The sequence below is a fragment of the Pseudoalteromonas sp. SR44-5 genome, assembly GCF_014163675.1.
GTDB classification, from domain to species: Bacteria; Pseudomonadota; Gammaproteobacteria; order Enterobacterales; family Alteromonadaceae; genus Pseudoalteromonas; species Pseudoalteromonas rhizosphaerae.
Genome location: NZ_JACJDT010000026.1, coordinates 1 through 57,671, shown reverse-complemented (window position 1 = coordinate 57,671; position 57,671 = coordinate 1). Strand labels below are relative to the sequence as shown.

Here is a 57,671-nt window from a genome sequence, read left to right as displayed (position 1 = left end):
GTGAACGTAATCCTGATGGCCATTTAAAGTCAAAACGTGGCTTATCAAATCAGCAAGAAACAACAGCGTAAAGTTTAGCTTGTAGTTATTGCCGTAGCTGGTAGAATACGCCCGCTAATCGTTTTGGCTGAATTAGTGATCGGCTAAGACACCTTTTAAATTTTATTTTTGGAGTTACTATGTCACTAAGCAATCAAGAAAAGATCGATATCATCGCAAAATTCGCACGTGCAGAAGGCGACACTGGTTCACCTGAAGTACAAGTTGCACTTCTTACTTTTGATATCAACAAGCTTCAAGGTCACTTTGCTGATCACAAGCATGACTTCCACTCACGTCGTGGTCTGCTTCGTAAAGTAAGCACTCGCCGTAAACTGCTTGATTACCTTAAAGGTAAAGACATTGCACGTTATACTGCGTTAATCCAAGAACTTGGCCTACGTCGCTAAGAACTAGATTACATAGAAAGGAGCTTTATAGCTCCTTTTTTTGTGCCTGAAATTTCTCACTCTCTCTGTCCACAACAATTAATTCTCTTGAAATATCAAATAAAAGCCACATAGTTAGTGACAGCAAAGCACACTTTTTAGCGCGCCTATTATCACCACTTTTATCTAGGGACTAAGCTCGCAATTTTGCATTACTTTGTTATATACTATGCGCGTAGATAAAAAGGTTTATCTACGCTTATTCACATCATTGCCAATTGTAGTACTTAATTGATTTCCAACTGAATACAATTATGTACTGTAATTGGTACTTTGATGGCAACTTATTAGAACACATTTAAGGAACATTTTAAGTGCAAGCAATTATTAAAGAATTTCAACTAGGTCAACATACAGTTACCCTAGAAACCGGTGCAATCGCTCGTCAAGCAGACGGCGCAGTACTAGCAAGTATTGGCGACACATCAGTATTAGTTACTGTTGTTGGTAAGCGTGAAGCACAACCTGGCCAAGATTTTTTCCCACTAACAGTTAACTACCAAGAGCGTATGTACGCTGCAGGTCGTATCCCTGGTGGTTTCTTAAAGCGTGAAGGTCGTCCAAACGACGGTGAAACACTTATTGCACGTCTTATTGACCGTCCAATTCGTCCACTTTTCCCAAATGGTTTTGTAAACGAAGTACAAGTTATTGCTACTGTTGTTTCTGTTAACCCTGAAATTCAACCTGATATGGTTGCGATGATCGGTACTTCAGCAGCACTTGCTATCTCTGGTATCCCATTCAGTGGTCCAATAGGTGCAGCGCGCGTTGGTTACATTAACGGCGAATACGTACTTAACCCAACGCTAAAAGAGCTTGAAGAAAGCCAACTTGATTTAGTTGTTGCTGGTACTGATAACGCAGTACTTATGGTTGAATCAGAAGCTGACGTACTTGCAGAAGACGTTATGCTAGGTGCGGTTGTATATGGTCATGAGCAATCTCAAGCTATCATCAACGCAATCAACGAATTCAAAGCAGAAGCTGGCAAGCCTACATGGGATTGGGCAGCACCTGAAAAGAACGTTGCTTTAGAAGATAAAGTAGCAGCAATCGCAGCTGATAAAGTAGGCGAAGCTTACCGCATCACTGATAAAGTGGCTCGTAAAGAAGCACTTGGCGTAGCTAAAGACGAAGTTGTTGCTGTATTAACAGCTGAGCTTGCTGAAGGCGAGTCACTAGACAAGCAAGAAGTTGGCAAAGTATTTGGTTCTCTTGAGAAGAAAATCGTACGTGGGCGCATCACTGCTGGCGAAAAACGTATCGATGGTCGTGAACCAGATATGATCCGTGCACTTGACGTAATGACTGGCGTATTGCCACGTACTCACGGCTCTGCAATCTTTACGCGTGGTGAAACTCAAGCACTTGTAACTGCTACACTTGGTACAGAACGTGATTCACAGTTAATCGATGATTTAACTGGCACACACAAAAACCACTTTATGCTTAACTATAACTTCCCTCCGTTCTGCGTAGGTGAAACAGGTTTTGTAGGTTCTCCTAAGCGTCGTGAAATCGGCCACGGTAACCTAGCTAAGCGTGGTATCCAAGCTGTAATGCCTACATTGACTGAGTTCCCTTACTCAATCCGTGTTGTATCTGAGATCACTGAATCAAATGGTTCATCTTCAATGGCATCAGTATGTGGTACTTCACTTGCACTTATGAATGCGGGTGTGCCAATTAAAGCGTCTGTTGCGGGTATCGCGATGGGTCTAGTTAAAGAAGACGAAAAATTCGTAGTTCTTTCTGACATCTTAGGTGATGAAGATCACTTAGGTGACATGGACTTTAAAGTAGCTGGTACTGCTGCAGGTATCACTGCACTACAGATGGATATCAAGATTGAAGGTATCACTCAAGAAATCATGCAAATTGCGCTTAAACAAGCAAAAGCTGCACGTTTACACATCTTAGGTGTGATGGACGAAGCGATTTCTGCACCATCTGAAGAGCTTTCAATGTTTGCTCCGCGTATCTACACTATGAAGATACCACAGAAGAAAATCGCAGAAGTTATCGGTAAAGGCGGCGCAACTATTCGTCAACTTACTGAAGAAACAGGTACTACGATTGAAATCGGTGATGACGGTACAATCAAAATTGCAGCAACAGACGGTGAAAGCGCAGCAAATGCAATTAGCCGCATTGAGCAATTAACAGCTGAACTAGAAGTAGGTACTATCTACGAAGGTAAAGTTGTACGTATCGTTGATTTCGGTGCGTTTGTAAACATTCTTCCTGGTAAAGATGGCCTAGTGCATATCTCTCAGATCAGTACTGAGCGCGTAAATAACGTGACAGATCACCTATCTGAAGGTCAAGAAGTTAAAGTTAAAGTACTAGAAGTAGACCGTCAAGGTCGTGTACGTTTAAGTATCAAAGAAGCAATGGAATCAGCAGCTGCCGCAGCTGATGCACCAACTGACGCTTAATTGTTGATATTTAATCCAGATATTCTCTGGATAATATAAAAAGGGGCTGTATAGCCTCTTTTTTTATGCTTTAATGAAACCTCTTTGGATAACACTTGTCCTATCAGTTTGCTACTTATCTTGGTATAAAGGATTTTAATGATACTTAAACACATAGCCTTGGCATCGTTTGCTATTCTGTCTTTAAGCGCCTGTCAATCTACTTCGCAAGCACAACCGACTGCGATTGTGAATGTGCCTTTCACTGCGCCTTTAGCGTCTGATTTTCGTAGTGAAATAGCGATAGCTCGTTATTCTGAATTATTAAATCGTGCTGATCTAGCGCCAGATCAACAAGCAAAATTATTTTATGACCGTGGCGTATTATTTGATAGTTTAGGTATGTCTACCTTGGCGCGGATTGATTTTAATCGTGCTGTGCAATTGAAGCCCGATTTAGCCGAAGTGTATAACTTTTTAGGTATTCACCATACCTTGATGCAACAATTTGAAAAAGCCTATGAATTTTTTGATTCAGCGTTAGAACTCAATGAGCAACACGAATATGCCTACTTAAATCGTGGTATTGCTCTTTACTATGGCGATAGAGCAAATCTTGCAGCAGCTGATCTTAAAGAGTTTTTATCTCGTTCGCCAAGTGATCCTTACCGGGTGTTATGGCTTTATCTAGCGCAAGCAAGCGCTGATCCTGTGCAAGCTTTAGCAAACTTAAAAAGCAATGCACAAGGGCTGGATGATAGCCAATGGGCGTATAGTTTAATATCACTTTATTTGGGCGATATGAGCGAGCAGAGCTTTTTAACAAGTCTTGCCGATGGTGTTAAAACTGAACAAGAATATGCGCAGCGGCTATGCGAAGCTTACTTTTATTTAGCTAAAATATATCAAGCTAAAGGGCTTGATTATCAAGCCGCAGATTTCTTTCGTTTAGCACTTGCCACCAATGTGCATGAGTTTGTGGAATATAAATATGCCCGTTTAGAGCTTGAGTTAATGGCTGGTGAAAACGACAGTTAAATTATTTATTAGTGTTGTTGTTATGCTGAGTTTGGGATATTTACCAAGCTCAGTTAATCAGCATCGCGATATTGCCTTTTGGCATGTAAAACATACCCCAGATTCTATTCTTATTAGTTATTATCGTTTTATTGACGATTTTAATGCTCAGCTTAATTCATTGACTGATGCTACCTTATACTTATTAGCTATAAATGCTGTTACAGATGCACAATTTGCTTGGGCACTGCGGTTACTAACAAATGATCAAGCACAATCGGCTTTACCTTTTTGGCGTGTTAGCGTGGCTCAGCAAAGTGTTGATAAGCGCCGCAGACTCAGTGCATTGTTACTGCAATCAGAACGTTGGGATGATTTAACATCACTGGCAGAGCAACACCTGTTGCCTGCAAGTCATGCGGCAGAACAATTAAAATTACACCATGGCGCCACACCGGCGAGTATTGACCAAAGCTTTGCCAGTCATGAGGGATTTTTATTATCCTTTTCACAGCTGCAAGCGCAACCGCAGTGTCAGTTTAATGTGTTGATGATGACAGATCATCGCCAAGGTTTAGCAAAACTTAATGCATTTAAAATTCGTTATCAACAACACCCCCAACCGAGCTCAGGCAGTTTTTGTTTTAGTAAGCCGATTTATTTAGGGGACTCCATAAACTGCCAACAACAGCCGCAACATGCCGCTAAATGTGATTGGCAGCCTTTAGCTCACAATAAAGCTTGGCCAACGGGCTTTGATTTTATAGTGATGATGACCGCAACTGGCTCAGGCAATGTGCAAGGTGGCATAATGCACTTAAACTCGGCGAGTTATTACGGTTTATTTTTACATGAGCTGATGCACTTTAACGGCTTTGAAGATGAGTATCCATTACCCGCAGCGAAGCAGGCGTGGTTATGTAATCAAAAAGGCTTGGTGGCGCCGAACCTTTTTATTGCCAATGATCTTACACCACCGGCTGGCTGGCAGCTAAGTGATAGCTGTCAAACACCAATTAAAGCATATAAACCAAGTCATAACTGGTCAATAATGCAATATCAACAAATCCCTTTGTCAGTGCATTATCAACAATTATGGTTGCAACAAATTACTGATCCGAGCTATCAACCACTACGATTTAGCGACTATTTTCAGCAATTTAAAGCACCTATGAACTTTATAAACAAAATGACAAAAAAAAATATTGAGGGATAAAGTTGTAAATAATATGCTGTCAGCACTAAAATAGTACAAAATAACAGCAGGTAGAAGGGCTTACTATAGACAAAATCGTCGCTGATCAGTATAACTATATACCTATAAAGCGTTTATTGAAGCTAAAATTAAAACCATCCGAAATGACCAGTACTAAACTAAAACTAACTAGCAGTGTATTGATACTCTTATGACTTCAAAAGGTTTCTCTCTATGACTTTGCTCTGGATACCCCTGTTATCCTTAATTGGCAGTGTTATTTCTTCCTGCACCGGCAAATTGACTCGTAATCAATCTACGAGCTTAACTATGCTAGCGCCTTTATGCGCCTTAGCAATTGCGATTTATCACACGCCAGCGGTTTTAGCTGGTGAGACAATTCGCTTTACCACACAATGGATACCAGCGCTGGGTATGGAGCTGGCTTTTCGCCTAGATGGCTTAAGCTTATTGTTTATCTTTATGATCTTAGGGATCGGGTTGCTGGTTATTTTTTATACCCGTTATTACCTAAGTAATAATGACTCGATGCCAAAATTATACTGTTACTTAATGCTGTTTATGACTGCAATGCTCGGTATTGTGATGTCGAATAACGTGATTCAACTATGGCTGTTTTGGGAATTAACCAGTATTAGCTCATTTTTGTTAATCAGTTTTTGGTGGCATAAATCAGAGGCCCGTAAAGGGGCACGTATGGCATTAGCAGTCACTGGAGCAGGCGGATTAGCTCTACTAGGCGGCTTACTTCTGCTTGGTGATATTGTTGGTAGCTATGATCTAGACGTTATTTTAGCTAGCAAAACATTGATCCAGTCACATGACTTATACGAAGTTGCATTAGTGTTGGTATTGCTAGGTGCATTTACTAAATCAGCTCAATTCCCATTTCATTTTTGGTTACCGCACGCAATGGCAGCCCCAACGCCAGTGAGTGCCTATTTGCATTCAGCGACTATGGTAAAAGCCGGTATCTTCCTACTTGCACGTTTTTATCCAGCGTTAGCTGGAACAGATATCTGGTTTATTTTGGTTGCCATGACCGGCTTAACAACGTTATTGGTCGGCGCCTACATCGCTTTATTTAAGCATGATTTAAAAGGGCTGCTGGCGTATTCAACCATTAGTCATTTAGGTTTGATCACTTTATTACTTGGGTTAGATACTGAACTTGCCACAGTAGCGGCAATATTTCATATTATTAACCATGCAACGTTTAAAGCGTCATTATTTATGGCCACCGGTATTATTGATCATGAAACTGGTACGCGAGATATGCGTAAGCTCAATGGTATGTGGCGATTTATGCCTTATACAGCGACACTGGCAATGGTTGCGGCGGCGGCAATGGCTGGGGTGCCGCTATTAAATGGTTTCTTGTCAAAAGAAATGTTTTTTGCAGAAACCTTACATCAACAAATACTAGGTTCTATGTCGTGGCTTATTCCTGTATTAGCAACTCTAGCGGCTGCTTTTTCTGTGGCATATTCGGCACGCTTTATTCACGATGTATTCTTTAATGGCGACCCAATCAATTTACCAAAAACACCGCATGAGCCTCCTCGCTATATGCGTGTGCCAATCGAAATACTCGTTGTGTTGTGTTTACTAGTCGGTATGTTTCCAAACTTTGTGGTTGATGGTATTTTGTCAGCGGCGTCGCTAGCAGTTCTTGGGGAAGCGACACCACAGTTTAAACTGTCAATTTGGCATGGCTTTAATTTACCATTGCTTATGAGTGCGATGGCTGTCGTGGGCGGTGTATTTATATATATTCAGCGTAAGCACTTATTTAAGTTTCAAGCATCACTACCTCCATTAAATGCTAAAAAAACCTTTGAGCGGTTTGTCTATGCGATCATTAAGTGGAGTCAAGAAAAAATCAGCAGCACCGAAAATGGTTCTCTGCAACGTTACATTGTTGTGATGTTGGGGGTCGTATTGTTGTGTGCTGGTTGGCCATTGTTTGAAATGAACGCTTTGGCGGGTACTGCGCCACGTACGCCGATCGATTTTCATAATGCCATTGGTGCAGGTTTAATGATCATCGGTGCCATTAGCACTGTGATTTGGCATCGCTCACGGATGGTATCGTTATTGATGATATCAATCGTAGGGTTAATGGTTTCAGTGGCATTTACTCGCTTCTCAGCGCCCGATTTAGCGCTTACACAATTAACCGTAGAGGTAGTGACAGTCATTTTATTAATGCTGGCATTATTCTTCTTACCGCAACGCACACCTAAAGAGTCGAGTTCATTACGTATTTTACGTGATTTAGGGATTGCCTCAGCAGTGGGGGTGGTTATTGCCAGTATTTGTTATGCATTATTAACGCGTCCGCTTGAGTCAATTTCAGATTTCTTTATCGCCAATGCAAAAACTGGCGGAGGCGGTACCAACGTCGTAAACGTTATTTTGGTTGATTTCAGGGGCTTTGATACCCTAGGGGAAATCACGGTACTGGGTATTGCAGCGTTAGGTATTTATAAAGTATTAACTAATTTACCATTGTTTATGCCAGCCAGCGACAGTGAAGGTCGCCCTTGGGCGCGAGAACGTCATCCACTGTTATTAGCCAGTATTTCACAAAGTTTATTGCCATTGGCGTTATTAGTCTCTGCGTATATCTTTTTGCGCGGTCATAACTTACCTGGTGGGGGCTTTATTGCCGGGTTAGTCACTGCAATTGCCTTTATTTTGCAGTATATGGCTCATGGTTCAATTTGGATCTCTGAGCGCTTTGATGTGAACTATCGAAAGATCATTGCCTCGGGTATCGCCATTGCAATGTTAACAGGGCTAGGAAGTTGGGCATTTGGACGACCGTTTTTAACCACTTGGTTTGAATATTTTGATGTGCCATTTATCGGCAAAGTAGAACTGGCCAGTGCCATCGTATTTGATTTAGGTGTTTACATGACCGTAGTCGGCGCGACCTTAATGATACTCGCAAGCCTAGGTAAGTTAACCGCAGATACACCTAAGAAAGAGGTAAATATTTAATGGAACTGTTATACGCATCATGCGTTGGTGTATTGGTGACTTGTGGGGTGTACTTGATCCTAAGAGCACGGACTTTTCCGGTAGTATTAGGGTTAACGATGCTGTCATACGCAGTGAACTTATTTTTATTCTCTGCGGGGCGCTTAACTATTAATAAAGCCGTCGTGCTTGGTACTGGCACTGACTATGCCGATCCGCTGCCGCAAGCTTTAGTTTTGACTGCCATTGTAATTGGTTTTGCAATGACCGCCTTTGTCGTGATTTTGGCAATTCGTGGTCGTGCTGATTTAGGCAATGATCATGTAGATGGTCACTTAGGTAAAATTGAACACAAGGAGCACAAATGATCCAGCATCTAGCTTCTTGGCCAATTTTATTACCTATGCTTGCCGGCATTATTTTACTGTTACCTCCCTGTGGGAAAAGTATTCCTATTCGTCGTGTTACCTCTGTAGTCATGGCATTATTAAACACTTTCGTCAGTGCGCTATTATTATGGCAAGTTTTCCAGTCAGGCATTATTGTGTATGCCATCGGCGGCTGGCAAGCCCCATTTGGGATCGTGCTGGTTGCTGATTTAGTGTCAGTCCTACTGGTGTTACTAACGTCATTTCTAGGTTTGGCTGTTACTGTTTACAGCTGTATGGGAGATGATGAAAAAGGGGGCTTTTTTCATCCTTTAGTACACTTTTTGGTACTGGGTGTTAACGGTGCGTTTTTAACAGGGGATTTATTCAACCTGTTTGTATTTTTTGAAGTGCTGTTAATTGCTTCCTACTCATTACTAATGCATGACGGTGATAAACACAAAACGCGATCAGCCATTCAATACGTGAGTTTAAACCTGATTGGATCGAGTGTTTTTTTGATTGCACTGGGTATTTTATATGGTGTATTAGGCACCTTGAATATTGCCGATATGGCACAAAAAGTGTCGCAGTTACAGGGCGATGACGTCTACCTTGCAAAAATTGGTGGGTTATTACTGCTGGTTGTTTTTGCGCTAAAAGGCGCATTGTTACCACTGCACTTATGGTTACCCAATACTTACGCTAGTGCAATGCCTGTGGTGGCAGCATTATTCGCAATTATGACTAAAGTGGGTGTATACGCAATGCTGCGTGTCTATACCGTTATCTTTGGTGATGAAGCAGGACAACTTGCACACATGGCACAACCATGGTTGTGGGGCTTGGCCGTTGCAACTATTATAGTTGGCTCCATTGGTGTTGTTGCCGCGCAAGATTTACGTAAGCTCACTGCTAATTTAGTGATTGTATCGGTGGGGACGTTAGTCGCCTTAGTCGCATTACAAAACATTAATGCCACAGCGGCGCTGTTGTATTACTTAGTGCATTCAACCTTAGTGTGCGCGGCCTTATTTTTAGTGGCCGACCTAATTGCTCATCAGCGTGGTAAAGTTGCGGATCGTTTTGCGCCAGGACGCGGCGTAGCGCAACCATACTTATTAGGCACGTGCTTTATTATTGCTGCTTTAGCTGTAGTCGGCATGCCACCACTGTCAGGGTTTATTGGTAAAGTGTGGATTTTAAAAACCACCTTAGATAGCGAAAAAGCATTGCTATTTTGGCCTGTTTACTTGCTTGCCAGCTTTGCATTATTGGTCGCATTATCTCGAGCGGGTACTACCTTGTTTTGGGAACGCAAACACCAAGACAGTGAACCGACTGAAGGAGTAAAAGCGCATCCATTGCAGGTCACGGCAATAATTGCTTTATTAGTTTGTTCGCCTTTGTTAGTGATCTTTGGCGGCGCAGTAAGTGAATATATGATTGCTGCTGCTACGCAATTGCATGATATTACCGGTGGTATCAATACGGTACTTGGAGGGGGCTTATAATGCGTTTAGAATCACGTTTTCGTTGGTTACCAACACCTTTTCGCAGTGCATTATTGTTTGTCGTATGGCTGCTACTTAATAACAGCGTATCGGCAGGTCATATAGTGTTGGCTGTGATATTCGCTATTTTAATTCCTTTAGTCAGTTTTCCATTTCGCGAACCACAACCGCTTATTATTAAGCCCGGTTTAGCGCTAAAGCAGTTAATCATCGTGATGTACGACATTATTACCGCCAATATGCAAGTCGCATTGCTTATTCTTGGGCCAGTTAAAAAACTGCGTCCCGCGTTTGTAAAAGTACCAATAGAGCTCAGTCATGCTATGCCTATCACTATTTTGGCAAGCACAGTATCGCTCACACCGGGCACCGTAAGTGCAGAGGTATATCCGATACCTGAATCTCTCGCTGAGGGTGAGCAACCAACGCAGCGTTATTTGCTTATTCATGTATTAGATTTAGATGACGAACAAGCATTGATCGACACCATTAAACAACGTTACGAAGCACCTCTTAAGGAGATATTTCAATGTTAGAAACGGTCTTTTTAATTGTTTTTGCAATGATTGGTTTATCGTTACTGCTTAACTTATGGCGTTTGGTGGTAGGCCCTTCTGTACCTGACCGCATTTTAGCGCTAGATACTATGTATATTAATACCATAGCGTTAATTATTTTATACGGTATGAGTATGGGCACAGGGTTGTATTTTGAAGCTGCACTGTTAATCGCGATGCTTGGCTTTGTAAGTACAGTAGCGGTATGTAAGTACTTGTTACGTGGCGACATCATCGAATAAAGGGTAATAACATGATCAGTGAATGGATAGTTTCTATATTATTATTAATCGGTGGTGCATTTATATTAATAGGCTCGATAGGCCTTATCAAAATGCCGGACTTTTTTATGCGTCTGCATGGTCCTACAAAAGCTACAACCCTTGGCATGGCTGGAATGCTAATCGCCGCGATGATATTTTTTAGCAACACGCAAGATGGCGTTAGTGTCAAAGAATTATTGATCTCAATTTTCTTATTGATCACCGCACCGATCAGCGGTTACATGCTAATAAAATCAGCAATACACCATAAACTAAAAGCCAAAGACGGCACCAAAGGTTTGGATAACATCGAAGACGATTAATTTTTTGAAGATTGAAGATTGAAGATTGAAGATTAATATCAGCCCGTTAAGTTACTTTAACGGGCTTTTTATTAACGGTTTTTATTTGTACACTCAAACCTATCATCAACTGCCATCACTTATAAATGCTAAAACATAAAAAACTTATTATCGCGTGCTTGCTGATATTATTGCCGTTGCTAGATAGTTTATTTATACCAACGGCTTTTGGGCTGCAATGGCATAATGCAAAAAGCATGTATTTACTCAGTGCTTATATGATGCCGATTAAATTAATATTGGTGACTATCGGTGGCTTTTTATTAGCAAGCCACGGTCATCCCCATCATGACGAGCCCCGAGTTTGGTATGCTAAATTATTTGATATCAGCTTTTTTATATTGGCAGGGATCCAATTTATTGTCCTAGCAATCATTAGTGCATTGTATCTAGTGGTTGGCACTCAAGCCGACGACTACCGGCAACAGGGGAATATTAGTGTGTATACCTCGGATGTTGGCGCGTTTGGCAAAGCAACGCATTATTTTTCTTATCAATGCACTGATAAAAATGGCTTTTATACTTTAACACCGATAGCCACCCTCGATTGGTTAGGGTCGTTCACATTTAGTGAAAAAGCGAATACCTTAATCATCAAGCATGACGATCACAGTGGTAAAGGCGAACAAATTAAACCAATAGATATCAGTGGATTTGGCTGTAATGTGTTAAGTTTTAAACGGTAAGCTTTAAGTTGCTCTGAGCTAAATTTAATATCAGCATGATAAATTTATATTATTTGCGTTTGTAGGTTTACTGTACGAGGTTAATAAGCGAATGATTGTATTTTAGATACTAAAGGAAGCTTTTTATATGGCTAAAAAAGAGTTGATCGACCAAGATGGACAAGTCGACTTTGGTATTTTTCCAGATGGAGTAGATGACATCAATTACTTGGATTTTGACCTGCGTAGTACTATGGGTAAATCCAGAAGTACGCTTTTTAAAAAGTTAAGCTTTAATCAATTTCAATTTATTAGTTTGAGTTGCGAGCAGTTAATTATTGGTTTAGCGATCGTTGATTTAAAAATTGCGAGTCACTGTTTTGTATATGTATACGACCCACAAACGACAGAATTCGATGAAGTCAGTTTTATCAGCTTACTGGCTTTAAATACGTGTATTGATAGCACACCAAACACCGGGCAAGCGACTTTTCGAAAAGGGCGTAACAGCGTAACTATTAATACAACCGCTAAGCCGCAAATACGCTCGGTAGAGGTAAATTTAAAGTCCGGGCTGAAAATTAGTGCCTGTATTGATGAATCGATAAATTATAACCCGCTTGCGGTGTGTGTTCGTGCCGGTTTTACAGGCTTTCATTTTACCCAAAAAACTGCCGCATTACCCTGTACTGGAACACTTCAGTGGCGTGGTAACAAATATGTATTTGAAGAGCTTAAAATACTGGCAAGTGTTGATTGGAGCGCGGGTTTCATGCGTCGCGAAACCTTTTGGAACTGGGGGAGTTTAGCCTGCACATTAGCTGATGGCCGCCGCTTAGGTTTAAATTTAAGTGCGGGGGTTATTGAAACAGGTTTTACCGAAAACGCCTTGTGGCTCGATGGCACGCTTTATAAAATTGATATGGTCGATTTTCAATTTGAGCGCTATGGTAATGCTAAAGCAACGAGTAAATGGCGGCTGCGTTCAAACGACGGTATCATCAATTTATACTTCGAACCAATAGGTAAACGCCAAGATAAAACCAACTTAATTATTATCGCGACTAACTTCACTCAACACTTCGGCCGTTACTATGGTGAAATAACTCTTGCAGACGAAGTTATCACACTTAACGGCGAATGGGGATTTACCGAAGACCACTATGCGAAGTGGTAAAGAGTACTTAATACCAATCGACTTAAATATTTAACCACCCTAGCGAGCTAAATAAAGCGCTAACTGCGTTATAATTTTTTCAAGTAGAACAACTGCATGTCAAAATTTATGCCTTGTTATCACTGCATTTATCTGTAGTTATAAATGGTCAGTAACTTTACACGATTGGTATAACCTGACTATCGTTTAAAAATGAACTTAACATCTATCCCAAGATCAGCTCGTTGCCGCGCCACTAAATTCAATCGATTTGTTCAACGACTATAGTGCTTAATGCACTGTGTGATAAACCAAATCGAATCTTGTATTAGGTAAACACCGACAGCACCCAACGTGAGTAAAGTCGCGGCAGCTTGCAACAGCAAATGCTGCGACACATGCTTCGCCAGCAAGCCGTTGTTAAGGTAACTCCCCAGCAGTGAGCCAAGTCCCAAAAAAATCTCACTATAACCAAATTGCTCAGGCGTGAACCCCAGCGCTGCGAATTAAATCCGCCCAGTTGGTAATAAGAAAAAAGGGAAATGTTGTAAAGTGCCACCAACAATTACCACTGACATTTTTTAACTAACTCAAACCAAGAACGAGTAAACTTTTTAGGGGGGATTTTCTTTGGTGGTACGATAGGGACTTCGAGCTTTTTAGCAAAGTAACGGTGTACAAAGGTTTTCATTTGATCGCTTTCTAATTGCTCGTAAGCTATTTGCAATTGTGCTACGTCCTTTCGGCTAACATAATTTCCTTTAAGTTTTTTAAAACGCATTTCCAGCCACAGTAATAAAGCTTGTTTAGCCTCATTGGGAAAGGCATGGGTTAAAGTGGATGTGGGTCCGTATAATCTTTCAAAGTTTATTGTTTGATCTTGGATCAAAAATACCATTAACAGATTTAATCCTGCAGAAATTTGTCCCGCTCGCTTGTCAATAATTTGATAACGGCTTAAGGCACTACGAAAATAATGTTCAGCTTCTGGGATTTTATTCTCATCAAGTGCCAAATAGCCTAAGTTACTTTCTATCATGGCGACAACGTTAGGGAGGTTTAAACGCACCGTGAAATTATAGCTTTCGGCATATAGGTTACGCGCTTCGTCATTGTTATTTTGCCATAGCGACCAGTGCCATACTGTTGGTAAGCGTCAAGCGTTGACGATCATTTTCAGCGTATTTATAACCACATTGAAAACTTAGTTGGGCATCGTCTAAATACTCTGCATAGCGTAGCCAAATACCTAACGCACTCATAATAGACGTTATTCTCTTTTTGAAATAAGGGGCTTGCTGCTGACTAAATATCGCATCTACAGACTGATGAAGGCGGTCAAATTGGCTGGTCGGAACGGCTGCTCGGGCGTTAATAAGATGCCAACGAATAAATAACTCAGGTAAAACTTTATCGATATCGTCAAGATTTTCAAGAATAATAATAGATTGCGCTGGGTTGACCACAAGGTAGTCTTCAGCTTCGTTTAACTTATTTTCAAAAGTGCTTAGTTCAGTAGCAAAAGCTTGCTGAAAACCAAGTAACAGGAACCAATATATAACGAAAAGCCGTAACAACTTGATCTCAATTACTTAATGATGTAATTGATAATTATAGTTGCCGCAGTCATACAAATCAAAGCTAATAAACCAGAATAACTTCTTAGCTATCAAGTATGTTGTATTTAAAGGTGATATTTATCATAAAAGAGAAAATAACACAGATAGAAAAAGCCCTAGATCTATATAGATTTAGGGCTTTCATTTATTTATTGTTAATGTCAATCAGCTTATCGGTTAGAACTTTTCAGCTCTCTATTATTCGTCTATCGATCTCAATAATGCATTAATCCCTACTTTTTCGCGGGTTTGCTGATCTACTTTTTTCACGATAATTGCAGCGTACAAGCTGTGAGTACCGTCTTTTGATGGCAGTGCGCCTGGAACAACCACAGCACCTGCTGGTACGCGGCCGTAGTGGATCTCGCCAGTTTCGCGGTCGTAAATGCGAGTACTTTGGCTGATGTAAACACCCATTGAAATAACAGCGCCTTCTTCAACGATCACGCCTTCTACAATTTCAGAGCGTGCACCAATAAAACAGTTATCTTCAATGATAGTAGGATTGGCTTGTAATGGCTCTAAAACGCCACCTATGCCAACACCTCCTGACAAGTGTACGTTCTTACCAATTTGTGCACACGAGCCTACAGTGGCCCATGTATCAACCATAGTGCCATCATCAACGTAAGCACCAATGTTTACATATGATGGCATCAATACTACATTTTTACCGACAAAGCTGCCTTTACGGGCAACAGCGTTTGGTACAACGCGCATGCCACCTTGCTGAAATTGCTCCGGTGTATAGTCGCTAAATTTAAGTGGTACTTTGTCATAAAACTGGTTTACGCCGTCGTTCATTGGTTGATTGTCACGAATACGAAACGACAGTAACACGGCTTTTTTTAGCCATTGATGGACAACCCACTCACCACTGATTTTTTCAGCAACGCGTGCGGCACCACTATCAAGTAGCTCAAGTACATCGATTATGGCTTGTTTTACATCACTAGGTACTGTGCTCGGGCTGATGCTATCACGGTTATCCCAGGCGTTTTCAATGGTGGTTTTTAAATCTGACATAAGATCCTCTTATTCGGTTTCTGCGTTGAGTTTTTTACGCAATGCTTGATGAATTTTTGCTTGTTCTTCGTCGGTAAGAGCTTGGTATTCGTTATTCGATACCACGAAGAAATCTTCTGCACGTTCACCTACGGTGGTGATCCGCGCGGCGTGTATATGTAATAAATGGGCTTGAAACACTTCGGCAATTTTGGTTAATAAGCCAGGAATATCTACCGCTTGAATTTCGATTAAGCTGCGGTCTTTACGCGGGTGAGGGCGCAGGATAATTTTTGGTTTAATATTAAAATCTTTAAAGCGTTGTGAGCGATTCTTTTTAAAGCGAATTTTCTTTTTCGGATCAGCAAGCGCTTGATCAAGGCCGCGTTTGATTGACTGCGCTTGAGCGCTGGCAATCGGGTCGCCACTGACTTCAAGTACTACAAAGCTAAACAGCACATAGCCGTCGCGAGTGGTGAGCACTTGAGCATGTTGAATTTGCGCTTTTTTAGAGCCGATCACACTTACTAAACGGGCAAATAAACCGCCGGAGTAGGGGCTATAAACAAAAATCTGTGTACCGCCGTGCATGGCTGTATTTGATACCGCAACACTGGGTTGGCTTAAATCAACGCAGTTTAGTAAATGTTCGGTGTGCCATGATAGTTGTTGTTCACTAAAGGCCGTAAAGTAATTTGCTTTAAAACGGCTCCAAATTAAATCAATCTGATTTTCATCATAGCCATTGTTGATTAACCGTTGTTTGGCTTGATGCTTTTTATCGCGAATTTGGTCGCGCTGATCCATAGGATTTTCAAGGCCTAACCGTAACGCCCTTTGAGTATGCAGGTAAAGCTCACGCAACAAGGTGTTTTTCCAATCATTCCACAAGTTGTCGTTAGTGGCGCGAATATCTGCGACGGTTAAGCAGTATAGGTAATCAAGTTGTCGTTCGGTTTTAACTCGAGTAGCAAAGTCTTTGATCACATCTGGGTCATTAATATCTTTGCGCTGTGCAGTTACAGACATAAGTAAATGGTTACTAACTAGCCAAGCAATCAATTTGCCATCGGAAGTTGAAAAACGATGTAATTTGGCAAAAGCAATGGCATCAACAGCACCGAGTTCTGAGTGATCGCCGCCACGGCCTTTGGCAATGTCATGGAAGATGCCTGCTAAATACAGTAGCTCGGGCTTGTCCATGCGGGTGACTATTTCACAACAAATAGGAAACTCACTGACGTTTGCTTTATCAAAATATTGATAAATGTTATTGATCAACTTATGAGTATGTTCATCCACAGTATAAGCGTGAAATAAGTCAAATTGCATCTGTCCAAAAATGTTTCGCCACTGGGGTAAATAAGCGGCAAGCATGCCGTGCTTGTGCATTAAAGTAAATGCACGGCCCATGCCGTTAGGGTGTTTAATTAGCCGTAAAAAGGCTTCACGACAGGCGGCATAATCTTGCAAATCTCCTAACAGACGACGGCGCACTTGGCGGATGGTACGGATAGTACTTGGGTAAATATGGGTAATTTCAGGGTTATCGGCAATGTGTTCGAACAATACAAATAGTTGATCACGGCGAAAGAACACGGACGGATTTTTTACCCTAATTTGATGGCCAACACGTTCGAAATTACGATCGAGTTCAACCACTGCTTGTTCGTTACTTTCCGGTAAAATGCTTTGTTCAAAATATGATAACAACATTTGATTTAGCTCACGGACCCGGCTCATGATCCTAAATAATCGCTTCATCATCCGCTCAACTGAGGCTTTACCATCGCTACCAAAGCCAAGTAAATCAGCAGCCAGTGGTTGATGATCAAATAACAACCGGTTCTCAGAGCGTCCAGCCGCTAAATGCAGCGCAAAACGGATATTCCAGAGATTTTCTAAACACTCCAACAGCTCTTGGTATTCTTCATGAGTGAGATAGCCGTGGCTAATAAGCTCTTGTAAGGTTTCGGCTCTAAAATGTTTTTTAGCAACCCAAATGATGGTTTGCAGATCTCGCAGGCCACCGGGATTTTCTTTGATATTTGGTTCGAGGTTGTATGCTGTACCGTGACATTTTTTATGACGCAGTTGTTGCTCATGTACTTTTGCTAAAAAGAATTCGTCAGAGTGCCATACAGGCGTATCAAGAATATGCTCTTTGAGTTTTTCATATTCAATGTGATTACCGAACAGTAGTCGACTTTCAAGCAAGCTAGTGGCAAAAGTTACGTCGGCACGTTTTTGCTCAATCGCTTGCTCAATGGTACGCACACTGTGGCCAATTTCTAAATTAAGATCCCATAGCATGGTCACAAATTGGCCGATTTTTTCACACACTGCATCACTAGGTTGCTCAGTAACTAGCAGTAAAAAATCGATATCTGAATAGGGGTGCAGCTCACCGCGGCCGTAACCGCCAACGGCGATCAAGGCTAAATCTGGCTCATGGGCTAAATCATAAACATGAAACAGTTTAATCAGTAAGCGGTCGATAAACTCAGCCCGGGCATTAATCAAATTACCGACTGGCTGTTTTGAAAACTCGTTTTGTAACCATTTATAAAAATAATTAGAACAATCGCGATAATCGGTTAATTGCTCAGCATCGCTGAGCAATTTTTTAACTTTATTGGGTAATGCCACGTGGGCTGGCTCCTTAGCACACTAATTTCACCCTAAGTCGGGTGAGTCAGTATTTAATGTTCAATGATCCGGTCAATCGTATCATCTGATCGAAGCGTTAAAATTTCAACACCATTTTCAGTTACTAATAAAGTGTGTTCCCACTGCGCAGACAAGCTACGGTCTTTAGTAACCACAGTCCAGTCATCTTTTAGTAGTTTACACTGGCGTTTACCCGCGTTAACCATTGGCTCAATAGTCAAACACATACCTGCTTTTAGGGCTTCGCCAGTACCAGCGCGGCCATAATGCATTATTTGTGGTTCTTCATGAAACTCTGCACCAATACCATGGCCGCAATATTCACGAACAATTGAGTAGTTAAAGCTCTCTGCATATTTTTGAATCGCTTCGCCGATATCACCTAAACGCACGCCTGGTTTAACCATTTTTATAGCTAAATAAAGGCTTTCTTGCGTTACTTCAGCAAGACGCTTGCCTTGGATGTTTGGCGTGCCAACATGAAACATTTTTGATGTGTCGCCGTGGTAGCCATCTTTGATAACCGTGATATCGATATTGACACTGTCGCCATCTTTTAATGCTTTGTCGTTAGGAATACCATGGCAAATTACATGGTTTACTGAGGTGCAAATTGATTTAGGAAAACCATGGTAATTTAGTGGGGCAGGAATTGCCTTTTGCACATCGACAATATAATTATGACAAATTGTATTTAGTTCATCAGTGGTTACACCGGGAACTACATGTGACTCTATCATTTCCAGGACATCTGCCGCTAAGCGCCCGGCTACACGCATTTTCTCTATTTCTTCAGGGGTCTTGATCACAGCACTCATGGAGGCTCCATTGTCGAGTTTTACACATTTATCGTCGCACAAATTTTGCACGCGACGTTGAATATTTGTTTTTAATATGGTATAAAGCGCGCCGTCTTTTTACAAATAAATTCTTAAATGATTTTTTGTATTTAAGGCAAACACAATTTTATTTTAACACACACACGTATCGTCACATACACTTGGGTGCATTTCAGTTTCATTTAACTGCGGTGTTGGTGCTATGGGGTATGTGGAGGCCTAACCCTAAACTAAACAGAGGAAATACAAAATGGCAAACGTTTCAATGCGCGACATGCTTCAAGCTGGTGTTCACTTCGGTCACCAAGCACGTTACTGGAATCCTAAGATGAAGCCTTTCATCTTCGGCGCACGTAACCGTGTTCATATCATCAACCTTGAGCAAACTGTTCCAATGTTCAACAACGCACTTAAGTTTTTAACTGGTGCTGCGTCAAACAAAGGTAAAGTTCTTTTCGTTGGTACTAAGCGCGCAGCAAGCGAGTCGGTTAAAGAAGCCGCTATCGCTAGTGATCAGTATTACGTAAATCACCGTTGGTTAGGTGGTATGTTGACTAACTGGAAAACAGTTCGTCAATCAATCAAGCGTCTTAAAGACCTTGAGATCCAAAGCCAAGACGGTACTTTCGAGAAGTTAACTAAGAAAGAAACGTTAATGCTTAACCGCGAAATGGAAAAGCTTGAAAAGAGCCTTGGCGGTATCAAAAACATGGGTGGTCTTCCTGACGCACTTTTCGTTATCGATGCAGACCACGAGCACATCGCTATCCGTGAAGCTAACAACCTAGGTATTCCAGTTGTTGCGATCGTTGATACTAACTCTAACCCAGACGGTGTTGATTTCATCGTACCTGGTAATGATGATGCTATCCGTGCAATCAACCTTTACACAGGCGCAGTTGCAGCAGCAATTACTGAAGGCCGTGAGAGCAATATCGTTGCTCAAGCTGAGAAAGACGACTTCGTAGAAGCTGAGTAATTAGCTGTCATCAAGTCTTCATCTAATTTTAGATGAAGACTTGCTATTCTTGTAGAGCGGGTAACCCGCTTATCTAAACCTGAATTCAGATTTGAGGATTTACTAATGGCTGTAACTACTGCCCTAGTTAAAGAATTACGCGAGCGTACCGGCGCTGGCATGATGGATTGTAAAAAAGCGTTAACTGAAACTGATGGCGACATCGAGTTAGCGATTGAAAATATGCGTAAAAGTGGCGCTGCAAAAGCTGCTAAAAAAGCAGGTAACATTGCTGCTGAAGGTACTATCATCATCAAGCAAAACGCAGGTGTTGCAGTACTAGTTGAAGTTAACTGTCAAACTGACTTCGTAGCAAAAGACGTAAGTTTCTTAGCATTTGCTAATAAAGTTGCTGATGCTGCTATTGCAGAAACGATTTCTATCGAAGACTTACAAGCTAAGTTCGAAGAAGATCGTGTTGAACTAGTTACTAAAATTGGTGAAAACATCAATGTACGTCGTCTACAGTACATCGCTGGCGAAACGCTAGTTGAGTACCGTCACGGTGAGCGTATTGGTGTTGTTGTTGCAGGTGTTGCTGATGAAGAAACACTTAAGCACATCGCAATGCACGTTGCTGCTTCAAACCCAGAGTACCTAACACCTGAAGATGTACCTGCTGACGTTGTTGAAAAAGAAAAGCAAGTACAAATCGAAATCGCGATGAACGAAGGCAAGCCTGCTGAAATCGCTGAGAAGATGGTTGTTGGTCGCATGAAAAAATTCACTGGTGAGGTTTCTCTTACTGGTCAAGCTTTCATCATGGAACCTAAAAAATCTGTTGGCGAAATTCTTAAAGAGAAAAACGCAACAGTTACTGGCTTCGTACGTGTAGAAGTTGGTGAAGGTATCGAGAAGAAAACTGAAGATTTTGCTGCTGAAGTTGCTGCACAGATTGCTGCTGCTAAAGGTCAATAAAATCGATTTCCTTTGACGAAAAAGTGAGTTAGATGAAATTATTCTGTTATTTGCTTTTGCGTCATCGCTGAAAATTCTTTAAAATAACCGCGCTCTTTATGTGAAAATCATAAGCGCGGTTATTTTTTATCCTTTTTTTATAAAGTTGGCCCAAATACTATGACAATCAATCGTAAACCTATTTTTAGACGCGTTCTTCTCAAATTAAGCGGTGAAGCACTGATGGGAGACGAAGGCTTCGGCATCGACCCAAAAGTATTAGACCGTATGGCGCAAGAAATCAAAGAGCTTGTAGAACTCGACGTAGAAGTGGGTTTAGTTATCGGTGGCGGTAACTTTTTACGTGGCGGCTCACTTGCTGAAGCAGGTATGAATCGCGTAGTTGGCGATCATATGGGGATGCTAGCAACTGTCATGAATGGCCTTGCAATGCGTGATGCGTTGCACCGTGCATTTGTAAATTGTCGTTTAATGTCAGCTATCCCACTTAACGGTGTGTGTGATGCATACAACTGGGCTGAGGCAATTAGCTTATTAAAAACGGGCCGTGTAGTTATTTTTGCAGCCGGTACTGGTAACCCATTCTTTACAACGGATTCGGCCGCGTGTTTACGTGGTATTGAAATTGAAGCCGATACCGTGATTAAAGCCACCAAGGTTGACGGTGTTTACAGTGATGATCCGGTAAAAAATCCAGAGGCGACACTTTACCGTCACTTGAGCTACAATGAAATCATTGAAAAAGAATTAAAAGTAATGGATCTTGCGGCATTCACTCTTGCGCGTGATCACAAGATGCCGTTGAGCGTATTTAATATGAATAAATCAGGCGCTTTAAAGCGTGTAATTATGGGCGAAGAAGAAGGCACTCTTATCTCTTCACAAGCCTCAGATGAAGTTATTAACTAGATTAGGATTGAACCGTGATAAACGATATTCAAAAAGATGCTGCAGAACGTATGCAGAAAAGTGTAACGGCACTTAGCAGTCAACTATCTAAAATCCGTACTGGCCGTGCTCATCCGGCAATATTAGATGGCATTATGGTGCCATACTACGGCGCACCAACGCCATTGAACCAAGTTGCCAATGTAACGATTGAAGATTCACGTACACTTGCGTTAAGTGTATTTGATAAATCGCTTGCACAAGCGGTAGAGAAAGCAATCATGGCATCTGACTTAGGTTTAAACCCAATGTCAGCGGGTTCTGTGATCCGTGTACCACTTCCTCCGCTAACTGAGGAGCGTCGTAAAAATTTAATTAAAATCGTTCGTGGTGAAGTTGAAAGTGGCCGTGTTGCAATCCGTAATATTCGTCGTGATGCTAACGGTGACGTTAAAAACTTATTGAAAGATAAAGATATTTCTGAAGATGAAGCGCGTCAATCTGATGATGCAATTCAAAAGCTTACGGACAAATTCATTAAAGAGATGGACACTCAATTAGCGGCGAAAGAAGCCGAGTTGATGGAAATCTAAGCTAGTAAATTTATTAGTTTTGAAACGCCGTCTGGGGTATACTAGGCGGCGTTTTTTTATGGAATACTCGATATTTATGGTTCTTAACGCTGATAAAATTTCCCAGCAATGTTTACCCAAGCATGTCGCTATAATCATGGATGGCAATGGTCGTTGGGCACAAGCCAAGAATAGGCCACGTGTGTACGGTCATAAAAAAGGCGTGGATGCGGTTCGTCAGTCTGTGCAGTTTTGTACTAAATTAGGAATAGAGTCATTGACTCTATTCGCTTTTAGTAGTGAAAACTGGCATCGCCCCGAAGATGAAGTCAGTACCTTGATGGAGCTGTTTTTGTTTGTGCTGAGTAAGGAAGTTAAAAAGCTACACAAAAATAATGTTAAGTTAACCATTATTGGTGACTTATCTCGTTTTTCAGATACTTTGCGCAGCAAGGTTGATGCAGCACATGAATTAACGGCTAATAATACAGGTTTGCAACTGAATGTAGCGGCAAATTATGGTGGTCGATGGGATATAACAAATGCTGCAAAGCAATTAGGTAAGCTGATTGCTGCAGGGACGTTAAACCCTGATGATATTACAGAGCACGATTTAGCCGCCCATATGAGTATGCAAGATCAGGCTGAACCTGACTTGTTGATCCGTACTGGTGGCGATTTACGCATAAGCAACTTTTTATTATGGCAAGCTGCTTATGCTGAACTTTACTTTACCGATACGCTTTGGCCTGACTTCAATGAAGCAGCTTTTGCTGATGCTATCGCTTGTTACGTTGCCAGAGAGCGACGGTTTGGTTGTACTGGCGAACAAATAAAACAATTACTCGCTGAAACCTAATTAAAAAGGGTAACACTTTGCTAAAACAACGAATTTTAACCTCTTTAGTGCTAGCGCCTTTGGCACTGGTGTTGGTTTTTTATACACCTCTTACATTGTTTAGTTACATCGCTGGCGCGATTGTTTTATTAGGCGCGTGGGAATGGTCGGCATTTATGGGGTTATGCGATAAAGTTAAACGTTTTTCGTTTGTGACGTTTATTGGCTTGTTACTGGTACTGCTTAATTGGCATTGGCCAATTGATGGACTGTGGGTCGACGGCCAGCTCGTAGGAGACGCAAATTATATATTCACACTGTCATTTTCGTGGTGGATTGTAGCCACCTACCTAGTGTGGCGCTACCCAGCAATGGCGAAAGCATGGAACGAAGGAGTGGTTATGCGCGCTATTGCCGGTATTCTCACCTTAGTACCGCTGTGGCTTGCGCTTAATACACTGCGCAGTGCTAACTATGAGCAATCAACGCACTTTGGTTCGATGCTTATTTTAGTGGTACTGGGGATCGTATGGAGTGCTGACATTGGTGCATACTTTACGGGTAAAAACTTTGGCAAGCATAAGTTAATGCCAAAAGTGAGCCCTAATAAAACCATTGAAGGTTTAGCTGGTGGCTTAGTTGCTGCGGTAATTTTTGTTTTAGCGTTTTGTCATTTTACCAATGTAGATATGTCTGTTTGGCCAATTTACGCGATTATGACTGTATTCATCGCGTTATTCTCAGCTATTGGCGACTTACTCGAAAGTATGTTTAAACGCGAAGCTGGTCTTAAAGATAGTGGCTCATGTTTGCCTGGCCATGGGGGGATTTTAGATCGCCTTGACAGCCTAACTGCTGCAGCCCCCATTTTTGTGTTGTGCTATGCATGGACACTTAGTTTATGAGTTGTAGACAACAACTCGTCATTCTCGGCGCGACAGGTTCCATTGGTTTAAGTACCTTAGATGTTGTTGCGCGTAATCAAGAACAGTTTGCTGTATTTGCACTTGCGGCAGGTAATAATAGTGAATTGATGGCGCAATTGTGTATTGCTCATCAACCACGCTTTGCAGTGATGGCAGATGACAGCGCTGCAGCTAAGTTAAGCCAACACTTATCGGGCAGTGGCTGTAAAACAGTGATCCGCAGTGGCATTGCCGCCATGAGTGAACTGGCCGCTCACCCAGACGTTGACGCGGTAATGTCGGCGATTGTTGGTGCAGCAGGGCTCATACCTACACTCAGTGCGGTAGAAGCAGGTAAAAAAGTATTACTGGCGAATAAAGAATCTTTAGTCATGTCAGGTCAGTTGTTTATTGATAAAGTAAAACAGCATAAAGCCACTTTACTACCGATTGACAGTGAACATAATGCCATATTCCAGTGCCTGCCAAGTGCACTGCAAGGCTCTAAAACTAATGCACAGTTACATGAGCATGGGGTAAGTAAAATTTTACTTACCGGTTCTGGTGGGCCTTTTTTAACGTGTGATATTGCCTCTTTAAAAGACGTTACTGTGGCACAAGCCGTGGCGCATCCAAATTGGTCTATGGGACAGAAGATATCTGTTGATTCAGCCACTATGATGAATAAAGGCCTTGAGTTTATTGAGGCTAAATGGCTATTTAACTGCCAGGCAAACGATATTGAAGTGGTCATTCACCCGCAAAGTATTATTCATTCAATGGTGCAATACCAAGATGGCTCGGTGCTAGCACAAATGGGGAATCCAGATATGCGTACACCGATTGCTCATGCTTTAGCATACCCACAGCGTATTGATGCTGGAGTAACACCACTGGATTTTTCACAGCTTGCTGATTTTACCTTTACGAAACCAGATTTTGCCCGCTATCCCAATTTACAATTAGCTATTGCTGCGTGTAATACTGGACAAGGTGCTACAACGACAGTTAATGCTGCCAATGAAATTGCTGTGCAGGCATTTTTACAAGGGCAGATAGGCTTTACTGATATATACCGCATTAATGCACAAACATTAGACACAACGGTTGATGTAAACGTACACACGCTCGATGAAATTCTTGAATGTGACCGTTTAGCTCGACTTCAAGCGACGCAACTCATTGCAAAGGTAGTACGCTAATATGTTCGATTTTCTGTGGAATTTAGGTTCTTTTATTCTAGCGCTGGGAATTTTAGTAACAGTGCATGAATATGGCCATTTTTGGGTTGCCCGCAAAGCGGGTGTGAAGGTATTAAGGTTTTCTATTGGCTTTGGTAAACCGCTAATAAAATGGCACGATAAACACGACACTGAATATGTTATTGCAGCAATTCCTTTAGGCGGCTACGTGAAAATGCTTGATGAACGTGTTGATGAGGTGCCTGCTGACCAACGCCACTTATCATTCAATGCCAAGTCAGTACAAGCGCGTATCGCGATTGTAGCGGCAGGGCCGCTGGCTAACTTTATATTTGCTATCTTTGCTTTAGCTGCGATGTACATGGTTGGAGTTCAATCGGTGAAGCCGGTGGTCGGCTCAGTAAATGAGGGTAGCCGCGCTGAGCAGGCCGGTATTATGCCTAGTCAACAAATTGTAAAAATTGGCGATGCTAATATTGCGACTTGGCAAGATGCTACGTTTGCATTAATGGCCAGCCTAGGTGATAAAAGTGTTGCTGTTACCGTGCGTGACGAGCAATTTCAAGAACAGGTTAAAATGCTTGATATTGATGGTTGGAAACTTGATCAACAAGATGTGCCACCATTAGCTTCATTAGGTATTGTGCCGTTTCGTCCGCAGGCTACTTTAACCGTTGCTACAATTTCGCCAAACTCTGCTGCAGCAGACGCTAATTTACAAGCAGGCGATGAAATTATCGCCGTAAATGGTGAAACAATAACCAGTTGGACGCAGTTAGTTAATGTTATTCAGCAATCCGCTAACAAATCATTACAATTTAGTGTAAAAAGACAAGATAGTATAGAACTGCTAAATGTTACCCCGAAAGGACAACGTAATAGTGATGGCTTGCTACAAGGCTTTTTAGGTGTAGCACCGGTGGTTGAAAAATGGCCAGATGGTTACATTGAAACTAGACATTATGGCCCACTCGATAGTATGGTGCTGGGCGTAACTGAAACATGGCGCTTGATCAGCCTAAGTTTTGATATGATTGGTAACTTAATTACTGGTCAAGTATCAGTGAAGAATTTAAGTGGTCCAGTTGGTATTGCTGTAGGGGCGGGAACTAGCGTAAGCTATGGCTTAGTGGCGTTTTTAGGCTTCTTAGCATTGATAAGTGTAAACTTGGGCGTATTTAATTTATTGCCCTTACCAGTGCTTGATGGTGGGCACTTAATGTATTACATAATTGAACTTTTTCGTAAAAAGCCGGTCTCTGAAAAGACACAAGAATTTGGTTTTAAAGTGGGTGCCTTGCTACTCATTTTTCTTACATGTTTCGCTTTGTTCAATGATGTATCGCGATTGTAAGCAATTGCGACAGTCTCGAATTAAAACACGATTGTAAAACACCGCTAAAGTATAATTTTAAGGTGTTGAGCGGTAATACCGTTGTAAAGGATAAAGATAATAAAATGGCTATAAAAAAACATTTGGCAGTAACAAGTTTATTAGGTGCTAGCTTTGCAGCCCTAGGCCAAAACTCCTTTATTGTTGACGATTTAAAAGTTGAAGGTTTGCAGCGCGTAGCGTTGGGAGCAGCATTAACACATATTCCTATTAACGTGGGTGATAGTGTTGATGACTATACAATTTCAAAAACGATTAAGTCTTTGTATAACTCAGGTCACTTCGACAATATCAAGGCACTACGTGATGGCAATAATGTTATTTTTAGAGTAACAGAGCGCCCAACAATTAGTGTTATTGAGTTTGAAGGTAATAAAGACATTAAAGACGAGCAGCTTAATCAGTCGCTTGATCAGCAAGATATTCGCCAAGGTGAACCACTGGATAAAACTGTGGTTGATAACATCGAGAAAGGCTTAATAGAGTTTTTCCACAGTATTGGTAAATACAACGCTAAAATTGATGTCAGTATCACTAAGTTACCGCGTAACCGCGTTAAGCTAAAACTTAAGTTTGATGAAGGTGATGCCGCATCTATCCGTCAGATCAACTTAGTTGGTAACGAATTGTTTAGTGATGAAGACTTGTTAGCACTTGCTGAGTCACAACAAGATTTACCTTGGTGGCAGTTTATGGGCAGCGATCGCTACCAGAAACAAACCATTGAAGGCGATCTCGAGAAAATTCGTAGTTATTATTTAGACCGTGGTTACTTACGTTTTAATATTGACTCAACACAAGTATCAGTAAGTCCTGAACGTGAATCTGTGTATGTAACAGCTAACATCACCGAAGGCGTTAAATACAAAGTGAAAGGCTTTGACTTCATTGGTGATCTACTTGGCCGTGAAGAACTGATCAAAAGTGTTATTCCACTGCGTGCCGGTGAACTTTATAATGGCTCAGTGGTTACCTCATCTGAAGAATTTATCAAAAGTTATTTAGCGCGTTTCGGTTATGCGAATGCGGAAGTTCGCACCATTCCTGAAATTGATGACGAAACCAAAGAAGTTCAGTTAACACTCTCAGTTAATCCTGGTCAGCGTGTTTATGTGCGTCGTATTATTGTTGGTGGTAACCAAAATACCGCAGATGAAGTATTACGTCGTGAAATGACCCAGCTGGAAGGCGCATGGTTATCGAATCAGAACCTTGAGCGTTCAAAGCTACAAATTCAACGTCTTCCTTACATGGAAAGTGTTGATTTTAATGTTGTGCCAGTCCCTGGTATAGATGACCAAGTTGATGTCGATTTTACCGTTAAAGAGCAATCAGCTGGTAGCTTTAACGCAGGTCTTGCTTATGGTTCTTACTTAGGTCTGCAATTTAATATCGGTGTGACTGAATCTAACTTCTTAGGTACGGGTAACCAGATTGGCTTTAACATCAATACTTCGCGTGGTTCAGAACGTGTTAGTTTATCGTATACCGACCCTTACTTCACCCCAGATGGTGTGTCGCAAGGCAGTAGTATTTTCTACAGTAATTACGATGCAAGTAAGTTTAGCCTCATCGATTACAAATCAAAAAGCTACGGCATTGGTACAAATATAGGCTTCCCAATTGATGCGGTAAACCGTATCAACTTTGGTGTACGTTGGATCCAAGAAGAGTTATCTGAGATTGCTGAATATGAGCAAACGCTTGTTATGCGTGAGACCTTCCTAGACGTGAATAACCCGGATAAAGGATTTGATTTTACTAAGTACGAACTCAGCGTTGGTTGGTCTCGTGTGACAGTAAACCGTGGTTTATTCCCAACGGCAGGTTCGCGTCAAACATTAAACTTAACCGGTACTACGCCAAACTCTGATTTAACTTACTTTAAGGTAAATTACGACTCGCGTTTTTATTGGCCACTTACTAATAACCACCGTTGGGTATTCTCAACGCGTGCTGCATTTGGCTATGGTAACGGTTATGGCACAACCAATGGTTACGATCAAACATTACCATTCCAAGAATATTTCCGTATAACCGAAATGGAATTACGTGGTTTTGACCGTAATACTATTTTGCCGCGTGCAATATCGCGTACACCACAAGTAATTCCAGGCAATTCATTGGCAGATGGTAGTCTAACTGGCAATATAGGCGGCTCGCCAGAGTTTGATGTGTTAACACCGGGAGGACGTATTGGTGGTAATGCCAAAGCGGTTGCAGGCATGGAGTTAATTGTGCCAACCCCATTTTTGGATGAAGATAATACCAGTTCTGTACGTACTAGTTTCTTTGTTGATGCTGCAAACGTATGGGATACTGAATTTAACGTTGACCGTTATAAAAATTTAGGGCCGAATGAACGCGCTAAGCTTGAGGATTATTCAGATCCGCTGCGCTTTAGGGTATCAACCGGTTTATCATTACAGTGGATCTCACCTATGGGTCCAATGTTGATTAGTTTTGCGTATCCATTGCAACAAGAAGAAGATGACGATACGAAGACCATCAGCTTTAACATTAGTAATACATTCTAAAGGAGTTTTTTGTGAAAAAATCATTTAAATCATCGGCAATTGCCATTTTAGCAACACTTATGATGGGTACTTCTGCAAGTGCTTTTGCACATAAAGTTGGTATTGTAGATATGCAAGAAATCTATAAGCAAATCCCACAAATGGCAAAAGTTGAGCAAACACTGCAAGCTGAATTTGCTGAGCGTCGTCAAGAACTTGAAAAGCTACAGGGCGATATCCGCTTTGAAGCAGAAAAATTCAAGCGTGAAAGCACTACAATGAGCCAAGCGCAAAAAGATGCGTTGCGTGAAAAAGTGGAAGGCATGCAAAAAAATCTTGCTGAAAAAGGTCGTCCTTTAGAGCAAGAAATTAAAACTCGTCAAAACCAAGAACTAGCTAAAGTTCAAGGTATTATTATCAAAGCAATCGAAGATATTGCTAAAGATGGTAAGTACGATGAAGTTAAAGTTAAAGATACTACTATCTACTTTAACCCTAAAACGGTCGTTGATTTATCAAGTAAAGTTGTTGATAAAGTAAGTAAGCAATAGAACTGATATATGCATAATTATACGCTTTCGCAGATTGCGGAACTTCTAGGCGCCACGCTTGACGGTGATGGCGCTTGGGAAATCTCAAAAATTGCTACACTTGCAAATGCCCAGTCTGGGCATATTGCATTTTTAGCGAATAAGAAATATCGCTCACAACTTAGTGATACTAAGGCGGGGGCAGTGATCCTATCTGCCGCAGACGCAGAGTATTATCAAGGTAATAAGCTCATAGTGGTTAACCCCTATGTTTGCTACGCGAAATTAGCCCAGTTACTCGATACAACGCCTCGCTCAGCGTCACCAGGTATTCACCCAAGTGCGGTGGTCCACCCTGATGCTACAGTTGCAAGCACAGCTGCTATTGCAGCTAATGCGGTGATTGAAGCCGGAGCGGTGATTGGTGATAACGCGCAAATAGGCGCTAATTGCTTTGTTGGTGAAAACACAAAAATAGGCAACGGCACAAAACTGTGGGCAAATGTCAGTGTTTATCACGATGTAGAAATTGGCAGTGATTGCTTATTTCAATCAAGTAGCGTAATCGGCAGTGATGGCTTTGGTTATGCAAACGATAAAGGCCAATGGATAAAAATTCCTCAGCTTGGTCGCGTTATTATAGGTGACAAGGTTGAAATTGGCGCTGGTGCTACGGTTGACCGTGGTGCAATTGATGACACGATTATTCACAGCAATGTGATTATCGATAACCAATGTCAAATTGCCCATAATGTTGAAATTGGTTCAGGCACAGCAATTGCTGGCTGTACCGTGATAGCAGGTAGTACAACTATTGGTAAAAATTGCCAGATTGCCGGGCTTGTCGGCATAAATGGTCACATAGATATCTGTGATGGTGTTATACTTACGGGTATGAGCATGGTGACTAAAGCGATTACGAAACCTGGTATTTATTCCTCAGGACTTCCACACTCTTCAAATAAAGAGTGGCGCCGAAACATTGCCCATTTCCGTAATTTGCCAGAGATGAAAGTTCGCCTTAAAGCGCTAGAGACTCTGACTAAGTCATTAAACGTTGATAATTAATAAGGATGCTATTTTGGCAAACGAATTAAATAGCCTTGATATACAAGAAATTTTAAGCTTACTTCCGCATCGTTACCCGATGCTACTAGTTGACCGTGTACTTGATTACACCCCAGGTGAATCATTACATGCAATTAAGAACGTAACTTTTAATGAACCGATTTTTACCGGCCATTTCCCTAACCAGCCAATTTTTCCTGGTGTATTAATTTTAGAAGCCATGGCACAGGCAACCGGTTTATTGGGTTTTAAAACTGTCGAAAATCGCAGTGAAAATGAACTATATTTATTTGCAGCGATAGATAATGCGCGCTTTAAACAACCAGTAACGCCTGGTGACACCATGCATTTACACGTTCAATTTTTAAAAGAGCGTCGTAATATTTGGAAGTTTGCAGCAGAGGCAAAAGTTGATGGCAAAATAGTATGTAGTGCCGAAATCATGTGTGCGAGAAGAGAGCTTTAATTGTGATCCATCCTACAGCGATAATCGAACCAGGTGCAAAGTTAGGTAATAATGTATCAGTTGGCCCGTATAGTTACATTGGCAACGATGTGGTTATTGGTGACAATTGCATTATCGAATCTCATGTTGTGGTCAAAGGTCCGTCAACAATAGGTTCAGGCAATCATATATTTCAGTTTGCGTCTGTAGGTGAAGCCTGCCAAGACAAAAAATATAATAATGAGCCAACCACACTTATGATTGGCGATAACAATGTTATTCGTGAATGCGCGACCATCCACCGAGGTACAATTCAAGACCAAGGTGTGACTAAGATTGGCAGCAATAACTTATTTATGGCTTACACTCACGTAGCCCATGATGCGGTGATTGGCGATAACGTTATTTTTGCTAATAATGCATCTGTTGCAGGCCATGTACATATTGGTGACTGGGTTATCTTAGCGGGCAATTCAGGTATTCATCAGTTTTGTAAAGTGGGGGCACATGCCTTTGTTGGTATGTACTCTGGCGTGAACAAAGATGTGCCGCCGTTTGTAACAACTATAGGTACGCCAGCAGGTCCTGTTGCAATTAATACTGAAGGCATGAAGCGCCGTGGCTTTGAAAGCGATGAAGTAATGGCAACACGTCGTGCTTATAAAACACTATACCGCAAGAGTTTAGGTGTTGAAGAGGCAATTGCAGCGCTTGCTGATGATGCCGCTAAGTACCCAGCAGTACAGTTAATGGTTGATTTTGTGAAAAATTCTGAACGCGGTATTATTCGTTAATTCGTTTATGCAGTGTATAAAAGCCACCAGTTATTAAGTTAACTTGGTGGCTTTTTTGTATTCACTGTTTTGTATTTACTTTAATTCAGTTGCAGCTCAGTTGATACCTGCTACCTTCATGCATTCTAAGGGAGCGTTGAATTTTGATTAAAGCACTTTTAATTAGCTTATCACTGGCTATTTTAGCTGGCTGTAGTAGCTCGCAGACAAACTATTCAGCAACAAGCACAGGTATTCGTGAGCAGGGAAATGCTAGCTTTTATGCCGATAAATACCATGGTCGGCTGACCGCTAGTGGTGAAAAGTTTGACCAACAAGCCATGACTGCGGCGCACAAACAGCTCCCTTTTAACAGCAAAGTTAAAGTCACAAACACAGCAAATAACCGTTCAGTGGTCGTTAGAGTGAATGATCGCGGTCCTTTTATTCGCGGCCGTATCATCGATTTAACAAAGCATGCGTTTGAGCAACTCGCAGAGCCAAGCTCGGGCGTTATTAACGTAACCGTTGAAGTAATTGATTAAAAGCGTGTGATCAAGTTCACGTACTCAGGTTGCTCTGCTAATAGTTGCTGATGCGTTGCAATCGCTTTTATTTGCCCTTGCTCTAACCAAATTACGTTATCCATATTGGCAAGTAAGGCAGGGTCGTGAGTTATGCTGATCACAGTACAGTGCCCCATGCTGGTTAATATCGCATCCATAACTTGATGCTTCGATTGATTGTCGAGGCCTTCGGTTGGCTCATCAAGCACTAAAATAGCCGGTGCTCTGAGTAAGGCTTGCGCTAACGCTAAACGCCGCGATTGCCCACGCGACAAACTTCTGCCACCTGTGCCTAAGCGGGTGTCTAATCCTAGTTTTAACTCGCTAAGCCAATCACCTAACTGTGCTTGTTGACAGGCTGTGCGCATTTGTTGTTTAGTTGCTGAGGGCGCCGCATAGCGTAAGTTTTCAGCAATGGTGCCATCAAAAATATGATGTTGTTGTGCGACTATGTTAATCAGTTCGCAGCGATTTTGTTGACTGATCGTGTTAATTGCTATGGTTTTGTCTGCTGAAGTTAGATTTATCTCACCATTTTGCTGTGGCCATAAACCACTGAGTAAATTAACCAGCGTACTTTTCCCACTGCCGCTTTGCCCCACAATCGCGACTTTTTGCAGTGGCTCAATCGCAAAACTTAAGTTGTTAAGCGCAAAAGTATCACTGTGGTAACAATAACTAAGATCTTTAAATTCAAGCCCTAAAGGTTGCACTGATAACGACTCCTGAACGCTTGTAGTTTCAGGGCGCAGTTTATCTTCTAAATCAAAAATACGCTTTGCAGCGCTTAGCGCTACGGGCAATTGAATAAACGCATTTGGTAGCGTTAGCACCGTTTCAAAACTAGCAAGCACAAATAAACTAAGCATTGCCAGTTCAACATTGGCCATAGCTCCGCTGTAAACTAGCGGTGCAATTATCACAATGGCACCGAGCATACTCAGTTGTACTATTAATAGTGATATGCCATTACTATGTGCTTCGGCGCTATGGCGAACAAATAGTTGCCGATTATAGCGTTCACTGGCTGCCCGACATTGCTCAATTTGTTGCTCGGTGGCTTGATAGATAGCCAACTCTCGTAAGCCACTTAGGGTATCTGATAATTCAGCACGTAAAGTCGCCGAATAGTGAGTTTCGAGGTCGGCAGTTTGCTGAAGTTGTTTACTCAGTATGATCGGCAGGGCAACGCCTACTATTAAGAGTGCAGTAAAGCATAGTAACGCTACATTACTGTTGTAGGCTGCCATAATTGCAACCACAATTGGCACGCTGATTAGCGCAACAATCATCGGTAATAATACGTTTAAGTAAAATTTATCGAGCGCTTCAACGTCATTTTGCATGCGGTTAAATAGATCGGCGCTGCGGCTCATGGCTAAATCAACATTGCTTAGCTGGCTTAGCGTGTTAAAAACACTGACACGAATTTCACTTAATAATAAAAAGGTGGCGTTGTGGGTTACCAATCGCTCGCCGTAACGAGAGGCGGTTCTTACGATTGCCAAAAATCTAATTGTGCCGGCTGGTGTGAAGTAATTCATTTGCGTGCCAGCCAAGCCAGCTGCAGCCATGGCGGCTAAAAACCAACCAGAAATAGCCAATAAGCCAACGTTTGCCAGTACTGTTAAGGTTGCTAAAAATGCCCCTAACAGCATTGCACCTAGGTGCGGTCTACACAGTTTTAATAAACGTAAAAAATTAGTCATGCTGTTTACTCCTTGCATGCACTAAATCAAACAGCGCGCCTTGGTTATCGATGAGGGTTTTAAAGCTACCTTGCTCAATAACAGCACCATCTTTCATTACAATAACTTGTTTAGCTTGTGCAATGGTATTTAAGCGATGGGCTATCACCACAACGAGATGTTGCTGTGCATAATGATTGATAGCCGCTTGCACCTGTTGCTCAGTTTGGCTATCGAGGTGTGCGGTTGGCTCATCAAGGATCAAAATTGGCGCTTGTTTTAAAAATGCCCGAGCTAAAGCGATCCGCTGCTTTTGCCCGCCTGAGAGTCCTTCGCCTTGTTCACCAATTTGAGTGTCAAAGCCCTCTGGTAATTGATTGATAAACTCAAGTGCACCAGCTTGCTCTGCTGCAGTTTCTAGCTGCGTGAGTGTGGCATCCGGTTTGGCCAATAGTAAGTTAGCTTTGATACTGTTAAATAATAAAGTAGGTTGTTGTGGGATCCAGGCAATATGTTGCTGCCATTGCTTAATATGTGATGCGGCTAGTTGTTGCTGATTTACCGTAACTGCACTGATCACCTGAGGATGAAACCCTAATAAACAATCGAGTAAGGTGCTTTTACCAGCACCACTTTGACCAACGATGGCATGCAGGCCTGTGCCTGCAAATGTTAGGTTTATATTGTTAACGCCTTCATTACTTTGTGGGTAATGAAAATTTAAATTATCAATATTGAGTTGTTCGATAGTTGGTAAGTTTAAGCTATTTTGAGTATTTGGTTGTATGTTCTCAAGATCCTTAGCAGGGAGTGGCTCATTCAATATTTTTAGCATATCAGCGGCGGCACTAATCCCTTCTAAGCGGGCATGGTAATGGCTGCCGAGTTGGCGCAGCGGTAAATAAAACTCCGGAGCAAGTAACAGCACAACAAAGCCGGTCGAAAAATCTAAGGTACCAAAAAACAACCGAAAACCGATTATCACCGCTACTAACGCGACACTAATGGTCGCTAAAAATTCGAGTGCGAAAGATGATAAAAATGCGATTTTTAATACGTTTAAAGTCGCATGGCGAAAGTCATCGGAAATTTTGGCAATTTGCTTTAGTTCGCGCGTAGTCGCATTAAATAACTTTAGTTGGGTTAAGCCTTGTAAGCGGTCAAAAAAGTAATTACCTAACACAGCTAGTTGTTGCCAACGTTGTTGATTCAGTTGTTCTGCTTTGTGGCCAACCAAAATCATAAAAAACGGAATTAGAGGGGCGGTGAATAAAAAAATCAACCCAGCTTTCCAATCGGTAGGAAAAATCACCATCAGGATAGCCAAAGGAATAAGCGCACTGTAAGCCACGCTCGGTAAATAATTAGCATAATAATCGTGCAGTGCTTCAACACCATTGTGTAGGGTGTTTAAAGTCGCGCCATGACCTTGTTGTTCAATATAACTTGGCCCAAGTAAGGTGAGTTTCTCGAGTAAAGTATGGCGCATAGCAGTTTTAATTTTAAGTGCGGCTTGGGCACTTATGCGCTGCGAAAATCCAAGTAATATTCCGCGCCCTAAAATCAATGCTGCTAATGGCCAAAGTAAAGGGGTAATAGTGGCTAAATTGGCGTGTTCAAACATCACTAAATGAATTGATCGTGCCACTAAATAAGCACTGGCAATCATCAATAATGCGTTAAATGTTCCTAGCGCAATACTGATTTTTAAAAGACTGCCAGCGTGATTGGAATGCGTTTTTAAAAACGCGCGCAGCGTAGTTTGTTGCGCGCGATTTGGTCGGGGGTTAGTCGTCATTTTGGCGATTAAGCCTATCGTGTAATTCTTGTTCGTCGTCAGCGATACTGTCTTTGTTCTGGCCAAATTCGTACCACATAACGTTGATCACACCTAACGTACAGGCTAATAAAACACCGAGTATCCAAGCAAAATACCACATAGATCAAATCTCCTTAGTAACTGCCATGGCTGTTATTTTCAATTTCTTCTACGGTTACTTTGCGCCACATTTTCACATAACACCATGTGGTGTAAAGTAAAATAAGTGGCACAAAAATACTTACTGCAATAAACATTACATTCAATGTTCTATGGCTAGAAACCGCATCCCATATTGTTAAACTAATATCAGGGTGATTACTTGATGGCATAATAAATGGGAATAAGGACATTCCAGCCGTCATGATCACACCGCCAAGCATTAAGCTTGTTGCTATTAATGCCAGCCCCGGCCTATTAATTTTTGAACATATCCACGCTAATGCAGCCATTAAAAAAGCGACCGCAGGGAACAGCATAGTTAAAGGCATTTGTTGATAATTGTTTAACCAAGCACCTGCAGAGGTGGTTACTGTTTTATCTAGTGGGTTTGCAAAGCCTTGCGCATCACCCATCGAGATTATTTGGTAACCATCAAGATTAGCAATCCAAATACCTGCAACAGCAAATAACATGATGAATGCTAACAGTGCATAACGACCATATTGCGCTGAGCGACGAGCAACATCACTGTCTGTACGCAGCTGTAACCACATACCGCCATGGGCAAGTAACATAGTTACGCTGATCAAGCCGGCTAATAAGGCAAATGGATTTAATAATGCAAAGAAAGATCCTTGGTAGCTGGTTCTAAGGTATTCATCAATACTAAATGGCACACCTAAAAACAGATTGCCAAAGGCCACGCCAAATACCAGAGCAGGAATGGCACTGCCAGCAAATAAGCCCCAATCCCAATTGTTACGCCAGCGTGGAGAGTCAATTTTGCTGCGATAGTCAAAACCCAAAGGTCTAAAAAATAAGGCAAACAATACCAACATCATAGCAAAGTAAAAGCCCGAAAATGCAGCCGCATAAACCATCGGCCACGCTGCAAATAAGGCACCCCCTGCGGTGATAAACCATACTTGGTTACCATCCCAGTGTGGACCTACCGTATTGATCACCACACGGCGTTCACTGTCGGTTTTACCAACTAACTTGATAAGCATAGCCACGCCCATGTCCATACCATCGGTGATTGCAAAACCAATTAACAATACGCCGATGATAACCCACCAAAGTAACTTTAACGTTTCATAATCGAAAATCATGATTTTGCTCCTTGCTCGTCAGTTATTTGGTCGCCATTAGTATGGTCATCTAAATGTTCAAAGTGATATTTACCAGTGTGCAATGAACTTGGTCCTATTTTAACAAATCGCAGCATCAGCCAGCCTTCGACAATAGCAAGGCCGGTGTAGAATACGATAAAGCCGGTTAAGCTTATTAAAATATCATTGACAGTCAGTGACGAGGTCGCTAAAAAGGTCGGCAGTATTTCAGAGATTGCCCACGGCTGACGGCCATACTCTGCAACTATCCAGCCAAACTCGATTGCTATCCAAGGTAGAGGAATACTCCACACCGCAGCCCACAATAACCAACGTTTTTGTTCAATCACACGATGTGCATTGTAATAAAAAGACAATACAAATACGCCCAGCATAATCACACCACAGCCAACCATGATCCTAAATGACCAAAACATCGGGCCTACTTGAGGGAACGAATCTTTAACGGCTTGCTGAATTTGTGCTTCAGTTGCATCCACTACATTTGGTGTATAACGCTTTAACAATAAGCCGTAGCCTAAATCAGCTTTGAGGGTGTCAAACTTAGCAATATTCTCAGCTGAGTCATCACCACTGCGCAGTTTTTCAAGGTATTTATAAGCGATCATACCGTTACGAATACGCACTTCGTGTTGTTTTTCTAAATCATTAATGCCGATGACTTGCTCATCTAGCGAGCGGGTCGCTATTAAGCCTAGTGCATACGGGATTTTAACGGCAGCATGGGTCACTTGTTTATCGGAATCAGGGATCCCAACTAACGTAAACGCAGCGGGTGCTTCCTCGGTGTGCCATTCAGCTTCAATGGTTGCCAGTTTTACTTTTTGTACTTCACCGACTTCATAGCCTGATTCATCGCCAAGTAAAATAACACACAATACTGAGGCTAAACCAAAGCCGCTAGCGACTGAAAAAGAGCGTTTTGCAAAAGCGAGATCACGGCCCTTAAGGATATACCAACTACTGATCCCCAATACGAACATGGATGCGGCAACATAGCCCGCAGACACAGTATGAATAAACTTAACTTGTGCGACAGGGTTAAACACAAGCTCGGCAAAACTCGTCATTTCCATGCGCATAGTTTGATAGTTAAATTCAGCACCGACAGGGTTTTGCATCCAACCATTAGCGACTAATATCCACAGCGCAGACATATTAGTACCAATAGCCATTAAAAAGGTTGCACCTAAATGCTGGCGTTTACTGAGCCGCTCCCAGCCTAAAAAGAACATACCCACAAAGGTCGATTCTAAAAAGAATGCCATTAACCCTTCTATCGCAAGGGGAGCGCCAAATACATCGCCCACATAATGAGAGTAATAAGACCAGTTAGTACCAAATTCAAACTCCATGGTAAGGCCTGTGGCTACACCAATGGCGAAGTTAATGCCAAATAGTTTACCCCAAAACTTGGTCATATCACGGTAGATTTCTCGGCCGGTCATTACATAAACCGACTCCATGATCACTAAAATCCAGGTCATACCTAGAGTCAGTGGTACAAATAAAAAGTGAAACAGGGCGGTGACAGCAAACTGTAATCGCGATAGATCCACAAAGGTTTCATCTATCATTTTTTATAGCTCCTTGTATGTGCGGGCGAGTCACAAAACAAATAAAGTAAGCAAAAGTTAGTTAATTAAGTTTCAGTAATTATTGAAACTTTATGCATTATTCTCTTTTGGTTAATTATTGTCAATCACAACATGGATAAATATTACCCCATTATGATTAATGCGACGCTTTTTAATCGGCTTTAGTTAGTGAAACACAGAGCTTAACTATTTACCAATATATGTTTGAAAAACAGGCAAATAGTTCTGATTGTATCAGTAAAGGTACGTTGCTGAAGGTTTCTCTAATTTATTCAGGGTGTGTCATTTAATCGCGCAGTAAAACAAGCTAGACTACTGCCTATGACCGTCTTGTTGACTTGTGAATAAAAAACAGCCATGAATAAAGATAAACAGCCACTACGTATAGCGATTGTAGTTGGAGAGCTCTCTGGTGATATTTTAGGTGAAGGCCTAATTAAAGCATTGAAACAGCGCTACCCTGATGCCATTTTTGAAGGTATTGCAGGGCCGAAAATGCAGGCGCAAGGCTGTAGTAGCTTATTTGATATGGAAGAGTTAGCTGTAATGGGCTTAGTGGAAGTGCTAGGCCGATTACCGCGGTTATTAAAAATTCGCAAGCAACTAGTCCAACACTTTATTGATAACCCGCCAGACGTTTATATAGGTATTGATGCACCTGACTTTAATTTACGGGTTGAAAAGCCGTTAAAAGATGCTGGTATTAAAACGATTCAATATGTAAGTCCATCAGTGTGGGCATGGCGAGAAAAACGTATTCACAAAATCAGCGCTGCAACCAATATGGTGCTGGCTTTATTACCGTTTGAAAAAGCATTTTACGATAAACATAATGTGCCATGTACTTTTGTTGGCCATACACTGGCTGATGATATTGCCCTTGAGCATGACGACAGCGCAGCGCGTCAACAATTAGGTTTAAGCCTTGATGATAAAGTACTGGCATTATTGCCAGGTAGTCGAGGCTCAGAAGTAGGGTTGCTTAGTGAAACTTACCTTAAAACAGCGGCCGGGCTACAAGCTAAAAATCCTGATTTAAAAATAGTGGTGCCATTAGTAAATGAGCAACGCAAAGCACAATTTAGTGCTATTTTGGCAGCTACAGCGCCACAACTAAATATTCAGTTGTTGGATGGACAATCGAACCTTGCTATGCAAGCGGCAGATGTGATTTTAATTGCATCAGGTACCGCGACCCTGGAAGGGATGCTTTATAAAAAACCTATGGTGGTTGGCTATAAAATAAAAGCCCTAAGTTATTGGATTTTTAAAAGTTTATTCACTTTTAATATTAAATACTTTTCGTTACCAAACTTATTAGCTGACGAAGAGCTAGTGCCTGAATTTATGCAGCATGATTGCAGCGTTGAAAACCTAACGAACGCCCTTGAACCAATGCTAAATAGTGATAATCGCGAGTTGAAAGCGCGTTTTTTAGCCATTCACCAGCAAATACGCTTAAATGCTAGTGAGCAAGCAGCCACTGCTGTTGCGGAGATTATAGATGCAAATTGAACGACCTAACCTCAGCTTTATCGCTGGCGTTGACGAAGTCGGCCGTGGGCCATTAGTTGGCGATGTAGTGACCGCTGCGGTGATCCTCGATCCAGCTAAACCGATAGCTGGTCTTGCGGATTCAAAAAAGTTAACCGATAAAAAACGCCAAGCACTGGTAATTGAGATCAAAGAAAAAGCGCTGTGTTGGTCCATTGGCCGATGTAGCCCCACAGAAATCGACGAGTTAAATATTCTCCATGCCACTATGCTGGCAATGACTCGTGCGGTTGAAGGCTTAAGTACCACCCCTGAGTTTGTATTTGTCGATGGCAATCGCCTACCTGCGCTCAGTATGCCGGCACAAGCCGTAATAAAAGGCGACAGTCTAGTGGCAGAGATCTCAGCAGCATCCATTATTGCTAAAGTTGCCCGTGATGATGAAATGATTGAGCTTGATAAACGCTATCCAGAATATGGTTTTGCAGGTCATAAAGGCTACCCAACCAAGGCACATTTTGCTGCTCTTGAGCAGTACGGCGCCATTAGTGAACATCGTAAAAGCTTTAAACCAGTACAACGTGTACTGGCGATGCTGGAGAAGTAATGGCAGCTCCAGATTTTGTGCATTTACGGGTACATTCAGACTTTTCAATGGTCGATGGTTTAGCGAAAACTAAACCGATTGTCGCCAAAGCGCAGGAATTACAATTACCGGCATTGGCCATTACCGACCAAATGAACTTATGTGGTTTAGTGCGCTTTTATGACACCGCTCATAATGCGGGTATTAAACCAATTGTTGGTGCTGATTTTTGGTTACACAGCCCAGAGTTTCCAGAAGGGCCTTGTCGGTTAGTTATTTTAGCTAAAGATAATGTCGGTTATAAAAATCTTACCCTTTTAATCTCTAAAGCGTATCAACGTGGGCATTTATTTCATCGCCCTGTTATTGAACGAGATTGGTTAGTTGAGCACAAAGAAGGGCTTATTTTACTCTCTGGTGCCAAAGATGGCGATTTAGGTAAAGCGCTATTAAAAGGCAACCCAGCCACAGTTGAGTCGGTGGTTAGTTTTTATAAACAGCATTTTAGTGATAACTACTATATTGAGTTGATACGTACTAAGCGTACACAAGAAGAAGATTATTTACACTTAGCGGTTGAGCTTGCAACCGTTGAGCAGTTGCCAGTAGTGGCTACCAACGAAGTGGTATTTTTGAAGCCTGAAAACTTCGAGGCCCACGAAATACGCGTAGCAATATTTGACGGCTATACGCTTGATGATAAACGCCGACCAAAGCGCTTCTCTGAAGAGCAGTACTTAAAAACCCCAGCACAAATGGCTGAGCTGTTTAGTGATATCCCTGAAGCGCTGCAAAACAGTGTGGAAATCGCCAAACGCTGTAATGTGACGGTGCAGCTTGGTACGTATTTCTTACCAGATTACCCAACCGGCTCATTAAAAATTGAAGACTTCTTGGTGAAAGTATCCCGAGACGGTCTTGAAGAGCGCCTACAGTTTTTATTCCCTGATGCAGCGGACCGAGCAGAAAAACGTGTTGAATACGACGAGCGTTTACAAATCGAGCTCGATGTAATTAACCAAATGGGTTTCCCTGGTTACTTCTTGATCGTAATGGAGTTCATCCAGTGGAGTAAAGATAACAATATTCCAGTTGGGCCAGGGCGTGGTTCAGGTGCGGGTTCGTTAGTGGCGTACGCGCTGAAAATTACCGATCTTGATCCGCTTGAATTTGATTTACTTTTCGAGCGCTTCTTGAACCCTGAACGTGTATCAATGCCGGATTTCGACGTCGATTTCTGTATGGATAGACGCGATGAAGTAATCGATCACGTATCGGCTCTGTATGGACGAGATGCGGTATCACAGATCATTACTTTTGGTACTATGGCAGCAAAAGCGGTAATACGTGATGTTGGCCGAGTACTTGGCCACCCGTACGGATTTGTTGACCGTATATCAAAACTGATCCCAGGCGATCCCGGCATGACGTTGGCAAAAGCGTTTGATGTTGAGCCACGCCTGCAAGAAGCTTACGATGGCGATACAGAAGTAAAAGACTTAATCGATATGTGTCGCATCCTTGAAGGCTGTACACGTAACGCTGGTAAACATGCCGGTGGTGTGGTTATTTCACCGACTACAATTACTGATTTTGCCGCCCTGTATTGTGACGATGAAGGTAAGTTTCCGGTTACTCAGTTTGATAAAAATGACGTAGAGACCGCCGGATTAGTAAAGTTTGACTTCTTAGGTCTGCGAACCCTGACCATTTTGCAATGGGCAGTTGATATGACTAATGAGCGCTTAACCCGAGAGGGCAAAGAGTCAATAGATATCAACACCATTCCACTGAATGATAAAAAGAGTATAGAGCTGCTATTAAGAGCAGAAACTACCGCGGTATTCCAACTTGAATCCCGTGGTATGAAAGACTTAGTAAGGCGCTTAAAGCCCGATTGCTTTGAAGATATGATCGCCTTGGTAGCCTTGTTTCGTCCCGGGCCATTACAGTCAGGCATGGTAGATAACTTCATCGACCGAAAACTTGGTCGCGAAGAAATTTCTTATCCAGATGCACAATATCAACACGAAAGCTTAAAGCCTATTTTGGAGCCGACTTACGGCATTATCTTGTATCAAGAACAAGTAATGCAAATTGCTCAGGTACTGGCAGGTTACACCTTAGGTGGCGCCGATATGTTACGTCGTGCAATGGGTAAGAAAAAGCCAGAAGAGATGGCAAAACAGCGTTCAACATTTGAAGATGGTGCGCGAAATAACGGCATTGACGGCGAACTGGCGATTAAGATCTTCGACTTGGTAGAGAAGTTCGCAGGCTACGGTTTCAATAAATCACACTCCGCAGCCTATGCGTTAGTATCGTACCAAACGCTGTGGATGAAAACCCATTATCCTGCTGAATTTATGGCGGCGGTGATGTCGGCTGATATGGATAACACTGAAAAAATCGTCACCTTGGTTGATGAATGTGAGAACATGAAGCTCACTTTATTACCGCCTGATGTAAATGCTGGTGCCTATAAGTTTACAGTAAACCTCAAGGGTGAAATTGTTTATGGTATTGGTGCTATCAAAGGCGTGGGTGAAGCGCCTGTAGATGCAATTTTAGAAGCGCGAAGTAACGGTGGGCCATTTAAAGACCTATTCGATTTTTGTGCGCGGGTAGATTTAAAACGTATCAATAAACGCGTAACCGAAAAACTTATTTACGCCGGTGCGCTTGATCAACTCGGTCCCGAGAAAACGCAACCAGCGCGTGCTACGTTATTGGCAAGCTTAAAAGACGCGATGAAAGCGGCTGATCAGCATCATAAAGCAGAGTCGTTAGGGCAAACTGATTTATTTGGTTTATTAGCGACAGAGCCGGATGAAGTCGAGCAAGCATTTATAAAAGCCACGCCACTGACTGATAACCAATGGCTTGATGGGGAAAAAGAAACCTTAGGCTTATATTTAACCGGGCACCCAATAAATCAGTATCGTAAAGAGCTGAAATATTACACCAGTGGTAAATTAGTGGATTTACAGCCAACTAATCGTGATGTGCAATCAACCGCTGCAGGCCTTGTTATAGCTGCACGTACACTAGTAAATAAAAAGGGAAATCGTTGGGGGCTTGTAACTTTAGATGACAAGAGTGCCCGTATTGATGTACGCTTATTCCCAGAACAGTTTGAAATGTACCAAGATATGCTGCAAATCAACAATATCTTGGTAATATCTGGACAGGTCAGCTTTGATAACTTCTCCGGTGGTATTACAATGACCGCCAGAGACATATGCACCATCGCGCAAGCGCGCGAAAAACGTATTAAAGCGATTAAAATGACGCTAAATATGGTGCAAATCGAAGCCAACTTCTTCGATAAATTACAAAAAGTACTCGAACCTTATAAGTTTGGTACTTGTCCGATTAAGGTTTACTATCAGCGTCCAGATGCGTTGGCACAGTTAACCCTCGGGACAGAATGGTGTGTTACGCCTAGTGATGACTTAATTCATAAGTTATCGTTAATGGCGGCGCAAGATGTAGAACTAGAATTTAACTAATTAGGTAGTTTAGAGCATGAGCCTCAATTATCTTGATTTTGAGCTTCCAATCGCAGAGTTAGAAGCAAAAATTGAAGAGTTACAAAATATAAGCCGCGCTGGCGATTTAGACCTTGAGTTAGAAGAGGAAGTCAGTCGATTAAAAGAGAAAAGCGCTAAAATGAAAGAGGAAATATTCTCTAAATTAGGTGCTTGGCAGGTTTCTCAGTTAGCCCGTCATCCGTTGCGTCCTTATACTCGAGATTATATCGAGCGTATTTTCACGGAATTTGACGAGTTTGCTGGCGATCGTACTTTTGCGAATGATCCGGCAATTTTAGGCGGTGTTGCACGCTTTGAAGGTCAACCAGTGATGGTTATTGGCCAACAAAAAGGCCGTGACACAGCTGAAAAAATTAAACGCAACTTTGGTATGCCAAAGCCTGAAGGTTACCGTAAAGCATTACGCTTAATGGAAATGGCAGAGCGTTTTAAAATGCCAATTATGACCTTTATCGACACCCCAGGTGCATACCCAGGTGTTGGCGCTGAAGAGCGAGGCCAATCTGAAGCAATCGCACGTAACCTTAAAGTGATGGCAGCATTAAAAGTGCCAACAATTTGTACGGTTATTGGTGAAGGCGGCTCAGGTGGTGCTCTAGCCATTGGTGTAGGTGATCGCGTTAACATGTTGCAGTACAGTACTTACTCGGTGATTTCACCAGAAGGTTGTGCATCAATTTTGTGGAAGAGCGCTGATAAAGCACCTCTTGCTGCAGAAGCGATGGGTGTAACCGCTGAGCGTGTTAAAGAGCTTGATTTGATCAACAGCTTAGTTGAAGAGCCATTAGGTGGCGCACACCGTAACTACGAAGGTATGGCGCGTAACCTGAAAAATCAACTTAAGCGCGATTTAGCTGATTTACAAGCTCTGTCACTGGATGAGATGCTTGATCAACGCTATAAACGTTTAATGTCGTTTGGCTATTGTTAAGATAAACAAAACAACCAAATTGATGAAAAAAAGCCGCTATTGCGGCTTTTTTGTTTTAGAATGCTTTGGAGCTTGGAGCACTACTAAATTTAAGTTGATGGTTACTCATGCAAACAACATCGTTATACCAACAAGTAAAAAATGCCATTACGCCTTATACCGATGAGCACAAAACCGCATTTACGGTAGCGCTCTCTGGTGGTGTGGATTCGGTGGTATTACTGCATATAATGAATGCGCTAAAAGCTGAAATACCGCAACTGCAATTAAGCGCAGTTTATGTTAATCATGGTTTAAGTCAGTATGGCGACGATTGGCAGCATTTTTGCGAAAAACTATGTGCAATAGTAAAAGTTCCTTTTTACTCGGCTCAGGTAAAAATCACCAATAAATCACGCACGAGTCTAGAAGAGCTCGCCCGCGATGCTCGGTATCAGGCACTTGATCAGCATAGCCCAAGCGGCAGTATTATTTTGCTAGGGCAGCACTTAAATGATCAACTAGAAACGTTTTTACTGCGGCTAAAACGCGGCTCAGGATTACAAGGCTTAGCATCTATGCGGCAAACTCGCACCTTGAGTTCTGGGCGAGAATGTTTACGGCCACTGCTGAACAGCACACGACACAGTATTGAACAATTTGCTACCGAGTTTAAGCTTGAGCATATTACCGATGATTCAAATACAGATGAGCGCTTTGATCGCAACTTTATTCGTCAGCAAATAGTACCTCTATTAAGTGAACGATTTAGCGGCTTTGAGAAAAGCGCAGCACGCAGTGTTAACCTTCTTCAACAGCAGCAAGATGTACTTGATGAATACACTCAGTTAGATTTAAGCCAATGCCAAAACACCCAGCAAGGGTTAAGTTGTTTACAGCTAGCAAATTTTAGCGCTGCGCGCCAAGCAAGTGTTTTGCGTTGTTGGCTTGGGCAGTTTACGACGCTTATGCCATCACAACAACAAACTCAGCAAATACTTACACAAGGTTTAACAGCAAAAGCTGATGCGCAGCTACTTATTCAGTTAACCGAAGGGCAAGTTCGCCGGCATCAAAACTTTTTATATTTTGTACGTGAAACAACCGTTCCTGACAGCCAATCACTAACAGCTCAAAAACAGTTACTTTCAGATGGTCGCACCCTAATACAATTATCAGGTATAGGAGTTAGAAAGCCATTGTCTGATGAACACGTTTCTGTTCAGTTTAATTGCCCACAGGCGCGTATTAAACCGCTTAAAAAACCGGGTCACAACAGTATTAAACATTGGTTTAAAGATGCCAAAGTAGCGCCATGGTTACGTGCTAATGTGCCACTAATTTTTTATAATGAGCAATTGGTTTATGTCGTAGGGCATTTTATAAGTGCAGAACACGCCGATGAAAAAGGTATATTTTGGGAGATAAAAATATGACAACGTCACAGCCACACGTTGGTTTATCACTAGTCTATAAAGCGCCGTTAGGGCTTATAGTTACAGCCGTTGTAGCGGGCATTGCCACGGTAATGTTTGAGCTGGCGCTATTAACGTTAGCGTATTCGGTTGCAGGTGGTTTGGTGTGTGCGATTATTTTAATTGCGTACTGGTTAGGTAAAGGCGGACTATTTTTTATTGTTGGGGTGAGTATTCCATTATTAATGGTCATTGTTGTACCACTGACCAGCATGGCTGCTTTGTTATACCTAATTAGTGGTTTCTTTTTTGGTTTTTGCTTAGCACTATTAGGCTATAAGTTATTGGTCAAGTCAAAAAGTTAGTATAAGTATCAAAGTAAGGCCTAGCGGGGGAACTAGGCTTACCTTTAATTAATACGCTTTAGCGCAGTTACGCCCTGATGCTTTGGCCTTGTATAAACCTTTATCGGCGCGGGCAAAAATCTCATTCTCACAATCTTTGCTGTTTGCCAAGGTAAATCCAATGCTGGTGGTGACTTCATATTGTTTCATTAAACTTGACTGCGCCACTAACTGCATCACTCGCTGAGCAATCACTTTATTTGTGGTAAATTCAGGATCATCAATTAATACCGCAAACTCATCGCCACCAAAGCGAAATACAGAATCTGTGCCGCGAATACTACTGCATAAAACGTTGGCAAACTCTTGTAATACGTCATCGCCAATTTTATGACCGTAGCTATCATTAACTTGTTTAAAGTTATCTAAATCTAACAACATTAAACTAAATGGACGATGATGGCGGCGAAAGCGCTCTAATTTTTGCGTCAAAATAGCATCAAACTGACTACGATTATTAAGCCCTGTTAAGGTGTCTTTAGTCGCTAGTTTTAGTACGCGGCTATACATTAATGCATTGCGTAATGGGTAAACCAATGCGCAGTGTAAGCCAACTAACTTTTGTTCAATATTGCCCGAAAGCGGATATTGGCAAAAATAGATAAGCTGCCCTAAATGTTCATTATTTATGTCTAAATTAAATGAATACGGCGGTTTGCTGTTATCACTATTAGCAATTTGTGCCACCCCAAGAGACGACTGAAACTGCAAGCCTGAAAAATTAATAAGCTGCTTTGCGTGTTCAGCATAAATCGTTAGTAGCTCTTCTATGTTCAACGTTGTTTGCAGTTTCTCGAGCAAACTATGGATAGCTGCGGGCTCATTATTACGGTAATGCTCTGCCGAAAACGGCAGGAACTCGCCACGTGCTGAGATGCGCTGCGTCAAAATATGGACATTTTCCATGGTTTTCTCCCCCTAGGAGTTTGTTATTACTTTTCTAAGCGATTTTTGTGCCACTATTCCAAACTGGCTGAAAAACAGATAGTTGCTATAGTTAACTCTTAAGTAGCTAAAATTTTGACGGTATGGCAACAGTATAAATAGGAGGTTTATTTGCAAAGTGTATTGGCTCAAATATTTGGCTTATTACTGGCTGCTGTGGTGCTGGTATGGTTATTTAAGCGCATTGGCTTACCGCCGATCCTCGCCTACCTTGCTACTGGCTTATTAGCGGGTAGTCATGGCATTGGCTGGATGGCGCAAAGTCATGAAATACATTTTGTAGCTGAGCTTGGTATTGTATTTTTATTATTTAGTTTAGGGCTGGAGTTTTCTGTTGGCCGCTTAATGGCAATGCGCAATATTGTATTTGGCTTGGGCACGTTGCAAGTAATTGTCACAAGTATTGTGTTTATGCTGATTTTATTGTTGATGGATTTGTCTTTGTTGAGCAGTTTCACTATTGCGACATTAATGGCGTTGTCATCAACAGCGGTGGTGGTTAAATTACTTAAAGAAACCGGCGAACTTAAACAGCGGCGAGGGCAGCTCGCTATCGGAATGTTATTATTTCAAGATATTGCGGTGGTGCCGTTACTGATTACTTTACCTTTACTGGCCCAAAGCAGTGATACTGAAGGCATTGCCTGGGCCCTGACTTTCGCTTTAACTAAAGGCGCGTTTGTATGTTTGTTGTTATGGATGATAGGCAAGTGGGTATTGCCAAAAGTCTTTAGCGAAGTTGCATTAATGCGCACCGATGAATTGTTTGTTTTGACTACTTTAGTGGTTGCCTTATTTGCCGCAGGCTTAACGTATTTATTTGGCTTATCGATGGCGCTGGGCGCATTTTTAGCAGGAATGATGCTCGGCGAAAGCCAGTACCGACATCAGTTAGAAGCCGATATTCGACCATTTCGCGATATTTTAATGGGCCTATTTTTTGTCACTGTCGGCATGCAGCTCGATATTTTATACGTGTTTGGCGTATGGTATTGGATAGTGGCTGCATTAGCGCTAATGCTAGTATTAAAAATTGGTGTTATTACTTTTTTAGCGCAACTGATGGGCGAGCGAAAACAAGATGCAATTGCAGCAGGCATCATGCTGTGGCAAATGGGCGAGTTTGGTTTTGTATTAATTGCGCTTGCTACTAAACACCAATTATTAGCTTTAGATCACGCCTCATTTTTAATCGCTATTGCAGTCATGTCGATGGGCTTAACACCTTATTTAATAGAATCGACGCCTTGGTTATTAAAACAACTTGGGGTATTAAAAAATCCCAACGGTGAGTGGCAGCAACAGCCTAACAGTAGCACCTTGTATCAAAACCATGTAGTTATCTGTGGGTTCTCTCGGGTGGGGCAAACTATTGCGCGGTTTTTAAAGCCAGAAGCAATAGAGTACGTTGCTGTTGAAAGTAACCCAATACTAGTTCAAGAGGCCAAAGCAGCTGGAGAGCCCGTTATTTTTGGTCATGTAAAACAAAAAGATATTTTAAAATCAGCAGGAGTCGAACGAGCTCGACTAGTGATCATTACTTTCACCGATTTTGAACATGCGCAAATCGTGATCGATGCGATAAAGCAAATAGCTCCTGACGTGAAAATACTGGTACGCATGCGCGATGATAGTCATCTCGAAGCACTCAAAGAGCTTGGCGTGACTGAGGTGGTGCCCGAAACGCTGGAAGCGAGCTTAATGTTAGTGTCGCACGTGTTATCTATGTCGGGCGTACCAATGTCGCGTATTGTTAGGCGGGTTAGCAAAGAGCGGCGTAACCGTTACCAATTTTTACATGGTTTTTTTGCCGGAGATCAATTTGATAGTGAAGAAAATAACGCCGAGCGGCTTGAGTATTTACACGTTATGGCACTGCCAGAAAACGCCTTTGCGGTTGCTAAAAATATTAATGAATTAAATCTCGAAAAACGTAAAGTATCAGTGCGAGCATTACGGCGCAAAGACCGTGAAATTGATAGTCCATCGCTGCACACTATTTTACTCGCCGGAGATATTCTTGTACTACAAGGTAAACCTCGACGAGTAGAGCGGGTAGAGTGCTATTTACTCGATGGTACGGATTAGTGAATAGTTCGCTGTTAATCGAGCTCTAAAAATTCGCGTATCTGCGGCAGTTTCTCTAAACCATCTTTATAACCAATTTCAATCAAATGCTGGGTATAGCGTTTTTCAAATAATAAGTAACTGGTTAAACTCGATTGAGAACGTTTTTTAACCCCGATCATTCGCAGTAATATTTTAATGGCTAAAGGCATATCACTGTAATAGTTTGCGGCAATGGCATTAAAGTTTTCTGATGGATTGATCACAAAACTTTGTATTTGCTTTAATTCTTGGTGTTTATCACGCCCAGGTAACAAACCTAAAGTTCGGTTAATTCGTTCAAGGCGCTCAAGATCTGACTGTAAGGTGTCGGTAAACACACTGTCGAGCAAATGGCCCGCAATTGAGGATAACCCTGGGAAGTGAGGGAGATAACCCGGCGGATGAGCTTCTTTGGGCTGATCAACACCAATAATAAATATTTTTTCAGCGCCTAAATGGACACATGGACTCAGTGGCGACAATTGGTGAATAGAGCCATCACCAAAGTAGTGGTTGTATACATTTACGCTCGGAAACACCATAGGAATTGCACTGGACGCCATTAAATGTTCAACGTTAATACGGGTCGCTTGGCCTTCGCGTTTAGCGCGCCGCCAAGGTGATTGTGTATTAGATTGAAAAAACGCCACAGAATCACCCGTGGTATAGCTTGATGCGGTGATTGACAGCGCATCTAAATAATTACGGTGTAAATTACGCTCAATGCGAGTTAAATCTAAAATTTCATTAAGTAAATTACGTAAAGGCTGATTATTCAACAAGCTCGCTGGTGGATGATTAATATGTTCAGATTGAAAACTGGTCAGCATGTTACGCATTAAATGGCCAAACACGCTGATAAAATCACTTTTATATACCATTGACGTAGAAAAGTTTTTCCAAACAGATTCCAGTTTACGTACCGCCAAATGGGTGCATGAAGCATAGCTTGCTAGCGCAGCTGAATTGATCGCTCCGGCAGATGTACCATTAATAATAGTAAATGGCAGCGGGGCGGTACGCGGCATACTGTGCGCGAGCGCTTTAAGAACCCCAACTTGGTAAGCGGCACGTGCACCACCACCGGTCAGTAACAGAGCAACTTTAGGTTTGTTTTTATCGATTTGCTTGATTTTCATAGTTGAGTTTCGTCGTTGCAATTAAGCGGTTAAGCGTCTTTACTTTATTTATTAACTGTAAGTCTTTAAGCTAGAAGAATCAAAGGATACCTTAGCTACGTTAATAATTATTAGTGTAGGCTATGAATTAAATCCATTTAGGGTACTCTTACTGTTATCGCATTTTAATATTTATGGAGTTCGTATGTCAGATCAACCATCAGCGTCAGATGTTCAAAAACGTCCACCGAATAATAACCTTTTATTTGCAGGCATCATTTTAATTATTATCATTATTGCTGCAGCGTTTGTGTTATTAAACTCAAGTGATGAGTCACAATCAGCAACCGAAGTTGAGCAACACGTAGCAGAGCGCCCCATGATGGAGCTAAAACCAGAGAACGATCCGGTTGTTAATGCCCCATCTGTTAATCCTGAAAAGCCTGCTGATTTAGCCGTGCCAACGCCACGCCCAGTAGAGCCTGAGCCGCAAGTAGAGCCACTACCTACTCTTGATGAAAGCGATCCTGTCGTTGTTGCTAAGTTAGACGAATACCTAAGTGATGCCGCTATGAGTTTGGTTATAAACGACGATGTTATTCGCCGTGGTGTGGTATTTATAGATAATCTTGCCAAAGGTAAAATTGCGCAAAAACACACTCCCGTTATTAAGTTAGAAGAAGGCTTTAGTGTGGTAGAGGGTGATATTCTTACCATTGATCCAAACAGCTATGAGCGTTATACCCCTTATGTAAAAATCTTTACTAGCATGAGCGCAGCGCAAATCGTACGTTTATATGATGAGTACAAACCACTGATCAATGATGCATATACAGAAATAGGCTATCGAGGTGATGCATTTAATCAAACACTTGAAGAAGCGATAGACCTATTATTGGATACCCCAGAGCCAAAAGGGGATATGCCACTGTTACGTGATTCAGTCACTTATCAATATGCTTACTCAGAATGGGAACGCCTACCAGCGGCACAAAAACAACTGCTACGCATGGGCCCTGAAAATATGAAAAAAATAAAAGCTGTACTACGCAACGTAAAAAAAGAGTTAGATAATCAATAATCTTACTTAAATCGTTTAAAAAACAGTGCGATTGTATATTTAACATGCAATCGCACTTTCTTTTTGTGTTTCCCCTTGAATAACACAGCAAAAGTAGAGATAATCCCTCCCGCGCCAACCAAGGCCCTCAATGGTAGTCTTATTGGTCCTCTCGCAACACTAGCAGGCGAACCTGGTCAGGCCCGGAAGGGAGCAGCCACAGTTTGTGACGTGTGTGCCGAGATGTGGCTGGTAAGACTGCCACCCAAATTCCTCATTTGGGTGTTGTTTGAAGTATAAGTTGACATATTTGTACTAAAAGATGGCATAAATTGGAAGTATAAGGTGGCATAGTCTAGTATTTAACCAAATGGTTAGATGGCTGATTCACATGTACAGAAGAAAACTAAAACACTCCCGTGTTAAAAACCTCCATAAATTTGCTAGTCAAAAAAATAAATCTACTTGTTTAGTCGAATCCTCTTTAGAATTTGATGCTTGTTTCCATTTTGAATTTTCACCATCAATAGCCGCATTTGAAGCACAGCCACTAGGTTACGAATATCAGTTTGATAACCGTATTTGCCGTTACACACCTGACTTTTTACTAACCCACACAGACGGCACGCAAAAATTTATCGAAGTAAAACCACAAAGCAAAATTGCCGACGAAGACTTTCGTGCACGTTTTATTGAAAAGCAAGCCATAGCAAAGCAAGGTGGACGTGACTTAATACTGGTTACAGATAAACAAATCCGTGTATACCCAACACTCAATAACTTAAAGCTTTTACATCGCTACTCTGGTTTTCAGTCTTTAACAAAGCTGCAAGCATCGGTGCTAGAACTTGTTAAGCAATACGGCTCTATTAAAGTGGGCCAGTTAGTTAACTTTTTAAAAGTAACTGCCGGTGAGCTACTTGCTACGGTGCTACGCTTATTATCACTAGGGCAGTTATTTGCCGACTTAACTACAAATGAAATATCAATAGAAACAGCAATTTGGTCCAACAATGTTTAATGATGGTTTGTTTGATGACGAATTTAACCAGCCATTACCAAAAGTAGAGACCAAACTACCTCAAAATTACGCCAAAGATTTACAAGCCCTTCCTGAAAAAATTAAAACAACAACATTTGCTAAGCTTAAATATATTCAATGGCTTGAGGCTAACATTCAAGGCGGTTGGACACAAAAAAACCTTGAGCCTTTATTAAAAGTAATGCCCGCAGTTGAGGGAGAAAAAAAGCCCAGTTGGAGAACAGCAGCACGATGGTATAGCGCTTATACCAATGCGGATAAAAATATAATGGCGCTAATACCAAGCCATCAAAAAAAGGGTAACAGGGAGCGCGATACAGCCACCGATAAGTTTTTTGAAAAAGCACTTGAGCGTTACTTAGTAAAAGAAAAGCCATCAGTGGCTTCGGCTTACAAGTATTACGCAGACTTAGTTGTTATTGAAAACGACAGTGTTGTAGGTAGTGTTTTAAAGCCTTTAACATACAAAGCGTTTAAAAACAGAATAGATAACTTACCACAATACGAAGTAATGGTTGCTCGTTATGGTAAGCGCCTTGCTGATATTGCTTTTAATAAAGTGGAAGGGCATACACGGCCTACCCGAGTACTTGAAAAAGTTGAAATTGACCATACACCCCTTGATCTTATTTTATTGGATGATGAGCTACATATCCCACTTGGTCGGCCAACACTCACTATGTTAGTAGATGTGTATAGCCATTGTATTGTTGGCTATTACTTTAGCTTCAGTGAGCCTAGCTATGATGCAGTAAGGCGAGCGATGATGAATGCCATGAAACCTAAAAGTGAAGTGGCAAAGCTATACCCTGATACAGTAAATGAGTGGAAGTGTGCTGGTAAAATTGAAACACTCGTTGTTGATAATGGCGCTGAATTTTGGAGTAACAGCCTTGAACTTGCTTGCGAAGAAATAGGCATTAATACTCAATATAATCCTGTCGCAAAGCCCTGGTTAAAACCCTTTGTAGAACGTATGTTCGGCACAATTAACACTGAGTTACTTGACCCGATCCCAGGTAAAACCTTTTCTAACATTTTGCAAAAACATGAATATAACCCCAAAAAAGATGCAATCATGCGCTTTACGACCTTTATGCAGCTATTTCATAAATGGGTAGTAGACGTTTACCATCAAGATGCTGACAGCCGATTTAAGTACATACCAAGCCAATTATGGGATCAAGGCTTTAATACGTTACCACCAACAGTACTGAGTAATGATGATCTTCAACAGCTAGATGTTGTGCTCAGTATTTCAAATCATCGGGTGCTCCGTAAAGGTGGAATAAGGCTAGAAAACTTAAGCTACGACAGTACTGAGCTGGCCAATTATAGAAAGCAATTTAGCCATAAAGTATCTCAAGACGTTTTAATTAAATTAAACCCCGATGATATTTCTTATATATACGTTTACCTTGATAAACTAGAGCACTACATCAAAGTGCCATGTAAAGATCAAGACTATACCCAAGGTTTGAGTTTGAATCAGCATAAAATAAATATGCGCATTCATCGCGACTTTATTTCGAGCTCTATCGATAATGTAGGCTTAGCAAAAGCGCGTATGTTTATTCATAATAAAATTCAAAACGAGTTTGAAGAGTTAAAAAATGCGCCAAAACACTCAAAAGTAAAAGGCGGTAAAGCATTAGCTAAGCATCAAAATGTTAGTAGCGACTCGCAGAAATCAATAGCTCAGAGCGAGCCAGTAGAGCCCAAAAAGGTTACACCTAAAGAGCAACCAACAGATAGCTGGGATGACTTTATTTCAGACTTAGATGGATTTTAATTATGCTGACCGATAAACAAAAAGAAAAGCTGAATGAATTTCGTGATGTATTTATTGAATACCCAATAATAACCACTGTATTTAACGACTTCGACAGATTAAGGCTTGGTAAAGGGTTAGCGGGCGAAAAGCCCTGTATGCTGTTAAATGGCGATACAGGCACGGGTAAAACAGCACTAATAAAACAGTATAAAGAACGCCATTTACCGCAGTTTATTAATGGTGTTATGAATCACCCTGTATTAGTAAGCCGCATACCTAGTAACCCTACGCTAGAATCTACTTTAGCTGAGCTTCTTAAAGACTTAGGGCAAGTAGGCAGCACAGAGCGGAAACTGCGAGTAAATGGTACTCGGTTAACGACATCATTAATAAAGTGCCTAAAAACGTGTGGCACAGAGCTGATAATTATTGATGAGTTTCAAGAGCTAATTGAGCATAACCAAGGTAAAAAACGCCGCGAGATTGCTAACAGATTAAAGTATATTAATGATGAAGCGGGCGTATCGATAGTATTAGTTGGTATGCCGTGGGCAGAAAAAATAGCAGACGAACCTCAATGGTCATCGCGTTTATTGGTAGAGGGCGTTCAAGATTCTGTGTCAGCTTAAAATTTAAAGATCGAGCACGTTATCTAAACGCCCTTTAAAATAAATTGCCAACTGAGATAAACAAAGGCTCCAATTGTGTATGGGCATTGTCCATTTCTCGGTAGCATTTAATATGCCAGCATAAAGCAACTTCAACAAGCTATTTTCATTTGGAAAAGCGCCTTTTGTTTTCGTTAATTTCCTAAACTGACGATGGACTGCTTCCACCGCATTCGTTGTGTATATGACCCTACGTATAGGCTCAGGGTACTTGAAATAGGCTGATAAATTATGCCATTTATTACGCCATGAGTTGATCACTAGCGGATAAGCGTCCCCCCATTTAGCCTCCAGCTCATCAAGTGCTATCTCTGCTGCTTCTTTTGTTGATGCGCGATAAACGGGCTTTAAGTCGGCCATAAATGCTTTTTGATTCTTTGACGCGACATACTTCATTGAATTTCGTATTTGATGAACAATACATAATTGAACTTCTGTCTCGGGAAATATAGCTGCAATGGCTTCTGGAAAGCCTGTTAGCCCATCAACGCATGCAATTAGTATGTCTTTAACGCCTCGATTATTTAAGTCGGTAAGTACCGACAACCAGTAATTAGCGCCTTCATTTTCGGATAAATGCAAGCCAAGTATTTCTTTTTTGCCATGAATATCTAGCCCTAATAACGTATAAACGGCTTTACTAATATAACGGCCATCTTCTTTGACTTTGTAATGAATAGCATCAAGCCACACAATCGGGTAGTGACTATCGAGAGGGCGCTGTTGCCATGCTTTAAGCTCTGGAAATAAGTTTATCGGTCACAGCACTGATGGTGCCAGTGGCGACGTTCATGCCGTACATATCTTCAATGTGCTTATTAATATCACGATAGCTCATCCCCATACTGAACATGGAGAGTATTTTTGAGTCTATTTCGTCACTCAATGTCGTTTGGTTCTTCTTGATGAGCTGAGGCTCAAAGCTACCACTGCGGTCTCTAGGCGTCTCTAGCTCAAAATTGCCAGCAGGTGACTTAATCGTCTTCGTGCTAAAGCCATTTTTACGGTTAGGCGCCTGCTCATTAGCGAGGTGATGTTCAAGCTCAGCCTGGAGCGCTGACTCGGTTAATTGTTTGATAAGTGATGTAAGTACACCATCTTTACCGTTTAGCTTTTTACCTGATTGAAGCGCTTTAACGGCATCTTCGAAGTTGAATTGATTTGTCATGTGTCATTCCTGTTTTTTATCAGTTTAATCAAATGACACAGATTTTTGAACACTCCCGTGTCAACATCAGTAACGTTGAAGCGATTGGATTATTAATCATCCAGACTGAAAGGGGAGTAGCTATCCCCCTGTGTCAGGATAGTTGTCGCCTCTAACTTTTAATAGAGGCAGATAAAAATGAGACGTCGATTTACACAAGAATTTAAAGTTCAAGCGGTTGAAAAAGCATTATCTCAATGTGATGATGT

Annotated in this window: 50 protein-coding genes, 1 other RNA gene and 1 pseudogene (1 of these 52 running past the window's edge); 39 read left to right on the top strand and 13 right to left on the bottom strand. The window is 41.7% G+C overall.

All coding sequences use genetic code 11. The features are described 5' to 3' along the window. The 13 genes from truB to H5154_RS14265 form a co-directional block, all read left to right on the top strand. Positions 1 to 71: the 3' end of a tRNA pseudouridine(55) synthase TruB gene (gene truB, locus H5154_RS14325; protein ID WP_145240440.1), read on the top strand. 880 nt of this gene lie to the left of the window's left edge; 71 of the gene's 951 nt are visible here — the last part of the coding sequence; the start codon falls outside the window, past its left edge; the stop codon is at positions 69 to 71. Between the two features lie 108 nt (positions 72 to 179). Beyond that, entirely contained in the window at positions 180 to 449 is a 270-nt protein-coding gene (rpsO, locus tag H5154_RS14320; RefSeq protein ID WP_016707659.1) for a 30S ribosomal protein S15, read from the top strand. 353 nt (positions 450 to 802) lie between these two features. After that, on the top strand, positions 803 to 2,929 hold the full coding sequence (gene pnp, locus H5154_RS14315) for a polyribonucleotide nucleotidyltransferase (RefSeq protein ID WP_145240442.1): 2,127 nt from the start codon (positions 803 to 805) through the stop codon (positions 2,927 to 2,929). A 138-nt stretch (positions 2,930 to 3,067) separates the two neighbouring features. Continuing rightward, positions 3,068 to 3,946, top strand: coding sequence for a lipoprotein NlpI (nlpI, locus tag H5154_RS14310; RefSeq protein WP_182718695.1), 879 nt, complete (start codon positions 3,068 to 3,070; stop codon positions 3,944 to 3,946). Continuing rightward, entirely contained in the window at positions 3,930 to 5,141 is a 1,212-nt protein-coding gene (locus tag H5154_RS14305; RefSeq protein ID WP_182718694.1) for a hypothetical protein, read from the top strand. Before nlpI ends, H5154_RS14305 begins: the two co-directional genes overlap by 17 nt. 213 nt (positions 5,142 to 5,354) lie before the next feature. Further along, positions 5,355 to 8,147 (top strand): monovalent cation/H+ antiporter subunit A, encoded by a 2,793-nt coding sequence (locus H5154_RS14300; protein WP_149983002.1) that lies wholly within the window; start codon positions 5,355 to 5,357, stop codon positions 8,145 to 8,147. Further along, on the top strand, positions 8,147 to 8,494 hold the full coding sequence (locus H5154_RS14295) for a Na+/H+ antiporter subunit C (RefSeq protein ID WP_145240450.1): 348 nt from the start codon (positions 8,147 to 8,149) through the stop codon (positions 8,492 to 8,494). Before H5154_RS14300 ends, H5154_RS14295 begins: the two co-directional genes overlap by 1 nt. Further along, positions 8,491 to 10,008, top strand: coding sequence for a monovalent cation/H+ antiporter subunit D (locus H5154_RS14290; protein ID WP_182718693.1), 1,518 nt, complete (start codon positions 8,491 to 8,493; stop codon positions 10,006 to 10,008). Before H5154_RS14295 ends, H5154_RS14290 begins: the two co-directional genes overlap by 4 nt. Continuing rightward, positions 10,008 to 10,544 carry a Na+/H+ antiporter subunit E gene (locus tag H5154_RS14285; RefSeq protein WP_145240454.1) on the top strand — a complete coding sequence of 179 codons (537 nt, stop codon included), beginning with the start codon at positions 10,008 to 10,010 and terminating at the stop codon, positions 10,542 to 10,544. The genes H5154_RS14290 and H5154_RS14285 overlap by 1 nt, the downstream gene beginning before the upstream one ends. Next, entirely contained in the window at positions 10,538 to 10,807 is a 270-nt protein-coding gene (locus H5154_RS14280) for a K+/H+ antiporter subunit F (protein WP_016707651.1), read from the top strand. The genes H5154_RS14285 and H5154_RS14280 overlap by 7 nt, the downstream gene beginning before the upstream one ends. Before the next feature lie 11 nt (positions 10,808 to 10,818). Further along, positions 10,819 to 11,151, top strand: a complete 333-nt coding sequence (locus tag H5154_RS14275; protein WP_182718692.1) for a Na+/H+ antiporter subunit G — start codon at positions 10,819 to 10,821, stop codon at positions 11,149 to 11,151. A 125-nt stretch (positions 11,152 to 11,276) separates the two neighbouring features. Continuing rightward, entirely contained in the window at positions 11,277 to 11,876 is a 600-nt protein-coding gene (locus tag H5154_RS14270) for a hypothetical protein (RefSeq protein ID WP_182718691.1), read from the top strand. Between the two features lie 127 nt (positions 11,877 to 12,003). Next, positions 12,004 to 13,032, top strand: a complete 1,029-nt coding sequence (locus tag H5154_RS14265) for a DUF2804 domain-containing protein (RefSeq protein WP_182718690.1) — start codon at positions 12,004 to 12,006, stop codon at positions 13,030 to 13,032. A 544-nt stretch (positions 13,033 to 13,576) separates the two neighbouring features. Here the strand turns inward: H5154_RS14265 and H5154_RS23685 are convergent. From H5154_RS23685 to map, 5 genes are all read right to left on the bottom strand, one after another. Next, positions 13,577 to 14,050: a hypothetical protein gene (locus H5154_RS23685; protein WP_259398514.1), complete on the bottom strand. Its 474-nt coding sequence runs from the start codon at positions 14,048 to 14,050 to the stop codon at positions 13,577 to 13,579. Positions 14,051 to 14,126: 76 nt separating this feature from the next. Beyond that, positions 14,127 to 14,588, bottom strand: coding sequence for a hypothetical protein (locus H5154_RS23680; RefSeq protein WP_259398513.1), 462 nt, complete (start codon positions 14,586 to 14,588; stop codon positions 14,127 to 14,129). 240 nt (positions 14,589 to 14,828) lie between these two features. Then, positions 14,829 to 15,656, bottom strand: a complete 828-nt coding sequence (dapD, locus tag H5154_RS14255) for a 2,3,4,5-tetrahydropyridine-2,6-dicarboxylate N-succinyltransferase (RefSeq protein WP_145240464.1) — start codon at positions 15,654 to 15,656, stop codon at positions 14,829 to 14,831. Between the two features lie 9 nt (positions 15,657 to 15,665). Beyond that, entirely contained in the window at positions 15,666 to 18,284 is a 2,619-nt protein-coding gene (gene glnD, locus H5154_RS14250; protein ID WP_145240466.1) for a [protein-PII] uridylyltransferase, read from the bottom strand. A gap of 53 nt (positions 18,285 to 18,337) precedes the next feature. Continuing rightward, entirely contained in the window at positions 18,338 to 19,123 is a 786-nt protein-coding gene (map, locus tag H5154_RS14245) for a type I methionyl aminopeptidase (protein ID WP_145240468.1), read from the bottom strand. A 271-nt stretch (positions 19,124 to 19,394) separates the two neighbouring features. Here map and rpsB point away from each other — a divergent pair, with 271 nt between their 5' ends. From rpsB to H5154_RS14175, 14 genes are all read left to right on the top strand, one after another. Then, positions 19,395 to 20,123: a 30S ribosomal protein S2 gene (rpsB, locus tag H5154_RS14240; RefSeq protein ID WP_145240470.1), complete on the top strand. Its 729-nt coding sequence runs from the start codon at positions 19,395 to 19,397 to the stop codon at positions 20,121 to 20,123. A 105-nt stretch (positions 20,124 to 20,228) separates the two neighbouring features. After that, positions 20,229 to 21,080 carry a translation elongation factor Ts gene (gene tsf, locus H5154_RS14235; RefSeq protein ID WP_182718689.1) on the top strand — a complete coding sequence of 284 codons (852 nt, stop codon included), beginning with the start codon at positions 20,229 to 20,231 and terminating at the stop codon, positions 21,078 to 21,080. A gap of 159 nt (positions 21,081 to 21,239) precedes the next feature. Continuing rightward, on the top strand, positions 21,240 to 21,989 hold the full coding sequence (gene pyrH, locus H5154_RS14230; protein ID WP_145240474.1) for a UMP kinase: 750 nt from the start codon (positions 21,240 to 21,242) through the stop codon (positions 21,987 to 21,989). A 50-nt stretch (positions 21,990 to 22,039) separates the two neighbouring features. Continuing rightward, complete coding sequence (gene frr / locus H5154_RS14225; RefSeq protein ID WP_215909106.1) at positions 22,040 to 22,561, top strand: ribosome recycling factor; 522 nt, start codon at positions 22,040 to 22,042, stop codon at positions 22,559 to 22,561. A 58-nt stretch (positions 22,562 to 22,619) separates the two neighbouring features. Next, positions 22,620 to 23,399: an isoprenyl transferase gene (locus H5154_RS14220; protein WP_149982995.1), complete on the top strand. Its 780-nt coding sequence runs from the start codon at positions 22,620 to 22,622 to the stop codon at positions 23,397 to 23,399. A 17-nt stretch (positions 23,400 to 23,416) separates the two neighbouring features. Then, positions 23,417 to 24,283, top strand: a complete 867-nt coding sequence (locus H5154_RS14215) for a phosphatidate cytidylyltransferase (protein WP_145240480.1) — start codon at positions 23,417 to 23,419, stop codon at positions 24,281 to 24,283. Further along, entirely contained in the window at positions 24,280 to 25,485 is a 1,206-nt protein-coding gene (ispC, locus tag H5154_RS14210) for a 1-deoxy-D-xylulose-5-phosphate reductoisomerase (RefSeq protein ID WP_182718688.1), read from the top strand. Before H5154_RS14215 ends, ispC begins: the two co-directional genes overlap by 4 nt. A gap of 1 nt (position 25,486) precedes the next feature. Continuing rightward, positions 25,487 to 26,839, top strand: coding sequence for a sigma E protease regulator RseP (gene rseP, locus H5154_RS14205; RefSeq protein WP_182718687.1), 1,353 nt, complete (start codon positions 25,487 to 25,489; stop codon positions 26,837 to 26,839). Between the two features lie 104 nt (positions 26,840 to 26,943). Next, complete coding sequence (bamA, locus tag H5154_RS14200; RefSeq protein ID WP_182718686.1) at positions 26,944 to 29,415, top strand: outer membrane protein assembly factor BamA; 2,472 nt, start codon at positions 26,944 to 26,946, stop codon at positions 29,413 to 29,415. A gap of 11 nt (positions 29,416 to 29,426) precedes the next feature. Further along, on the top strand, positions 29,427 to 29,945 hold the full coding sequence (locus H5154_RS14195; protein ID WP_149982990.1) for an OmpH family outer membrane protein: 519 nt from the start codon (positions 29,427 to 29,429) through the stop codon (positions 29,943 to 29,945). A 9-nt stretch (positions 29,946 to 29,954) separates the two neighbouring features. Continuing rightward, positions 29,955 to 30,992 (top strand): UDP-3-O-(3-hydroxymyristoyl)glucosamine N-acyltransferase, encoded by a 1,038-nt coding sequence (lpxD, locus tag H5154_RS14190; RefSeq protein ID WP_182718685.1) that lies wholly within the window; start codon positions 29,955 to 29,957, stop codon positions 30,990 to 30,992. Between the two features lie 13 nt (positions 30,993 to 31,005). Continuing rightward, positions 31,006 to 31,458, top strand: a complete 453-nt coding sequence (gene fabZ / locus H5154_RS14185; RefSeq protein WP_145240491.1) for a 3-hydroxyacyl-ACP dehydratase FabZ — start codon at positions 31,006 to 31,008, stop codon at positions 31,456 to 31,458. Between the two features lie 2 nt (positions 31,459 to 31,460). Next, positions 31,461 to 32,231: an acyl-ACP--UDP-N-acetylglucosamine O-acyltransferase gene (gene lpxA, locus H5154_RS14180; protein WP_182718684.1), complete on the top strand. Its 771-nt coding sequence runs from the start codon at positions 31,461 to 31,463 to the stop codon at positions 32,229 to 32,231. Positions 32,232 to 32,371: 140 nt separating this feature from the next. After that, complete coding sequence (locus H5154_RS14175; RefSeq protein WP_310736578.1) at positions 32,372 to 32,755, top strand: septal ring lytic transglycosylase RlpA family protein; 384 nt, start codon at positions 32,372 to 32,374, stop codon at positions 32,753 to 32,755. Here H5154_RS14175 and cydC read toward each other — a convergent pair. From cydC to H5154_RS14150, 5 genes are read right to left on the bottom strand one after another with little or no spacing between them, the layout of a single operon-like run. Beyond that, the gene (gene cydC / locus H5154_RS14170) at positions 32,752 to 34,485 is read right to left on the bottom strand and encodes a thiol reductant ABC exporter subunit CydC (protein ID WP_182718682.1); all 1,734 of its coding nucleotides are present in this window, start codon (positions 34,483 to 34,485) and stop codon (positions 32,752 to 32,754) included. The genes H5154_RS14175 and cydC overlap by 4 nt on opposite strands. Beyond that, positions 34,478 to 36,262: a thiol reductant ABC exporter subunit CydD gene (gene cydD, locus H5154_RS14165; protein WP_182718681.1), complete on the bottom strand. Its 1,785-nt coding sequence runs from the start codon at positions 36,260 to 36,262 to the stop codon at positions 34,478 to 34,480. Before cydD ends, cydC begins: the two co-directional genes overlap by 8 nt. Beyond that, on the bottom strand, positions 36,252 to 36,404 hold the full coding sequence (gene cydX / locus H5154_RS14160) for a cytochrome bd-I oxidase subunit CydX (protein WP_064667585.1): 153 nt from the start codon (positions 36,402 to 36,404) through the stop codon (positions 36,252 to 36,254). Before cydX ends, cydD begins: the two co-directional genes overlap by 11 nt. Before the next feature lie 13 nt (positions 36,405 to 36,417). Next, positions 36,418 to 37,557 (bottom strand): cytochrome d ubiquinol oxidase subunit II, encoded by a 1,140-nt coding sequence (gene cydB / locus H5154_RS14155; protein ID WP_182718680.1) that lies wholly within the window; start codon positions 37,555 to 37,557, stop codon positions 36,418 to 36,420. Further along, on the bottom strand, positions 37,554 to 39,155 hold the full coding sequence (locus H5154_RS14150) for a cytochrome ubiquinol oxidase subunit I (protein WP_182718679.1): 1,602 nt from the start codon (positions 39,153 to 39,155) through the stop codon (positions 37,554 to 37,556). The genes cydB and H5154_RS14150 overlap by 4 nt, the downstream gene beginning before the upstream one ends. Before the next feature lie 378 nt (positions 39,156 to 39,533). Here H5154_RS14150 and lpxB point away from each other — a divergent pair, with 378 nt between their 5' ends. The 6 genes from lpxB (at position 39,534) to H5154_RS14120 (ending at position 47,500) form a co-directional block, all read left to right on the top strand. Next, positions 39,534 to 40,691, top strand: a complete 1,158-nt coding sequence (gene lpxB / locus H5154_RS14145) for a lipid-A-disaccharide synthase (protein WP_145240502.1) — start codon at positions 39,534 to 39,536, stop codon at positions 40,689 to 40,691. Beyond that, positions 40,681 to 41,277 carry a ribonuclease HII gene (gene rnhB / locus H5154_RS14140; protein WP_182718678.1) on the top strand — a complete coding sequence of 199 codons (597 nt, stop codon included), beginning with the start codon at positions 40,681 to 40,683 and terminating at the stop codon, positions 41,275 to 41,277. The genes lpxB and rnhB overlap by 11 nt, the downstream gene beginning before the upstream one ends. After that, entirely contained in the window at positions 41,277 to 44,768 is a 3,492-nt protein-coding gene (gene dnaE / locus H5154_RS14135) for a DNA polymerase III subunit alpha (protein ID WP_182718677.1), read from the top strand. The genes rnhB and dnaE overlap by 1 nt, the downstream gene beginning before the upstream one ends. A gap of 16 nt (positions 44,769 to 44,784) precedes the next feature. Further along, complete coding sequence (accA, locus tag H5154_RS14130) at positions 44,785 to 45,741, top strand: acetyl-CoA carboxylase carboxyl transferase subunit alpha (RefSeq protein ID WP_145240508.1); 957 nt, start codon at positions 44,785 to 44,787, stop codon at positions 45,739 to 45,741. 107 nt (positions 45,742 to 45,848) lie between these two features. Beyond that, a complete protein-coding gene (gene tilS, locus H5154_RS14125) occupies positions 45,849 to 47,156 on the top strand; it encodes a tRNA lysidine(34) synthetase TilS (protein WP_182718676.1) in 1,308 nt (435 codons plus the stop codon). Further along, positions 47,153 to 47,500 carry a hypothetical protein gene (locus tag H5154_RS14120; RefSeq protein WP_182718675.1) on the top strand — a complete coding sequence of 116 codons (348 nt, stop codon included), beginning with the start codon at positions 47,153 to 47,155 and terminating at the stop codon, positions 47,498 to 47,500. Before tilS ends, H5154_RS14120 begins: the two co-directional genes overlap by 4 nt. A gap of 48 nt (positions 47,501 to 47,548) precedes the next feature. Here H5154_RS14120 and H5154_RS14115 read toward each other — a convergent pair whose 3' ends face one another. Then, on the bottom strand, positions 47,549 to 48,445 hold the full coding sequence (locus H5154_RS14115) for a diguanylate cyclase (protein ID WP_149982978.1): 897 nt from the start codon (positions 48,443 to 48,445) through the stop codon (positions 47,549 to 47,551). Positions 48,446 to 48,595: 150 nt separating this feature from the next. Between H5154_RS14115 and H5154_RS14110 the strand changes: the two genes are divergently transcribed. Further along, positions 48,596 to 50,572, top strand: coding sequence for a monovalent cation:proton antiporter-2 (CPA2) family protein (locus tag H5154_RS14110; protein ID WP_182718674.1), 1,977 nt, complete (start codon positions 48,596 to 48,598; stop codon positions 50,570 to 50,572). 14 nt (positions 50,573 to 50,586) lie between these two features. Here the strand turns inward: H5154_RS14110 and H5154_RS14105 are convergent, their stop codons facing one another. Continuing rightward, a complete protein-coding gene (locus H5154_RS14105) occupies positions 50,587 to 51,732 on the bottom strand; it encodes a patatin-like phospholipase family protein (RefSeq protein WP_182718673.1) in 1,146 nt (381 codons plus the stop codon). Between the two features lie 184 nt (positions 51,733 to 51,916). On the opposite strand from H5154_RS14105, the gene H5154_RS14100 reads away from it, so the two are divergent. The 5 genes from H5154_RS14100 (at position 51,917) to H5154_RS14080 (ending at position 56,216) form a co-directional block, all read left to right on the top strand. Further along, on the top strand, positions 51,917 to 52,792 hold the full coding sequence (locus H5154_RS14100) for a DUF3014 domain-containing protein (protein ID WP_182718672.1): 876 nt from the start codon (positions 51,917 to 51,919) through the stop codon (positions 52,790 to 52,792). A gap of 140 nt (positions 52,793 to 52,932) precedes the next feature. Further along, positions 52,933 to 53,029: signal recognition particle sRNA small type (gene ffs / locus H5154_RS14095), an RNA gene on the top strand. Between the two features lie 133 nt (positions 53,030 to 53,162). Further along, a complete protein-coding gene (locus H5154_RS14090; RefSeq protein WP_182718671.1) occupies positions 53,163 to 53,792 on the top strand; it encodes a TnsA endonuclease N-terminal domain-containing protein in 630 nt (209 codons plus the stop codon). After that, positions 53,785 to 55,605, top strand: coding sequence for a Mu transposase C-terminal domain-containing protein (locus H5154_RS14085; protein WP_182718670.1), 1,821 nt, complete (start codon positions 53,785 to 53,787; stop codon positions 55,603 to 55,605). Before H5154_RS14090 ends, H5154_RS14085 begins: the two co-directional genes overlap by 8 nt. A 2-nt stretch (positions 55,606 to 55,607) precedes the next feature. Further along, on the top strand, positions 55,608 to 56,216 hold the full coding sequence (locus H5154_RS14080; RefSeq protein ID WP_259398512.1) for a TniB family NTP-binding protein: 609 nt from the start codon (positions 55,608 to 55,610) through the stop codon (positions 56,214 to 56,216). Positions 56,217 to 56,219: 3 nt separating this feature from the next. On the opposite strand, the pseudogene H5154_RS14075 reads toward H5154_RS14080, so the two are convergent. After that, positions 56,220 to 57,423: pseudogene (locus H5154_RS14075) on the bottom strand (IS256 family transposase). Positions 57,424 to 57,671 lie beyond the last annotated feature (248 nt).

Bases quoted from the DNA above. Each gene is read 5' to 3' on its own strand.
- H5154_RS23685 (WP_259398514.1), bottom strand. From the start codon at position 14,050: ATGATAGAAAGTAACTTAGGCTATTTGGCACTTGATGAGAATAAAATC.
- H5154_RS14085 (WP_182718670.1), top strand. From the start codon at position 53,785: ATGTTTAATGATGGTTTGTTTGATGACGAATTTAACCAGCCATTACCA.
- map (WP_145240468.1), bottom strand. From the start codon at position 19,123: ATGAGTGCTGTGATCAAGACCCCTGAAGAAATAGAGAAAATGCGTGTA.
- ispC (WP_182718688.1), top strand. From the start codon at position 24,280: ATGAGTTGTAGACAACAACTCGTCATTCTCGGCGCGACAGGTTCCATT.
- frr (WP_215909106.1), top strand. From the start codon at position 22,040: ATGCAGAAAAGTGTAACGGCACTTAGCAGTCAACTATCTAAAATCCGT.
- rnhB (WP_182718678.1), top strand. From the start codon at position 40,681: ATGCAAATTGAACGACCTAACCTCAGCTTTATCGCTGGCGTTGACGAA.
- H5154_RS14285 (WP_145240454.1), top strand. From the start codon at position 10,008: ATGCGTTTAGAATCACGTTTTCGTTGGTTACCAACACCTTTTCGCAGT.
- H5154_RS14295 (WP_145240450.1), top strand. From the start codon at position 8,147: ATGGAACTGTTATACGCATCATGCGTTGGTGTATTGGTGACTTGTGGG.
- rseP (WP_182718687.1), top strand. From the start codon at position 25,487: ATGTTCGATTTTCTGTGGAATTTAGGTTCTTTTATTCTAGCGCTGGGA.
- bamA (WP_182718686.1), top strand. From the start codon at position 26,944: ATGGCTATAAAAAAACATTTGGCAGTAACAAGTTTATTAGGTGCTAGC.
- H5154_RS14220 (WP_149982995.1), top strand. From the start codon at position 22,620: ATGGAATACTCGATATTTATGGTTCTTAACGCTGATAAAATTTCCCAG.
- H5154_RS14270 (WP_182718691.1), top strand. From the start codon at position 11,277: ATGCTAAAACATAAAAAACTTATTATCGCGTGCTTGCTGATATTATTG.
- H5154_RS14280 (WP_016707651.1), top strand. From the start codon at position 10,538: ATGTTAGAAACGGTCTTTTTAATTGTTTTTGCAATGATTGGTTTATCG.
- lpxB (WP_145240502.1), top strand. From the start codon at position 39,534: ATGAATAAAGATAAACAGCCACTACGTATAGCGATTGTAGTTGGAGAG.
- H5154_RS14300 (WP_149983002.1), top strand. From the start codon at position 5,355: ATGACTTTGCTCTGGATACCCCTGTTATCCTTAATTGGCAGTGTTATT.
- nlpI (WP_182718695.1), top strand. From the start codon at position 3,068: ATGATACTTAAACACATAGCCTTGGCATCGTTTGCTATTCTGTCTTTA.
- H5154_RS14290 (WP_182718693.1), top strand. From the start codon at position 8,491: ATGATCCAGCATCTAGCTTCTTGGCCAATTTTATTACCTATGCTTGCC.
- cydB (WP_182718680.1), bottom strand. From the start codon at position 37,557: ATGATTTTCGATTATGAAACGTTAAAGTTACTTTGGTGGGTTATCATC.
- H5154_RS14100 (WP_182718672.1), top strand. From the start codon at position 51,917: ATGTCAGATCAACCATCAGCGTCAGATGTTCAAAAACGTCCACCGAAT.
- H5154_RS14105 (WP_182718673.1), bottom strand. From the start codon at position 51,732: ATGAAAATCAAGCAAATCGATAAAAACAAACCTAAAGTTGCTCTGTTA.
- H5154_RS14115 (WP_149982978.1), bottom strand. From the start codon at position 48,445: ATGGAAAATGTCCATATTTTGACGCAGCGCATCTCAGCACGTGGCGAG.
- rpsO (WP_016707659.1), top strand. From the start codon at position 180: ATGTCACTAAGCAATCAAGAAAAGATCGATATCATCGCAAAATTCGCA.
- H5154_RS14090 (WP_182718671.1), top strand. From the start codon at position 53,163: ATGTACAGAAGAAAACTAAAACACTCCCGTGTTAAAAACCTCCATAAA.
- pyrH (WP_145240474.1), top strand. From the start codon at position 21,240: ATGACAATCAATCGTAAACCTATTTTTAGACGCGTTCTTCTCAAATTA.
- cydC (WP_182718682.1), bottom strand. From the start codon at position 34,485: ATGACTAATTTTTTACGTTTATTAAAACTGTGTAGACCGCACCTAGGT.
- rpsB (WP_145240470.1), top strand. From the start codon at position 19,395: ATGGCAAACGTTTCAATGCGCGACATGCTTCAAGCTGGTGTTCACTTC.
- lpxD (WP_182718685.1), top strand. From the start codon at position 29,955: ATGCATAATTATACGCTTTCGCAGATTGCGGAACTTCTAGGCGCCACG.
- cydX (WP_064667585.1), bottom strand. From the start codon at position 36,404: ATGTGGTATTTTGCTTGGATACTCGGTGTTTTATTAGCCTGTACGTTA.
- cydD (WP_182718681.1), bottom strand. From the start codon at position 36,262: ATGACGACTAACCCCCGACCAAATCGCGCGCAACAAACTACGCTGCGC.
- H5154_RS14080 (WP_259398512.1), top strand. From the start codon at position 55,608: ATGCTGACCGATAAACAAAAAGAAAAGCTGAATGAATTTCGTGATGTA.
- H5154_RS14120 (WP_182718675.1), top strand. From the start codon at position 47,153: ATGACAACGTCACAGCCACACGTTGGTTTATCACTAGTCTATAAAGCG.
- dnaE (WP_182718677.1), top strand. From the start codon at position 41,277: ATGGCAGCTCCAGATTTTGTGCATTTACGGGTACATTCAGACTTTTCA.
- tsf (WP_182718689.1), top strand. From the start codon at position 20,229: ATGGCTGTAACTACTGCCCTAGTTAAAGAATTACGCGAGCGTACCGGC.
- tilS (WP_182718676.1), top strand. From the start codon at position 45,849: ATGCAAACAACATCGTTATACCAACAAGTAAAAAATGCCATTACGCCT.
- H5154_RS14150 (WP_182718679.1), bottom strand. From the start codon at position 39,155: ATGATAGATGAAACCTTTGTGGATCTATCGCGATTACAGTTTGCTGTC.
- H5154_RS14275 (WP_182718692.1), top strand. From the start codon at position 10,819: ATGATCAGTGAATGGATAGTTTCTATATTATTATTAATCGGTGGTGCA.
- dapD (WP_145240464.1), bottom strand. From the start codon at position 15,656: ATGTCAGATTTAAAAACCACCATTGAAAACGCCTGGGATAACCGTGAT.
- accA (WP_145240508.1), top strand. From the start codon at position 44,785: ATGAGCCTCAATTATCTTGATTTTGAGCTTCCAATCGCAGAGTTAGAA.
- H5154_RS14265 (WP_182718690.1), top strand. From the start codon at position 12,004: ATGGCTAAAAAAGAGTTGATCGACCAAGATGGACAAGTCGACTTTGGT.